At 64.0% G+C, this 44,357-nt stretch carries 40 protein-coding genes and 1 tRNA gene; 13 read left to right on the top strand and 28 right to left on the bottom strand.

The window, feature by feature from the left end; translation table 11 throughout:
* Window positions 1–119: 119 nt before the first annotated feature.
* A tRNA-Ser gene (locus tag ACOI1H_RS11105) sits at window positions 120–209 on the bottom strand.
* Window positions 210–332: 123 nt separating this feature from the next.
* Here ACOI1H_RS11105 and ACOI1H_RS11100 point away from each other — a divergent pair.
* A complete protein-coding gene (locus ACOI1H_RS11100; RefSeq protein WP_422437448.1) occupies window positions 333–1,439 on the top strand; it encodes an AI-2E family transporter in 1,107 nt (368 codons plus the stop codon).
* On the opposite strand, the gene ACOI1H_RS11095 is transcribed toward ACOI1H_RS11100, so the two are convergent.
* Genes ACOI1H_RS11095 through ACOI1H_RS11065 form a run of 7 tightly spaced genes read right to left on the bottom strand, consistent with a single transcriptional unit; the run spans window position 1,436 to window position 8,909 of the window.
* Window positions 1,436–1,792: a hypothetical protein gene (locus ACOI1H_RS11095; protein ID WP_422437447.1), complete on the bottom strand. Its 357-nt coding sequence runs from the start codon at window positions 1,790–1,792 to the stop codon at window positions 1,436–1,438. The genes ACOI1H_RS11100 and ACOI1H_RS11095 overlap by 4 nt on opposite strands.
* Window positions 1,792–2,514 (bottom strand): alanyl-tRNA editing protein, encoded by a 723-nt coding sequence (locus tag ACOI1H_RS11090; RefSeq protein WP_422437445.1) that lies wholly within the window; start codon window positions 2,512–2,514, stop codon window positions 1,792–1,794. The genes ACOI1H_RS11095 and ACOI1H_RS11090 overlap by 1 nt, the downstream gene beginning before the upstream one ends.
* Window positions 2,511–5,048, bottom strand: coding sequence for a DUF3772 domain-containing protein (locus ACOI1H_RS11085; protein WP_422437444.1), 2,538 nt, complete (start codon window positions 5,046–5,048; stop codon window positions 2,511–2,513). Before ACOI1H_RS11085 ends, ACOI1H_RS11090 begins: the two co-directional genes overlap by 4 nt.
* The gene (locus ACOI1H_RS11080; protein ID WP_422437443.1) at window positions 5,045–6,073 is read right to left on the bottom strand and encodes a cysteine synthase A; all 1,029 of its coding nucleotides are present in this window, start codon (window positions 6,071–6,073) and stop codon (window positions 5,045–5,047) included. The genes ACOI1H_RS11085 and ACOI1H_RS11080 overlap by 4 nt, the downstream gene beginning before the upstream one ends.
* A gap of 33 nt (window positions 6,074–6,106) precedes the next feature.
* Window positions 6,107–7,240 carry an NUDIX domain-containing protein gene (locus ACOI1H_RS11075; protein ID WP_422437441.1) on the bottom strand — a complete coding sequence of 378 codons (1,134 nt, stop codon included), beginning with the start codon at window positions 7,238–7,240 and terminating at the stop codon, window positions 6,107–6,109.
* The gene (locus ACOI1H_RS11070; RefSeq protein WP_422437440.1) at window positions 7,241–7,681 is read right to left on the bottom strand and encodes a TrgA family protein; all 441 of its coding nucleotides are present in this window, start codon (window positions 7,679–7,681) and stop codon (window positions 7,241–7,243) included. It lies immediately after the preceding gene.
* Window positions 7,682–7,700: 19 nt separating this feature from the next.
* Window positions 7,701–8,909: a class I SAM-dependent methyltransferase gene (locus tag ACOI1H_RS11065; RefSeq protein WP_422437438.1), complete on the bottom strand. Its 1,209-nt coding sequence runs from the start codon at window positions 8,907–8,909 to the stop codon at window positions 7,701–7,703.
* 225 nt (window positions 8,910–9,134) lie between these two features.
* On the opposite strand from ACOI1H_RS11065, the gene ACOI1H_RS11060 reads away from it, so the two are divergent.
* The gene (locus tag ACOI1H_RS11060; RefSeq protein WP_422437436.1) at window positions 9,135–10,160 is read left to right on the top strand and encodes a fatty acid desaturase; all 1,026 of its coding nucleotides are present in this window, start codon (window positions 9,135–9,137) and stop codon (window positions 10,158–10,160) included.
* Here the strand turns inward: ACOI1H_RS11060 and ACOI1H_RS11055 are convergent.
* The 8 genes from ACOI1H_RS11055 to ACOI1H_RS11020 form a co-directional block, all read right to left on the bottom strand.
* Window positions 10,157–11,578 carry a cryptochrome/photolyase family protein gene (locus ACOI1H_RS11055; RefSeq protein ID WP_422437435.1) on the bottom strand — a complete coding sequence of 474 codons (1,422 nt, stop codon included), beginning with the start codon at window positions 11,576–11,578 and terminating at the stop codon, window positions 10,157–10,159. The genes ACOI1H_RS11060 and ACOI1H_RS11055 overlap by 4 nt on opposite strands.
* 84 nt (window positions 11,579–11,662) lie before the next feature.
* A complete protein-coding gene (locus ACOI1H_RS11050; RefSeq protein WP_422437433.1) occupies window positions 11,663–13,381 on the bottom strand; it encodes a BCCT family transporter in 1,719 nt (572 codons plus the stop codon).
* A 212-nt stretch (window positions 13,382–13,593) separates the two neighbouring features.
* Window positions 13,594–15,234 (bottom strand): BCCT family transporter, encoded by a 1,641-nt coding sequence (locus ACOI1H_RS11045; protein ID WP_422437431.1) that lies wholly within the window; start codon window positions 15,232–15,234, stop codon window positions 13,594–13,596.
* 164 nt (window positions 15,235–15,398) lie between these two features.
* Window positions 15,399–16,382, bottom strand: a complete 984-nt coding sequence (gene acuI, locus ACOI1H_RS11040; RefSeq protein WP_422437429.1) for an acryloyl-CoA reductase — start codon at window positions 16,380–16,382, stop codon at window positions 15,399–15,401.
* Between the two features lie 78 nt (window positions 16,383–16,460).
* A complete protein-coding gene (locus tag ACOI1H_RS11035) occupies window positions 16,461–17,561 on the bottom strand; it encodes a dimethylsulfoniopropionate demethylase (protein WP_422437427.1) in 1,101 nt (366 codons plus the stop codon).
* A gap of 41 nt (window positions 17,562–17,602) precedes the next feature.
* Window positions 17,603–18,106 (bottom strand): DinB family protein, encoded by a 504-nt coding sequence (locus ACOI1H_RS11030; RefSeq protein ID WP_422437426.1) that lies wholly within the window; start codon window positions 18,104–18,106, stop codon window positions 17,603–17,605.
* Window positions 18,103–18,801, bottom strand: coding sequence for a DUF1326 domain-containing protein (locus tag ACOI1H_RS11025; RefSeq protein ID WP_422437424.1), 699 nt, complete (start codon window positions 18,799–18,801; stop codon window positions 18,103–18,105). Before ACOI1H_RS11025 ends, ACOI1H_RS11030 begins: the two co-directional genes overlap by 4 nt.
* An 11-nt stretch (window positions 18,802–18,812) precedes the next feature.
* Window positions 18,813–19,571, bottom strand: coding sequence for a DUF2182 domain-containing protein (locus ACOI1H_RS11020; protein WP_422437453.1), 759 nt, complete (start codon window positions 19,569–19,571; stop codon window positions 18,813–18,815).
* A gap of 189 nt (window positions 19,572–19,760) precedes the next feature.
* Here ACOI1H_RS11020 and ACOI1H_RS11015 point away from each other — a divergent pair, with 189 nt between their 5' ends.
* The 5 genes from ACOI1H_RS11015 to ACOI1H_RS10995 all read left to right on the top strand — a co-directional run bounded on the left by ACOI1H_RS11015 (window position 19,761) and on the right by ACOI1H_RS10995 (window position 25,552).
* On the top strand, window positions 19,761–20,804 hold the full coding sequence (locus ACOI1H_RS11015; protein ID WP_422437451.1) for an ABC transporter substrate-binding protein: 1,044 nt from the start codon (window positions 19,761–19,763) through the stop codon (window positions 20,802–20,804).
* Between the two features lie 177 nt (window positions 20,805–20,981).
* On the top strand, window positions 20,982–21,329 hold the full coding sequence (locus ACOI1H_RS11010) for a DUF4345 family protein (protein WP_422437422.1): 348 nt from the start codon (window positions 20,982–20,984) through the stop codon (window positions 21,327–21,329).
* Window positions 21,330–21,399: 70 nt separating this feature from the next.
* Complete coding sequence (locus tag ACOI1H_RS11005) at window positions 21,400–23,877, top strand: penicillin acylase family protein (RefSeq protein WP_422437420.1); 2,478 nt, start codon at window positions 21,400–21,402, stop codon at window positions 23,875–23,877.
* A 54-nt stretch (window positions 23,878–23,931) separates the two neighbouring features.
* Window positions 23,932–24,690: a GGDEF domain-containing protein gene (locus ACOI1H_RS11000; protein ID WP_422437418.1), complete on the top strand. Its 759-nt coding sequence runs from the start codon at window positions 23,932–23,934 to the stop codon at window positions 24,688–24,690.
* A gap of 52 nt (window positions 24,691–24,742) precedes the next feature.
* Window positions 24,743–25,552 (top strand): GGDEF domain-containing protein, encoded by an 810-nt coding sequence (locus ACOI1H_RS10995; RefSeq protein ID WP_422437417.1) that lies wholly within the window; start codon window positions 24,743–24,745, stop codon window positions 25,550–25,552.
* Here ACOI1H_RS10995 and hflX read toward each other — a convergent pair.
* The 9 genes from hflX to dusB form a co-directional block, all read right to left on the bottom strand.
* Entirely contained in the window at window positions 25,533–26,813 is a 1,281-nt protein-coding gene (gene hflX / locus ACOI1H_RS10990) for a GTPase HflX (protein ID WP_422437415.1), read from the bottom strand. The two genes, ACOI1H_RS10995 and hflX, sit on opposite strands and share 20 nt — an antisense overlap.
* Window position 26,814: 1 nt before the next feature.
* Window positions 26,815–27,048, bottom strand: coding sequence for an RNA chaperone Hfq (gene hfq, locus ACOI1H_RS10985; protein WP_072899168.1), 234 nt, complete (start codon window positions 27,046–27,048; stop codon window positions 26,815–26,817).
* A gap of 97 nt (window positions 27,049–27,145) precedes the next feature.
* Window positions 27,146–28,666 carry a TrkH family potassium uptake protein gene (locus tag ACOI1H_RS10980; RefSeq protein ID WP_422437413.1) on the bottom strand — a complete coding sequence of 507 codons (1,521 nt, stop codon included), beginning with the start codon at window positions 28,664–28,666 and terminating at the stop codon, window positions 27,146–27,148.
* A gap of 13 nt (window positions 28,667–28,679) precedes the next feature.
* Complete coding sequence (gene trkA, locus ACOI1H_RS10975; RefSeq protein WP_422437411.1) at window positions 28,680–30,056, bottom strand: Trk system potassium transporter TrkA; 1,377 nt, start codon at window positions 30,054–30,056, stop codon at window positions 28,680–28,682.
* 56 nt (window positions 30,057–30,112) lie between these two features.
* Entirely contained in the window at window positions 30,113–31,513 is a 1,401-nt protein-coding gene (locus tag ACOI1H_RS10970) for a sigma-54-dependent transcriptional regulator (RefSeq protein ID WP_422437409.1), read from the bottom strand.
* A 9-nt stretch (window positions 31,514–31,522) separates the two neighbouring features.
* On the bottom strand, window positions 31,523–33,679 hold the full coding sequence (locus tag ACOI1H_RS10965; protein ID WP_422437407.1) for an ATP-binding protein: 2,157 nt from the start codon (window positions 33,677–33,679) through the stop codon (window positions 31,523–31,525).
* A 179-nt stretch (window positions 33,680–33,858) separates the two neighbouring features.
* Window positions 33,859–35,229 (bottom strand): response regulator, encoded by a 1,371-nt coding sequence (locus ACOI1H_RS10960; protein WP_422437450.1) that lies wholly within the window; start codon window positions 35,227–35,229, stop codon window positions 33,859–33,861.
* On the bottom strand, window positions 35,229–36,302 hold the full coding sequence (locus tag ACOI1H_RS10955; RefSeq protein ID WP_422437405.1) for a two-component system sensor histidine kinase NtrB: 1,074 nt from the start codon (window positions 36,300–36,302) through the stop codon (window positions 35,229–35,231). The genes ACOI1H_RS10960 and ACOI1H_RS10955 overlap by 1 nt, the downstream gene beginning before the upstream one ends.
* Complete coding sequence (dusB, locus tag ACOI1H_RS10950; RefSeq protein ID WP_422437403.1) at window positions 36,299–37,285, bottom strand: tRNA dihydrouridine synthase DusB; 987 nt, start codon at window positions 37,283–37,285, stop codon at window positions 36,299–36,301. The genes ACOI1H_RS10955 and dusB overlap by 4 nt, the downstream gene beginning before the upstream one ends.
* A gap of 191 nt (window positions 37,286–37,476) precedes the next feature.
* Between dusB and ACOI1H_RS10945 the strand changes: the two genes are divergently transcribed.
* From ACOI1H_RS10945 to ACOI1H_RS10935, 3 genes are read left to right on the top strand one after another with little or no spacing between them, the layout of a single operon-like run.
* Window positions 37,477–38,595 carry a bifunctional 2-C-methyl-D-erythritol 4-phosphate cytidylyltransferase/2-C-methyl-D-erythritol 2,4-cyclodiphosphate synthase gene (locus tag ACOI1H_RS10945; RefSeq protein ID WP_422437401.1) on the top strand — a complete coding sequence of 373 codons (1,119 nt, stop codon included), beginning with the start codon at window positions 37,477–37,479 and terminating at the stop codon, window positions 38,593–38,595.
* Window positions 38,592–39,083 carry a phosphatidylglycerophosphatase A gene (locus tag ACOI1H_RS10940; RefSeq protein WP_422437399.1) on the top strand — a complete coding sequence of 164 codons (492 nt, stop codon included), beginning with the start codon at window positions 38,592–38,594 and terminating at the stop codon, window positions 39,081–39,083. Before ACOI1H_RS10945 ends, ACOI1H_RS10940 begins: the two co-directional genes overlap by 4 nt.
* Complete coding sequence (locus ACOI1H_RS10935) at window positions 39,080–39,565, top strand: CinA family protein (protein ID WP_422437397.1); 486 nt, start codon at window positions 39,080–39,082, stop codon at window positions 39,563–39,565. Before ACOI1H_RS10940 ends, ACOI1H_RS10935 begins: the two co-directional genes overlap by 4 nt.
* Before the next feature lie 62 nt (window positions 39,566–39,627).
* Here the strand turns inward: ACOI1H_RS10935 and ACOI1H_RS10930 are convergent, their stop codons facing one another.
* On the bottom strand, window positions 39,628–40,083 hold the full coding sequence (locus tag ACOI1H_RS10930; protein ID WP_422437395.1) for a type II toxin-antitoxin system RatA family toxin: 456 nt from the start codon (window positions 40,081–40,083) through the stop codon (window positions 39,628–39,630).
* A 79-nt stretch (window positions 40,084–40,162) separates the two neighbouring features.
* On the opposite strand from ACOI1H_RS10930, the gene hpt reads away from it, so the two are divergent.
* The 3 genes from hpt to ACOI1H_RS10915 all read left to right on the top strand — a co-directional run bounded on the left by hpt (window position 40,163) and on the right by ACOI1H_RS10915 (window position 42,006).
* The gene (gene hpt, locus ACOI1H_RS10925; RefSeq protein ID WP_422437393.1) at window positions 40,163–40,705 is read left to right on the top strand and encodes a hypoxanthine phosphoribosyltransferase; all 543 of its coding nucleotides are present in this window, start codon (window positions 40,163–40,165) and stop codon (window positions 40,703–40,705) included.
* Window positions 40,702–40,881 (top strand): hypothetical protein, encoded by a 180-nt coding sequence (locus ACOI1H_RS10920; protein ID WP_422437392.1) that lies wholly within the window; start codon window positions 40,702–40,704, stop codon window positions 40,879–40,881. The genes hpt and ACOI1H_RS10920 overlap by 4 nt, the downstream gene beginning before the upstream one ends.
* Before the next feature lie 159 nt (window positions 40,882–41,040).
* Window positions 41,041–42,006 carry an EAL domain-containing protein gene (locus tag ACOI1H_RS10915; protein ID WP_422437390.1) on the top strand — a complete coding sequence of 322 codons (966 nt, stop codon included), beginning with the start codon at window positions 41,041–41,043 and terminating at the stop codon, window positions 42,004–42,006.
* A gap of 25 nt (window positions 42,007–42,031) precedes the next feature.
* Here the strand turns inward: ACOI1H_RS10915 and lipA are convergent, their stop codons facing one another.
* Entirely contained in the window at window positions 42,032–42,979 is a 948-nt protein-coding gene (gene lipA, locus ACOI1H_RS10910; protein ID WP_422437388.1) for a lipoyl synthase, read from the bottom strand.
* 168 nt (window positions 42,980–43,147) lie between these two features.
* Entirely contained in the window at window positions 43,148–44,221 is a 1,074-nt protein-coding gene (locus ACOI1H_RS10905; RefSeq protein ID WP_422437387.1) for a DUF6456 domain-containing protein, read from the bottom strand.
* Between the last annotated feature and the right edge of the window lie 136 nt (window positions 44,222–44,357).

The raw sequence follows: 44,357 nt of genomic DNA, 5'->3' as shown, positions 1-44,357 counted from the left end.
AGAACGCTTCCGGGCCATTCGGCGCATGGTCCAGTGCTCAGCTCGACGCGCATAACCCTCGAAAACAACAGAAAAATCTGGCCACAGCCAGATCGGAAGAACGGTTTCTAAAGGGCGATTGGCGGACAGACAGGGATTCGAACCCTGGAGACGGTTCCCCGCCTACACACTTTCCAGGCGTGCGCCTTCGACCACTCGGCCACCTGTCCGTTGGCGCGTCTTTAGCCAAGGGGGCCCGGGCGTGCAAGGGGCCTTGACGAAAATTGGACGCATGCCATTGAAACTGCGGCAGGCCCTGCGCATAAACGTGACGTCCCTCAGAGTCTGTCCCGATGAAGCATCTGCCCCGCCCCGAAGACACAAGTGCCCAGCGGTTTGCGCTGGCGCGGGTGCAGACGACGGCGCTTGTCATCATCGCCTTTGCCGTTGTGCTGTTCCTGCTGGTGCAGGCGCGGTTCATCCTGATCTCGCTTGCCGTCGCGATCATCCTCTTTTCGTTGACGGCCGACGTCATCAGCTTCATCGCGCGACAGCGGATCGGTCGGTTGCACATCCCGAACTGGATCGCCTCGATCGCGGCGCTTCTGCTGATCGGGGCTGCGCTGCTGACCGCGACCTCGATCATCGTCGCACAGGTGAACACGATCCTTCAGGTCACGCTGGCCTACGCCGAACGCGCACCGGAGGCGATTGCCGCCTTGTTCGCCTGGGCCGGCGACGACACCAAGGCGGCGGTGCTGAACTCCATGCGCACGATCGAGCTGTCGGGTTATCTGCGCGGGGCCGCCGGGGGGGCCACCAGTCTGACGCAGGCTTCTGTCCTCGTGATCCTATTCGTTGGCTTCCTCTTTGCCGAACGGGTCTGGTTCCAGACCAAGCTGCTGGCCTTTACCGGCAATCCCGAGCAGGCGCAGCGGGTTGGGCAGATCATCTCGTCGATCATCCACCGGGTGAACTATTACCTGCTGGTAAAGACCTTGATCAGCCTGGTGACGGGTGCCATGACCTACGCGCTGGCGCGGGCCTTCGGGATGGAGGTCGCGATGCCGCTGGGGGTCATCACCTTCGTGCTGAACTTCATCCCTAACGTCGGCTCCATCGTGGCGACAGGACTGGTGGCGCTGGCCGCCTATGTCCAGTTCGGGGATCCGTGGCTGACGGCGGTGATCTTTGCCATCGCTGGCGGCATCCAGTTCGTGAACGGGTCGATCATCGACCCGATGCTGATGGGACGCGCCCTGCGGTTGTCATCCTTCGGCATCCTTCTGAGTTTGGCGTTCTGGGGGGCGGTCTGGGGCGTGCCGGGCATGTTCCTGTCGGTGCCGATCATGGTGATGCTGCTGGTCGTGTGCAGCCATGTGCCGGCCCTGCGCCCCGTCGCGATCCTGCTGTCGCGCGAAGGGTTGCCGGACGGCGAGGATGCGCTGCGCCGCCTCTAGCGGACCAACAGGAACGCCAAACCGATAGCCGTTTCCAGCGCCGCCGCGACGAGAATGGCAAAGCTGGCGGTCCCGGTAACATACGCCCAGGCGCCGGTCGCCGCGATCCCGCAAAACGTCAGGGCCGCGGCGAACGCCGTGGCATCCCGCATCGGTCCCGGGCCTGCGTCGCGCATCACCCAGAAAAAGACGGCGAGCCCCAGAAGCAGGGGTGCAGCGCGTCGGCCCATGAACACGCCACCTTGGTCGGCCGCAAGTCCGTAAAGGTCGACATAGCGGTCGGGCGCGATCAGCAGAACGGCGCAAAGCGACAGGCTCAGCACTGCTGTCATGCTGCACAGAACGCCGAACATCAGGCGTCTTCCAGATGCAGATAGACCCGGCGGTTCTGACGGCCCTTCTTTTCGATCTTGCCGATGCGGACACGCCCGATCTCGGAGGTCCAGCCGACGTGCGTGCCGCCGCAGGGTTGCAGATCGACGAACTCCGCCCCTTCACCGATGCGCACAAGGCGAATGTGGCTTTGCCCGCGTGGCGGTTTGACGGACATGGTCTTGATCAGCTCTGGCCGCGCGTCGAGGGCACCCTGCGTGATCCAGTCCGCCGTGACCGGCAGATCCCTGGCGATCAGCGCGTTCAGCTGCACTTCCAGCCCGTCCTTGTCGTCGGGTGCGTGTTCCATGTCGAAATCGAGCCGCCCTTTGTCGACCGCAATCTGGCCGCCGGTGACGGGCAGCGGGATCACGACCGATAGCAGGTGCAGCGCGGTGTGAACGCGCATCAGGCGATGCCGCCGGTCCCAGACCAGCGATTGCGTCACACGGGTTCCGATCTCGGGCAGGCGAGAGGGTTCGGCGGGGACCAGGACGATATCGCCGCCCTGCCCCTTCACGGTCGTGGCGATGTCGATGCCGCCACCATCCCAGTCCAATCGCCCGGCATCCCCCGGTTGCCCGCCGGAAGTCGCGTAGAAGATCGAAGCGTCCAGCACGATCCCGCCTTCCGCGGTGTGGCCCATGACGCGGCCTGCCGCTTCGCGCAGGTAGGCGTCCGCGATGAAAAGCGCCTCGGTCATCGTCCACCACCATCCGGGTCGGGGTCTGCGTCCGCGGTGTCGTGCAGGTCGCTGGCGTCCATCATGGCGCTGGCGTCGCGCGCCGTCGCCGGGCGGTCATCGGTGACGGCTGGTTCTGGCGCGTCGTCCTCCATATCGGCAGGCCGCAACGTCTCGGGATTGCGCAGCCAAAGGTCCCTCTGCGGAAACGGAATCTCGACGCCGGACTCGGCAAAGCGGCGATGGATTTCCCGGTTCATCTCGTCCGTGGCGATGATCTTCCAGTTGACGTCGCGCAGGATCATCCGCAGTTCGAAATTCAGGCTGCTGTCGCCAAAGGCCATGAAAAGGGCCTGCGGCCCGGGATCCGCGATGACCATTGGATGGGACTGTGCGATGTCCAGCAGGATGGACCGGACCTTTTCCACGTCGGACCCATAGGCCACGCCGACCGGCAGGATCAGCCGCCCGACCAGATTGCCGCGCGTCCAGTTCGTCACCTGACCGCTGACCAGATCGGCGTTCGGGATGATGACATCGGTGCGATCGAAGGTCTCGATCCGGGTGGACCGGACCGAGATGTCGCGCACGAAGCCGACCTGGCCGTTCACCTCGATCATGTCGCCTTCGCCGATGGGGCGTTCGATCAGCAGGATGATGCCCGATACGAAGTTCTGCACGATGGTCTGCAAGCCGAAACCGATGCCGACCGACAGCGCACCGGCGACGATGGCGAGGCTGGACAGGTTGATGCCCGCCGTCGTGATGGCGATCAGCGCCGCCAAAAAGATACCGATATAGCCGACACTCGCCGCGACCGCGTTCTGCCCGCCAAGGTCCATCCGCGTGCGGGGCAGCACCGTGGATCTGAGCTGCCGTTTGACGAACTGTGTCAGCAGGTAGCCCCCCGCGAAGATCATGACGAAGGTCAGGAAGTCGGTGGGCGAAATTGTGGTCTCGCCGATCTGGAACCCCGCACGGAACTGGGCCCAGACCTCCAGCAGGTCGGTGGCGCGCGCGCCCCAGACCAGCGACAACACGGGGATCGCCAGCACGACGAGGATGAAACCGATGAGGACCGGCATCAGGGGGCCCGCATCCTCCGACGCCTCGGCCGGGGCGTAGATGTCGTAGACGAGCCTTTGCAAAACGATAATGACGCCGAAGATCGCGAGCGTCATGACCGCAGGCGCAAACAGCGCGTCCGAGGCGGCGGCAAATCCCGTGGCGGACAGGATCGGCGTCACGATGGCCACGATCATGCACAGCAGCCCGACCGTGTTGCGGACCCGGCCGGCGGACCCGCCTTTGCCTTGCCGGTTCATCGGCGCGTGCCGCAGCAGATAGCCCAGACGGAACAGCACGACCGCGAGCAAGACCTGCACTGGCAGGACGACGACGCCGGTGGCGGCGTCCGTGGCGCCCACGCTGCGCATCAGCGCGCCGACAATGATGATCGCCGCAAGCCCGATGCCAAGCGCCACGCCGTTGCGCCTTATGCGCGCACGGACCTCGGCCGGATAACCGAGCGGGCCGCCGCTCTCGCCCAGCGGGAAAAGCTGCTCGTTCAGCCAGCGCGCGACTATAGTGATGAAACCAGCGCCGAAGATCGCCTGTGACACAGCGTCCCCCGACCGGGCCAGAACACCGATCTGCCGCAGACCGAGGATCAGAGCGGACAGGCCGAGGGTCGGCAGCACAATCTGCCACAGCGACAGCAGGAACGACCAGACCGCGCGGCCACGGGCATGGCTCCGCTCGACCCTGTCCTGCAACAGGACGACCCAGGCGCGGGACCACAGCAGCAGCACAAGGGCCACGATCAGATAAAGCAATGCCAGCGGCAAGGTCCGCAGCATCGCGCCCGACGACAGGTTGGTGTCGATGCGCGCCGCGGCCGAGGCTGAAATGCCGCGCAGCGCGTCGCGCGCACCCTCCCATGCGGCGGGCCAGTTCAGAGGATTGAGCGGCGATGGCCCTCGTTCGGTCAGCCGCGTGGTCTCCCGGGCGCGCAATTTATCGTCGACCTCAGCGATCAGTCCATTCGCGCGGGCGTAGGATTCCCGGGCAAGGATCGCGGGTGCGCGCAACTCGTCCAACTGATCGGTCAAGGCCTCGCGTCGGGCGGCGATTGCGGGCTGATCCGTTGCCCCGTCGGCCAGCGCACCCAGCGCTTCAAGTTGCGCCTGCACCGTGGCGATCCGTCTGGCGTTCAGCGAATCCAACGCCTGAAACCGGTCACGCCAGCCGAACAGCATTTCGCGTGTTCGCGTCAGGGCCAATGCAGAGCCGGTGCCGGAAGCCAGCAATGCCTCGGCGGCCTCTACCCGGGTTTTCCAGTCGTCAAGGTCCGGCACCGCCGTCGCCAGCGCCGCCTGCGCCGCGTCCAGCGCCTCCGGATCGGCGGCAGACTCCTCGGCCGGCGCGTCGGATGGTGCGGCCTCCTCGGTCGGGGCGGGTGGCGATACCAGCCCGTCCAGCGAAAGCTGCGCATGCGCGCCCTGCCCTGTCAGCAGAGCCAGCAGGCAAAGCGTCAGACACCACGTCCGCGTCATGCGTCTTCAAAGACGCCGGGGATGGATTGCGGGCCGGTGGTCAGCCAGGACGGCACCGGCAGGCCCTTGGACCGCAGGAAATCCGGATTCCAGACCTTGGACTGGTAACGGGTCCCGTAGTCGCACAGGATCGTCACGATGGTATGGCCGGGGCCCATGTCACGGGCCAGACGGATCGCACCCGCCACGTTCACGCCAGACGATCCGCCCAGGCACAGCCCCTCGTGCTGCAACAGGTCGAAGACAACCGGCAGCGCCTCTGCGTCGGGGATGCGATAGCTGAAATCGGGGGTGAAACCTTCAAGGTTCGCTGTGATGCGGCCTTGACCGATGCCTTCGGTGATGCTGTCGCCGGGGTTTTCCTGGCCGGTATAGATCTTGTAAAGTCCGGCACCTTCGGGGTCGGCCAGCGCCACCTTCACGCCCTTGGGTTGCAGGGCCATGCCGACGCCCGCCAGCGTCCCGCCAGAGCCCACGGCGCAGACGAAGCCGTTGACCCGGCCTTCGGTCTGGTCCCAGATTTCCGGGCCGGTCGTCTCGAAATGGGCCTGCCGGTTGGCGATATTGTCGAACTGGTTGGCCCAGATCACGCCCTCGTTCGATTCGCGAGCCAACTTTTCGGCCAGACGGCCAGAATATTTCACGTAGTTGTTGGGGTTGCTGTAGGGCACGGCAGGCACCTGCACCAGCTCTGCACCTGCCAAGCGCAGCATGTCCTTCTTTTCCTCGGACTGGGTTTCGGGAATGACGATCACCGTCTTGAACCCCATCGAGGCGCCGACCAGCGCGAGGCCGATGCCGGTATTCCCGGCGGTGCCTTCGACGATGGTGCCACCGGGCTTCAACTGCCCTTTCGCCACTGCATCCTTGATAATGTAGAGTGCGGCGCGGTCCTTGACCGACTGGCCGGGGTTCATGAATTCCGCCTTGCCGAGGATCGTGCAGCCCGTCGCCTCTGACGCGGCATGCAGCTTGATCAGGGGCGTATTGCCGACCGCATCGGCAAGATCGGATTTGATGTGCATGGCGTGACCCCTTCGTTGCGTGTTGCAGACTACCTAGGCCCCGGCGGGCGCGAACTCAAGCCGCAGGGCGTCCCGGTGCAGCGCCAGCCAATAGATCAGCGCGATGCCGGGACCGGCCGCAATCTCGCCGCTCTCGACCAGGGCCAAGGCCGCATCCAGCGAAAGGACATGCAGGCGCAGATCCTCTTGTTCACTGTCGAGGCCGCCGCTGTAGCGTTCGAGGTCGGGTAGATCGCACAGGCCGACGTAGGTATGAAAGTAATCCGTCGCGTTGCCGGGCGAGGGATAGTAGGACGCCACGTGCCGCAGGCGCACGTCAAGGCCCGCCTCTTCGCGGGTTTCGCGCAGGGCGGCGTCCTCCGGAGTCTGGAAGGCGTCAATCATCCCGGCGACGGGTTCAAGCACCCAGGGGTTCGGATCGCCCCGTTCCAGCGCGCCCATGCGGACCTGTTCGACCAGCACGATCCGACCGCGAACGGGATCGTAAGGCAACACGAGGACCGCATCGATCCCGACAAACACCTCGCGCGGCAGCGGCCCCTGCGTGCCGCCGTCGAACCGGTGGTGCGTCACGTCAAAGCCCTGCAACCGAAAGAACCGACCGGCGGGCGCAGTCCGGTCACTGACCCTCGTGTCCTCGGCGCGGGCCTTGTGCCGAAGGCTGGCAGGACGTCCATCGATCTCAGCGCAGTGCCGCGCCCATGCCCGCTTCAGCATCATCGGCCACTGCCGGCGAAGGTTTGCCGGGTCGGGTCGCGGCATGGACGCGAACAGCTCCTGCGTCGCATCCACCGTCGTGGCGGCGCAGCCGGCTTGCCACGCCGCAAACGACCAGTTGCCCGGCCCGGGCACGGCCACGTCGCGCAGCAGCCACATCCGGGCCATGGCCGTCGACGTGTCGCCCCAGGTCACGGTGACCGTGGTCGGCGTCGCGCCAAAAGCCGCCGCGAACAAGGCAACGCGATCGACCTGATCAGCCGTCAGCCCGCGCCACAGCAGACCCGCGGCCGTCGCACCGGCTCTGGTGGTGATCGTGGGCACGACATCGTCCACGACGGGACGCACGGCATGGCCGTGCAGCGTGACAGGCGTTACATGACCCGCGTCACCGGCCACCGCCCGGCGCAGATCGGCGTCGCACAGGATGCCATAGACGAAGACATCCACCTAGCGATACCGCTTGCCAAGCGCGTCGGTCAAAAGGCCCGCCACGATGCCGCCGCCCAGCCAGACGGCGAGAATGAAAGGTGCATACAACTGTTGGGCGTAGTCCGTCATGATCGTGAATACGGCGATCACCGCATCCATCGGGCCATCGTATCGCCCCCGCATGGAGGCTTGGATCATATCGTAGCCCGACAGCAGGATCAGCACCCAGAACGCCGTCGCGGCCGCTCCGGTCAACCCTACGCCGATGGCCTGACCTGTGCCGTTGCCGGTGCGCGGGCCAACAACCATCCACCCGGTCATGATGCCTGCGATCCCGCACAGCGGATACCAATATCGCGGTGCGCGGCCGTTTTCGAAGAACGGCACCAGCAGGTAGGCAAGCAATCCGGCAAGCAGCGCAAAGAACACGGCCCCCGCGAGTTTTCCGGTCGTCGGCATCTGGTCCCCTTCCGACCCCTCAGGCGGGTCGCGTGATCGTGATCTGTGTCACGTCGCAGTTTTCACTGGCAAAGGTCGCAGCACAAGAGGTCAGGTAGAAGTTCCACATCCGCCGGAACCGTTCGTCAAAGCCAAGGGCGGCGACCTGATCCCATTTGGCGTTGAACGTCTCGTGCCAGCGCCGGAGAGTCTGGTCGTAGCTGTGGCCGAATTCCACCGACTTCACGACCGACAGGCCGTTACGTGTGATGACCTCTCGCAGCTTTCCGGGACTGGGCAGCATGCCACCCGGAAAGATGTATTTCTGGATAAAGTCCGGACCACGTTTGTAGACCTCCCATCGCCGGTCGGCGACGGTAATGATCTGAAGCGTGGCATTGCGGCCCGGCTTCAGGCGGTCACGGACCGTCTTGAAGTAGACCGGCCAATACTGTTCACCGACCGCCTCGAACATCTCGATGCTGGCAATCCCGTCATAAGTGCCGGTCTCGTCGCGGTAATCCTGCAACTTGAACGTCACCTTGTCGGAAAGCCCTGCCTTTTCAATGCGATCCACAGCGTAGTTGAACTGCTCCTTGCTGATCGTCAGGCAGGTCACGCGCAAATCGCGTTCGGCTGCGGCATATTCCGCGAAACCACCCCAGCCGCATCCTATCTCCAGCACGTGATCGCCCGGGGACACGCCCATCTGATCCACCATCGAGGCATACTTTGCGATCTGTGCCTTCTCCATGCTCTCCTGCCCGGACTCGAAGATGGCCGAGGAGTACGTCATCGTGTCGTCCAGCCAGAGCCCGTAGAAGTCGTTTCCGAGATCGTAATGATACTCGATGTTCCGGCGCGCCTGCTTCTTGGAGTTGCTTTGCAGCCAGAAGCGAATCAGTTCGAACGTCCGCACAAGGAACTGGCCGGGAAAGCCGTCGTAGATCTCTTCGGCGTCGTCGTGGATCAGGTCCATGAAGGCCATCAGGTCTGGTGTCGACCACCAGCCATCGAGATAGGCATCGCAGAAGCCCAGATCGCCTTCGCGCACGATGCGCGCGAAAAGTTCGGGATTGTGCACCGTGATTTCGGCGACATGCCCGGCGTCGCGGCCTTCGGCCCGAAAATGGCGACCGTCGGGCAGGATCACGTCGATCCGCCCGCGCTTGAGCACATCCATCATCTTGAAGACGGCAGTAAAGTAACGCGGCAAGCCGGTCTGGCCGTCGGTGGTCGTCAAGATCATGCGAGGTCCTGTCTGTCGCGGGTGCCTCTTCTGATGGACACCTGAAAGGGTTTTAATGTTTTGATCCTTAAAGTCACGCAGGGTCGATGAAATAGTTGCAGTTGATCGCGTGCCGCGACAGGGTGCCGCGGCGTGGACACATATCTACATATGCCGCCGAATTTACTTGTTTATAACCATATCTCGTTTATCGGAGGCGGAACATCGCAAAGGACAGATGCCGTAATGCACCGGACGACCACTCTGCCGCCCGACGACACAGCCGCGCGCGATTGGGTTCGCATCCTTGCGGCCTACCGCGATCCGGACCCCCTTCGCAGCCTTTGGGAGATCGGCGTCACAGTCGTCGGTTTCATCGTGCTCTGGATCGCCGCATGGCACGCGGTCCAGATCAGCTGGCTGCTGGCCGTCGCGCTTGGCGTGGTGAACGGCGGCTTCCTCGTGCGGTTGTTCGCGATCCAGCATGACTGCGGCCACGGGTCGTTCTTCACCAACCGCCACCTCAGTGACTGGATCGGTCGCATCCTCGGCACCGTGACGCTGACGCCCTATGACGTCTGGCGGCGGACCCACGCGCTGCACCACAGCCATGCGGGCAACCTGGACCGCCGCGGCATCGGCGACGTGCATACCCTGACACTTGCGGAATATCAGGCGCTGCCCCGGTTCTCCGCCTTCATGTATCGCGTCTACCGGAATCCGCTGGTGATGTTCGGGCTTGGCCCGACATGGCTCTTCTTTGTCCAGAATCGCCTGCCGCTTGGTTTGATGACCGCCGGGCGCGTCTATTGGGTATCGGCCATGGTGACGAACCTTGTCATCGCGACGGCTCTTGCGCTGATCTTCTGGTTCGGCGGGTGGGAGGCGTTGGTCTTCGTCTTCCTGCCGCCGACGCTCGTCGCCGCCTCTGCCGGCGTTTGGCTGTTCTACGTTCAGCACCAGTTCGAGACGACGATGTGGGAACACGATCCCGACTGGCAACTGCACGAGGCGGCCCTGCACGGCAGTTCGCATTATGATCTGCCGCTGGTGCTGCGCTGGATGACGGCCAACATCGGCATCCATCACGTCCACCACCTTTACAGCCGCATTCCGTTCTACCGGTTGCCTGACGTGCTCCGGGACCATCAGGAACTGGTCGAAGTCAGCCGCATGACCCTGCGCCAAAGCCTGAAATGCGCAACCCTCGATCTGTGGGACGCAGAGCGCAATCGCCTGATCTCTTTCCGTCAGGCCCGCCTCGCCGCCTAGAAGTCCCGGTTCTGATAGGCGTCGAGCGCGGCCTTGCGGCCAGCTTCGGGCGTGACGACCGGGTCGGGGTATGTGTCGTCCGGCGACAGGTTCCAATGCAGCGGAATCGCGTTGTAGAAGGACAGCGCGGTCTTTGAGGGGTTTTCATAGTCCTCGGCCAGCCAGGCCTTCACGAAGTCCCTGTCCTTGTCGAACTTGTCGAGTTGCGTGACCGGGTTGAAGACACGAAAGTAGGGCGTGGCATCCGGCCCCGATCCGGCGGACCATTGCCAACCCAACGCGTTGTTGGCGGGGTCCCAGTCGATCAGTTGATCCTCGAACCATGCCAGACCGATCTTCCAGTGGCACATCAGATGCTTGGTCAGGTAGCTTGCGACGATCATGCGGCCTCGGTTATGCATCTTGCCCGTCACCTGCAATTCGCGCATGGCCGCATCGACAAAGCGGATGCCGGTGCGCCCCTGCTTCCAGGCCAGAACCTCGGCCCGCCGTTCGTCGGTATTCCACGGAAACGCATCCCATTCCTCGCGCCAGTTGTCGCTGACGATGCGCGGGGTGTGATGGATCAGGTGATAGGCGAACTCGCGCCAGACCAGTTCGCGCAGGAACACCTCGGCATCGCCTTTGCCGTCGTGCAACGCGCGCTGGCCCGCATGCCAGCAAGCCAGAGAACTGATCTCTCCGTACGTCAGGTTTTCGGACAGTCCAGAGGTGCCTTCAACGCCGGGAATGTCGCGCGCGGTCTTGTAGGTGGCGATTCGGTGCGCCATGAAGGCACTTAGCCGGTGTCGCGCAGCGCTTTCGCCCACGGTGCAATGGGCCAGCACGACATCATGGCCACGCCGCATGTCGGCCCCCATCTGCCAGTCATCCAGCTTGTCAGAGGCAGGCCAGCGGTTTGGGGCCGGAATCTGCGCAGGCGCAGGCAGCGTGTCTGGCAGATCGCGGTCGCGCACGGCCTTCCACATGGGCGTGTAGACCTTGTAGAAGCCGCCCGTCTGCGTCTCGACCGACCAGGGCTCGAACAGCAGATGCCCCGCGAAACTCTTGGCCTCCAACCCGTCGTCCGTCAGCGCCGATTTGACGTCCGTATCACGGGCCTTGGCATCGGGATCGTAAAGCCGTGACCAATAGACGGTGGTGGCACCCGTCTCCTTGATGATGGCACGCAGCACGTCCAGCGCACGGCCCTGACGCAGGATCAGACGGGACCCCTTGCCGGCCAGGGCGTCGCGCAGCGATGCCACCGACAGTCCCAGGCGGAACCGGGGTGCGGCCCCCTGCCCGGCCACCACTTCATCGTGGATGAACAGCGGAACGACCGGCCGGCCAGAGGCGCAGGCTTCGGTCAGGGCGGGATGGTCGCCAAGGCGCAGATCGCGCCGGAACCACAGGATGATGGGAGATGTACTGGTCATGTCCGCAAGGTAGCCCGCCGCGTGTCAGGTCAATCGAAAGGCGTCACGAAAAGGGCCCCGCGCTGCACCGGGGCCTTTCGCGGATCATTCGGCCGGGGTGGGTCGATCCTGCCGACCTCCAATCTGGTGCTGCAACCCCGCGACATTCGGTCCAGCCGTCGTGGGCATCCCGATCAGGGTGCGGCGACTGTCGAGGTAGATCGCCTTGATCAGCGACACCGCCATCAGCACCATCACGACCGAGAATGGCAGCGCCCCGATCACCATCGCCGTCTGGATCGCCCCGATCCCGCCGATGATCAGCAACGCCGCCACGACCACGCCGAGTGCCACGCCCCAGAAGATGATGTGTGGCCGTGCCTTCGGTCCTTCGTCTCCTGCGGCGTTGATCGTATTCACGATCAACACGGCGGAATCGGCCGAGGTCACGAGATAGGTCATCAACAGGATCACGATGACCACCGCCATCAGATATTGCAGGACCTCGTTGCCGATCAGCAGATCCGTCATGGCGAAGATCTTGCCGCCGTCGGTCGCGCCGAAGATGGCACCACCAGCCTGCCCGCCTTGTTCCAGATCGATCGCCGTGCCGCCGGCCCAGGCGAACCAGACGAAACACATCAGCGACGGCACGAAGATCGCGCCCAGCACGAATTCACGGATCGTCCGCCCGCGCGAGATGCGGGCCAGGAACAGCCCGACGAAGGGCGCGAAGGCAACCCACCAGGCCCAGTAGAACACGGTCCACGACCCTTGCCAGCCCGCCAGCGCGGCACCGGTCTCTCCATCAGAGCCGTCGAACACGGTGACGGCCATGCCGGGCAACGCGATCAGGTAATTCCATATCCCGACGAAGAACGCCTGTGCGCCGAAGAAGGTCGATCCGAAGATCATGAGGAAAGCCAGCAGGAAGATCGACAGCACCATGTTGATGTTGGACAACCACTTGATGCCTTTGCCGACGCCCGACAGCGCCGACAGGGTGGACGCACCCATGATGATGGTGATCGCGAACAGGATGCCGGCGATCGAGGGGCTGACGGCACCTTCTGCGTTCGTACGCATCAGCCAGTCGCCCATCCCGATCCGTGCCAGACCATCAATGAACTGGTTCACGCCAAAGCCCAGCGTCTGCGCCACGCCGAGGATTGTGGCGATGACCGCGACCGCGTCGATGACATGGCCCAGCCGCCCGGACAGACGCGCACCGAACAGCGGCGTCAGCGACGACCGGATCGTCAGCGGCAGCGACCGGCGGTAGGCAAAGAATGCAAGCCCCAATCCCGCGATGGCATAGGCCGACCACGCCGTGAGGCCCCAGTGCAGGTAGGACCACTTGAAGGCGTTCATCATGTTGTCGGCCCCGGCCGAGGTGGCCTGCCCCATGATGACGTCAGGGTTGGTGTTGAAATGATAGATAGGCTCTGCCACCGCCCAGGTCAGCATCCCGACCCCGATGCCGGCGCCGAACATCATCGAGAACCAGGAAAAGTTGTCGAACTCCGGGCGATCCCCCGGCAGGCCCAAACGCAGCCGCCCGGCGGCGGGCCAGGCGGCCAGCACGATGCAGACGATGACGAAGAAGGCCATCACGGCGACATACCAGGTCGCGAAGTTCGTCAGGATGAAGCTGTTGAATTCGCCCAGCACGCGGCCCGCGTTATCCGGAAAGGCCACTGCCCAGACGACAAGAAGACCGATGGCGATCTTCGACGTCAGTGTCACGTCAAGGCTGAACCCCTTGTAGAAGCCGCGTTGCGCGACCTTGATCGGCAAGTCTGTAATGATCGGCTTGATCGCCATCTGCGTTTTTCCCCCTGTTGCTGACTTTCTTGTTTTGACGCGGAAAGACTATGACCGTTCCCGGTCGCGCTCACGTCGGAAACGACACTTCGCTGCTCGAAATAGTCATCACAACAGGTCGATGGTCATCAAAAAAGGGGGGTCCGTTTCCACCGGAACGGCGAAGCCGCCGGTTGCCATGCGGGCGGCTTTGACGCCGCCCGCAGCCGCCTTCACTGGATTGCGCGTTCCGATTGCAACCCGCGATAGATCGCAAAGCACATGACCAGCAGGACCAGCGTGAATGGCAACCCGGTCGAGATGACCATCGATTGCAGCGACGACAGACCGCCCACGGACAGCAGCAGCACGATCGCCACGGCCCCCTCGAACAGGCACCAGAACACCCGTTGCGGCACTGGCGCATCGACCTTGCCGCCCGCCGTGATCGTGTCGATGACCAGCGAGCCCGAGTCCGACGATGTCACGAAGAACACGATGACCAGCACGACACCGATCAACGATGTGATCGTGGTCAGCGGCAGGCCGTCCAGCATCAGGAACAACTGTCGCGGCAACTCTGCGTCCTGCGCCGCGGTGTAGCCGTCCTGCACGACCTGCTGGATTGCCATGCCGCCGAAGACCGACATCCACAGCACGCAGACCAGGCTGGGGATCAGCAACACGCAGGTCAGGAATTCGCGCACGGTCCGGCCCCGGCTGACGCGGGCGATGAACATGCCGACGAAAGGCGACCAGCTGATCCACCAGGCCCAGTAGAACGACGTCCAGCCCTGCATGAAGTTCGTGTCGTCGCGTCCAATCGGGTTCGCGAGTTGCGGCAGATATTCCGCATAGGCCAGCAGCGACGATCCGAAGGTGTCGAGGATCGCAAGCGTCGGGCCGACCAGCAGCACGAAGGCCAGCAGCAGAAAGGCAAGGCCCATGTTGATCTCGGACAGGATCTTGACGCCGCCATCAAGGCCGCGCAGGACCGAAATCAGTGCGATCGCCGTAATCCCCGAAATCAGCAGCACTTCCGTCGTGTTGCCGATGGGCAGGCCGAACACCTCGTTCAGGCCGGCATTCGCCTGTGCCGCCCCGAAGCCCAGAGAGGTCGCAAGACCGAACAGCGTGGCGAAGACGGCGAGGATGTCGATGACATGCCCGGGCCAGCCCCAGACACGTTCGCCCAGCAGTGGATAGAACGCCGACCGCAGCGTCAGCGGCAGACCCTTGTTGTAGCTGAAGAGCGACAGTGCCAGTCCCACCACGGCATAGATCGCCCAGGGGTGAAGGCCCCAGTGAAAGATCGTTGCAGCCATGCCAAGCCGGATCGCCTCGGCCTCGTCGCCCACGGCACCGCCCAGAGGGGCCCAGTCTGTGCGCACACCGCCTTCAACGGTGGTGCCGCCCAGTGCTGTCGAAAAATGGGTGAGCGGTTCGGACACACCATAGAACATCAGGCCGATGCCCATGCCGGCCGCGAACAGCATCGAGAACCAGCCTACATAGCTATAGTCCGCCGTCGCGGCCTTGCCGCCCAGCCGAACGCTGCCCAGAGGCGAGACGATCAGGAACAGGCAGAACAGAACGAAGATGTTGGCGGCGGTCAGAAAGAACCAGTCAAAGCCCGTGGTGACCGCGGAGAAGAGCCACGAGAACACAGCGCCCGCCTGTTCCGGCAAGGCCAGCGTGTAGAAGACGAAAGCCACAACGGAACAGGCCGAGACCATGAACACCGGATTGTGGATGTCAAAGCCCAAGGGACCGACAGAGCCTTCGACGTTGTCCTGGCCGATGATGTAGTCTGTGTCGATCAGGCCGGCGGCTCCGTCCGGTGGCGGTATGCCCTCGCTTGCGGCGTCTGTCATGGACCATCCCCTTACTGATGTATTTCAAGCACCATACGGCAAGACCGAGCAAGTTTCCACCTGCCGAACGTCAGGATGACGCCAAAGCGCAACCAATTGCGACATTTCTTGTGTCGCTTCCAGCCTGGATCGCAGGCGGACGTCTTGACGAAGTGACAGATTTGTCAGGCGTTCACGTCCACGACGACACGCCCGCGCACCTGTCCTTTCAGGATGTCGGCACCCAGTTGCGGCAGATCCGACAGGGTGGCGGCTGTGGTCATCGCGTCGAGCCTGTCCAGTGGCAGGTCGGTGGCGATCCGCGCCCAGGCGCGCAGGCGGTTGTCATAGGGCTGCAACACGCTGTCGATGCCCAGCAGGTTCACGCCCCGCAACAGGAACGGGATCACGGTGGCGGGCAACCCCGCCCCCCCAGCAAGGCCGACAGCCGCGACCGAGGCACCGTATTCCATCTGCCCCAGCACACGCGCCAGCATGGCCCCGCCGACCGCATCGACGCAGCCTCCCCAGCGCTCCGCCTCCAGCGGCTTCTTTACCGTTTCGGCCAGGTCCGCGCGGGCGATGATCTCGGTCGCGCCCAGATCGCGCAGGTAATCGGCCCCTTCGGGGCGCCCGGTTACGGCGGCGACGCCGTAGCCGAGATTGGCCAGGATCGCCGTGGCGACGGACCCGACACCACCAGAGGCACCGGTGACAAGGACCGGGCCCGTCTTGATACTGTGATCCTCCAGCGCCATGACGGCAAGCATCGCGGTGAAACCGGCCGTACCGACGGCCATCGCGGCCCTCGTGGTCAATCCGTCCGGCAATGGCACCAGCCAGTCCGCCTTGACCCGCGCCTTCTGCGCGTAACCGCCCCAGTGGGCTTCGCCCACCCTCCAACCGGTCAGCACGACCTTGTCGCCGGGGGCGTAGCGGTCGTCGTCGGATGCCTCGACTGTCCCGGCAAGATCGATCCCGGGAACATGTGGATAGCTGCGCACCAGCCCACCCCCCGGCCCGATGCACAAGCCATCCTTGTAGTTCACGGTGGAATATTCGACAGTGACCGTCACCTCGCCCGCCGGCAAGCGATCCATGCCGATCTTCTGGACAGATGCGGTGGTCTGCCCCTCAGCGTCCTTCTCGACGATCAATGCGTTGAACATGACTTTCTCCCTTGTCGCGTGATCCGTATTCATCTGGCCCGTAAACTCCCGCCGGAGGCCCTCACCGTGCAAAGGGCGCTATGTCCAGAACCTGTCCTGCACGGTCGCCGTGCGCGGCCCGTCTGGCGTCACCACCGTCAGCGCGGTGCCCGCATTCCAATGCGTCATGCGCACCATGCCGATTGCGGCGCCGGTGTCAAAGTCGGGCGAGGCCGCAGCCGATGTCACCTGTCCCACGCGCAACTCGCCCGCCATCAGCGGCCAGGCACGGTCACACGGCGGGAAATCGCCCGCGATGGCGATGGGCCTGATCTGCTGGACTGGCCCTTCGCGCGCCACCCGCAGCAAGGCATCGCGGCCGACGCAGCCGATCGCCGTCCGTGTCGAACAGAATCGGCCCAGCCCCGCTTCGTGCGGCGTGTTCTCGCGCGTCATGTCGTTGCCGTAGGACAGCAGGCCACCCTCGATCCGCTCGATCAGGTTGGGACAGCCGGCATGGACGTCCAGATCTGCCCCGGCTTCCATCAGCGCGTGCCACAAGGGCATGCCGTTGGCCGCGCCGTTGCAGTAGATCTCGAAACCGCCCTGCTTGGAATACCCCGACCGGGCGACGACCATGGACGTTCCCTGAAAGTCGAACCAGTCGAAGCGAAAGAAGCGCAGGTCGCGCACACCGTCTCCGAAAATACGCGCCATCAGTTTATCCGCCTTCGGCCCCTGCACCGCCAGCGGATGCACGTCGGGTTCATCCACCAGCACATCAAGGCGGAAGCCGAAGACGATGCCCTTGACCCACAGCAGAAGGTCGCTGTCGGCAATGGAAATCCACCAGCGATCCTCGGCCAACTTCAGTGCCACGGGATCGTTCAGCATGCCGCCCGTCTCGTCCACGATGGGCACGTAGCAACATTGCCCCGGCTGCATGTCACGCAGGTCGCGCGGCGTCAGCATCTGCATCAGGCGCGCGGCATTCGGCCCGCCAATCTCGATCTGACGTTCGCAGGCGACGTCCCAGACCTGCACCGCCTGCTTGAGGTGGCGATAGTCCTCGACCACCGAACGAAAGACCGTGGCCAGCAACATCCGGTTGTAGACGGTATATCCCTTCACGCCGGCGGCTTCGACGCCGTCCGAGAAGGGGGTGCGCCGCACGCGGCGCGAAAGCGAGAGGGTGGCCATGACAGGTCTGCCTCACCAAGGGGTTACGGGGCGGGTGGTCGTCAGTCGTCCGGCATCAGGAACAGGGCCGTCGGCGGCAGGGCGTGACCGTCCTGCGCCAGCACAAGACGCACCTGCGCCCGCAGGTCGGTCTGCTGCGTGAACATGTGCAGGACGCAGATCTTGCGCGGCACGATCACGTCGCCCTGATGGCTCAGCGACCAGAAAGAAATCTCGCCATGCAGATCGAGTGAGGACAGCGTATCCGCCCACATTCGCAGCGCGCCGTCGGCACGGAACCGCTCTGCCCACCATGCGGGAAGGGTCGGCGTCAACTGCGCTGTCGCATCCGGCGCCACCTGCGGTGCCTTGACCCTGAACAGCCGCGACAGCCACATCTGGTCAAGCCAGAGGAGATGGTTCAGCGTCCCAAGCACAGACCCTTGGGGCAGCCCCCGGTCAGCCGTCAGGTCAGCCGCGTCAAGCGTCTCTAGAACATCCCACAGACTTCGGTTCTGCCAGGCATTGTAGCGGGTCATGATGCGGCAGTAGGCGCGGTCGATCACGCTTTGGGTCCCTTCCAGTCGATCGCGCAGATCTCGGCCGACTTGCCGCCAAAGTCCCAGACCCGGCCATAATCGCGCACCTTCGATTTCAGCCCGGTCGCCGCCACGATGTCAGGCCCCATCCAGTATCTCGAATTGCTGATCATGACGGGGTGGTCCGCGTCCTTGCCCGGCAGCGTCTCGATCTCGCCCTGGATCTTGCGGCCGATATAGATGCCGCGGCGGGTGCCGTCGCGCACGATCTCGACCTTTTCGCGTTCAGCCCCGATGATCTCACTGACGAGCATGGTGAACAGGCCCGTCGTGCCGCCCGCCTGCCCCGAGAATATCTTGAGGATGCCGTTGTAGGCCTTTTGACTGGCCCGGTCGTCGACATAGGCAGCGACCTTCCAGTTGCCCTCTGCCATGCGTCCGGGGATATCGACCAGCAGGCCGACGTTCAGACCCGACAGATCCTCCCCCTCGAAATGGCCGGCGTCGATGGCGATGGCCATCCAGGCGTGGCAATGGCCTTCGGTCGGAGGATGCGCGCCAAGGCTGACCACGCAGGGACAGAACACGGTGCAGGAGCAGTTGAGAAACAATTCTCCTTTAATCGCCCAATCTGTCGGCTGCATCTTGCGCCGTCGCGGGTTCGCCAAGCGGCTGTCGATGCGCTGAGAGATCGGCAGGCGGTCGGCAGAGGGGTCAGGCATGGCGGGGTCCTTCAGAACAGTGTCAGGGTGGCGGTGACAAGGCCGGCGGCGATCAGGACGGCACCGGCGGGACGGATCAGGCGATGCCCGATGTCCGGCAGCTTCTCGAACACCATGAAAAAGGTGGCGAGTCCCATCCAGAGCAACGACATCGTGCCACCGACGAATCCCAGCGCCATGAAGCCCCAGCAGCAGACGACGCAGTAGCCGCCCAGCCGCAGGCCCATGTCCAGCCCGCCGGCAAATCCCGCTTGCCAGCGGCCCAGAAAGAACGTCATCGGCGCATGGCACCGCCCGTGACAGACGGCCTTGGTCCGGCTGAACTGGAACGCCCCGACGCCGATCAAGAGCGCAGCGGTCAAGAAGCCAGAGGTCGCGATCCCCAGCGCGTCGACCCAGCCAAGCGCCATCAGCCCCACCTGCACCAGCGCGATGAATGCCGCAAACCCGACCCAGGCAAGGCCATAGCCCACCAGCACCCCGAACCATCCCGCGCGCGTCCCGTCAGCAGAGGTCATCAGCCGCTCGTAGGTCGCAAGCGTCGGCACAAGTGTCGGCAGCATCATCGCCGCCATCATGATCGCCCACATCGCAAACAGGGTGCCGAAGGTCGTCATCGGCATCATGTTCATGCCGACAGGCCGCCCGATCACGTCGACGCCCGTCATCCGCGCCATCGCGAACATCACCGCCCAGGCGCAGAGGATCAGCGCAAAGACGGCCAGCCAGGACAGGCTGCGCAAACCGGGGCGTGGCAAGGCAAGGGTCATCCGTCCTCCCAGACGTGTCGCGGTCATGCTGGCATGGATCGTGCTGCGCGCCAAGTCGCTAACCGCCATACCTGCCTGCAAATTCGGCCCACGGTGCCGCGCGGTGCCGCGGGGCACGTTTGCGACTTGCCCCCCGTTTCCAGCCACCCTAACGTCAAGTCTGAATGTTGTTCACAGGAGACCATGACGATGAAGACACTGACACTCTTGGGTGGCACGGCGCTTGCCTTGTTGACGACGACAGCCGTGGCGCAGGACGGCGGATTGCTGGTCCTCGACTATCCGGGGTTCGAAGAACCGGCCTATCATACCGGCTATCTGGAAAAGCATGGTGATGTGCCGACATTTTCGTTCTTCGGGGATGAAGAAGAAGCGTTCCAGAAGATCCGGTCCGGCTTTCAGGCCGACATCGCCCACATCTGTGCGGGCTCTGTGACGAAATGGACCGAAAGCGGCATTCTCGACGAATGGGATACGACCAAGATCGAGGCCTACGACAGCCTCGACAGCAATCTGACCGGCACCGATGTCGCCGCGACGGACGGCGTCTACTTCATCCCGACCGACTTCGGGTCGACCGGCGTGGCCTACAACCCCGACGAGGTTCCAGCCGAAGACGTCGCGTCGCTCGCGGTCTTCAAGGACCCGAAATACCAGGGCCGCGTCTCCCTGCCCGACAACGTCGACGACGCCTATGCGCTGGCCTACCTCGCCACCGGCGTCGACAACTGGACCGAAGCCACCGACGAACAGTTCGAGGCTGCGTCGTCTTGGCTGCGCGAGGTGCACCCTAACCTGCGCACCTACTGGACCGATCCGGCGGAACTGGCGCAGCTCATGGCCTCTGGCGAGATCCTGATCAGCTGGGCCTGGAACGAGACCTATCCCACGATGGTCGATGAAGGCCGCCCGATCGCCTTCCAGCGCACCCCGACCGAAGGCTCCTCGCTCTGGCTGTGCGGCTACGTGAATCTAAAGGACGGTCAGGGCGAGGAGGAAAAGGCCTACGACTACATCAACGCCATCCTCGCCCCTGCTGCTGCCTTGCCTCTTCTGGAAAACGGCTTCGGTACCGCGAACAAGGCTGCCCTGACGTCGGAGATCACCGAGGATCAGTTGAAGGCCGCAGGGTTGGAGCCGATCGACGTGCCGGTGCTGGCCCAACTTCCCATGAGCAACGAGATGCGTGAACGTCAGGCCGAAACCTTCGAGATGATCAAGGCCGGCTTCTAGGTCTCTGCGCCACGAGCCGACCGGGGCGGTGCAGCCATGCGCCGCCCCTTTCTTCTGCCGTCCCCCTTCTTCTGGTCGGCAAGATCCCGGGGGTCCGGGGGCTGGCCCCCGGGGAACGACGCTCGCCAAACCCGCAGCGCCCGCTACATCACGCGACATCCCAAGCCGGAGCGCATCATGGACATCCTGAACTACATCTTCGCCCTCGCCAGCATCGGCCTCGGCGCCGTCGGCTGGCTGGCCCCCCGCTACACAATGGACATGCTCGACCTGAAACGGGGCGACGGCAACATGGGGCCAAGCGAGATACGTGCCGCCTCCGGTGCGCTTTTCGTCGGCCTCGGCCTCGGTGCCATCCTGATCGGCGGGCCGATCGCCTACGGCATGATCGGCTTTGCCTGGACCGGGGCCGCGATCGGGCGCGCGACCTCTCTGATCCTGGACGGCACCAGCAGCCTGAAATGGAAATTTTTTGCCACCGAACTGGTGGTCGGTCTGGGCGCACTTTGGGTCAACTTCGGCTGATCGCGGGCAAAGTGCTGTGGCGGCGGCACGGCCGCCGCGCTAAAAGGGTCCACGGATGACGGGAGGCCCGATGGCACTGATTTTCAAATGGTTGCTGCGACTTGCGACGGGAGTGTCTGTGCTGGCCCTCGCTGCTGTGGTGCTGATCTGGTATTTCGCCTCGCGATCCCTGCCCGACTATGACGGGACCTATGCCGTTTCGGGCATATCCGCCCCGGTAGAGATCGTGCGCGACAACGCGGACGTGCCCCACATCTTCGGTGAGACGGACGCGGACGTGTTTTTCGCCCTCGGCTATGCCCATGCACAGGACCGCCTGTGGCAGATGACCATGCTGCGGCGCACGGTGCAGGGCAGGCTGTCGGAACTCTTCGGCGAACGCACCTTCCGGATCGACAACCTGATGCGCCGCCTCGATCTCTACGGGTTGGCGGTGTCGTCGGTCGCGGCACAGGATGCCCCCACCACCACCGCACTGGACGCCTATTCCGCCGGCGTGAACGCTTGGCTGGCCGAGATCAACGCAGGGTCGCGGGGCCGTGGTGCGCCCGAAATGTGGATCTTCAACGCCGCCATCGCCCCTTGGCAGCCGGCGGACAGCATCGCGATCCTGAAGCTGCTGGCGCTGCAACTGTCCGGGCAGGCCAATGACGAGGTGCTGCGCGCCCGCACCTCGCTCATGGTATCGCCCGAGAGGCTGGCCGACATCATGCCCGACGATCCCACGTCGGGAATCGCGGCCCTGCCGGAATATTCCGCCCTCGTCGGCGACGTGCCGCACTATGCCGCCAATACCAGCGGACCGCGCGATCCGCTGTCGCCGGTGCAGCCGACGAACCTTGCCGGCGCGTCGAACGCATGGGCCGCCGGCATCACCCGGTCTGCAACCGGGTCAACCCTGCTGGCCAGCGATCCGCACCTGCAACTCACCGCGCCGACCGTGTGGTATCTGGCGCGCCTTGAACTCGACTCCGGCGGCGTGATCGGCGGCACGATCCCCGGTCTCCCGGTCATCCTGTCGGGGCGCAGCGCGGATCTGGGCTGGGGCATCACCACAGCCTATGTGGACGATCAGGACGTCCACATTGAAGAAGTTAACCCCGACAACCCCAACCAGTACCGCACACCGGACGGCTGGAAGGACTTCGCGACCCGGGACAGCATCGTCGCGATCAAGGGAACCGCGGCGCGGACCCTGACCCTGCGCTGGACCGACAACGGGCCGGTCCTGCCGGGCGATACCTTCAACCTCGGCACAGTCACGCCGCCGGGGCATGTCACCAGCCTGTCGTGGACCGCGCTGACCGGCGACGACCCCTCGCTCTCGGCCGCGATTGCGATGATGAAATCCCGCACCATCGAAGAGGCGATCGCGGCCGCCGAACCCTATGTGGCACCGGCGCAGAACCTGACTCTGGCCGACCGGACCGACATCGCGCTGAAGACCATCGGCCACATTCCCGCCCGCGATCCAAACCACCAAAGCAAGGGCCGCCTGCCGTCCTACGGTTACGCGCCTGAAAACCGCTGGCAGGGCCGCATGCCCTATGCCGACAACCCGGAATTCATTGAACCCGAGGGCGGCATCGTCGGCAATACCAACAACAAGACGGTGGAACGCCCGTTTCCGGGCCACGTGTCCTACAATTGGGGCGACACCCAACGCATCAGCCGTTGGCGGCGCCTGATGCAAAGCCGTCAGGTGCATACCCGCGACAGCTTCATCGAGGCGCAGTTGGATACCGTCAGCTTCACCGCCCGTGCCTTGCTGCCGCTGATGGGGGCCGATCTGTGGTTCACCGGCGAAGCGGCCGCCGACGGCACCCCGGAACGCCGTCGCCAGATCGCGTTGACGCTGCTGGCAAACTGGAACGGAGAGATGAACGAGCATCTGCCTGAACCGCTGATCTATGCCGCCTGGCTGCGCGCCCTGCAGGACCGGCTGATCCGCGACGAGCTGGGGCCGCTGGCTACCGAGTTCACCCACGTCGATCCGGTCTTCGTCGAACGGGTGTTCCGCGATGTGGACGGCGCTGCGGTCTGGTGCGATGTCATCCAGTCCGCTCCAGTCGAGACTTGCACCGATATCGCGCGCCTGGCGCTGGACGATGCGCTGGTCTGGATCGGCGAGACATGGGGCCAGAACCTCGAAACCGTGCGCTGGGGCGACGCCCATCAGGCGACGCACGATCATCCGACCCTTGGCACGGTGCCGATCCTGCAATGGTTCGTGAACATCCGGCAATCGACCAGCGGCGGCGACAACACGCTGATGCGTGGGCAGACGATCGGAACAGGCCCCGACCCGTTCCTGAACGTCCACGCGGCGGGATACCGCGGCGTCTACGACTTTGCGGACCCGGATTCCTCGGTCTTCGTGACGGCCACCGGCCAGTCCGGCCACTTCCTGTCGCGCTACTACGACAATCTGGGAGAGTTGTGGCGCCGGGGCGAATACATTCCCATGTCGCTCGATCCCGATCTGGCCCGTGCCGCGGCACTTGGCACGATGATCCTGCAACCGGAAAACCTGTCAAAAACACCATAAATGAGAGGACACCGTTAAGTTTTGCAAAAGGGGTTTCGAGGCATTGTCGGACCCATGATGAAACACGCGATCTTTCAACGGCTGATGCGCATCTTCGCGCTGGAAAAACGACGCGATCACGTCCTGAAACCACTTGCGGTGCTCATGGCTTTCGTCGCGCTGTATTGCGTCGTTCACCTCCTTCTGCTGCGACATGGCCTGTCGACGCTGCCGGGTTCTGCCCTGACGGCGGCGGTCGTTCAGCTGCCGTTCACGACGATCGCCTTCGCGTTGGTGACCTACATGGACCGGATGCAATCCCAGCTTGCGGAACTGGCGATGACCGACGTGCTGACGGGATTGCCCAATCGACGGGCCTTCGTCGCGCGGGCCGGTCGGGCGCAGATGAACGGGGAATCCGGCTTCGTGCTGATCATCGACGCGGATCATTTCAAGCGGATCAACGACACCTACGGCCATGCGGTCGGCGACCGCTGCCTGCAAGCCATCGCAAAACGCCTGAACGACGTGCGCCGCCCAGAGGATACCATCGGCCGTATCGGAGGCGAGGAATTCGGTGCCTTCATGCCGTTCTGCACGATGGAGGAAATCGCGAGGATCGGCGGACGGTTGTGCGGCGCGATCCTGGTCAACCTGCCCGAAGAACGTCACCCCCTGCGGCTGACGCTGTCGGTCGGCGCCGCCGAAACCCAACCGCAAGAGATGATCGAGGCCGCGTTGTCGCGCGCGGATGAGGCACTTTATGCCGCAAAGGCCGGTGGACGGGCCCGTCTTGTCGTCTGGTCCCGTTCGGTGATGGACAGGGTCGCGTGACCTCTGCAATAGTCCTGCAATGCGAGTCATGGAAATTTCGCGTGAACCGTCAATGGTAACGGCCAGCAAGACACTGGCGACCCGCATGATCCGTGCGACCGCCCCGAAGGGCGGACTGGATTCGTTCCTGAAGTTCTGCGGCTTCATCGCCGTCATCCATACCGTGTCGATCACCGCCGAGTTCCTGTTGACCGGACAGCTTCACATGGATCACGTGATGCGGTTCTGGGTGACGTTCTTCACAGCCGCCCCGTTCGTCGGATTGACCTTCTATGCCGTCCACCGGTCTTGGCTGCTGCATAAGCAGCTGGTCGCAATGGCCAGCACGGATGTGCTGACGGGGCTCATGAACCGGCGCGCCTTCGTGGCAGAGGCGGCACGTCGGCTATCGTCGCAGGACCGAGGATTCATCCTTCTCGTCGATGCAGACCATTTTAAACGTATCAACGACAGCTTCGGCCATGCCGTCGGCGACCAGTGCCTGCGGGCTATCGCCGACAGACTGCGCGCCGTCACCCCAGAGGCAGACATCGTGGCCCGCATTGGTGGTGAGGAGTTCGGATTGCATGTCGATTGCGCGCCGGACGACATTCCGGCTCTTGGCGCGCACATCTGCGCGACAATCCATGTCGATCACAGCGACGCTGTGGCGGCACCTTTGCAAGTGACGCTCTCTGTCGGGGTTGCACAAGCCCGGCCCGGCGATACCCTGGAACAGACGATGCACCGGGCCGACCATGCGCTGTACCGCGCCAAGCAGGCAGGTCGGGCGCGCATCATGGTATGGCGCGCAGAGGTGTCGGAGGCAGGGGAGATGCCGCTTGGGGACTTCGGAGGACGGATCAGTCCGGCCGTCTGTTGAACCGTTCCTTCTGAATCGCGGACCAGAAGACCTCGATCCTGTAGCCGTCATCGGTCTGGACTTCCGACGTCACGACGCCCGAATCGAATAGCCAGGCCCTTGCCCGACCGGCATCGAATCCCAGCGTCAGAACCTCTGCGGTGCGCGGGTCCTTGGTCTTTTCCGTGATCGCATCCAGCAGCGCGTCGGTCCCCTCGCCCGTGATGGCGGAGGTCGCGAAGATTCCGTCGGTGCGGGCGGATTGGGTCATCATCGCCTCGCGCGCGTCCGGCGACAGGCGATCGACCTTGTTCCAGACCTCGAGCAGAGGGGCCGTGTCCGAGACCCCGAGCGTCGCAAGAATGGCCATGACATCCTCGGACTGCTCCTGGCTTTGCGAGTGGCTGATGTCGCGGACATGCACGATCAGATCGGCGTCCAGCACCTCTTCCAGCGTGGCGCGGAACGCCGCGACAAGCTCTGTCGGCAGGTCAGAGATGAAGCCGACCGTGTCCGACATGATGATCTTGTCGCCTTGTGGCAGGTCGATCTGGCGCATGGTGGGGTCCAGCGTGGCGAACAGCATGTCCTTGGCAAACACCTCTGCTCCGGTCAGGCGGTTGAACAGCGTGGACTTGCCAGCGTTGGTGTAGCCCACCAGTGCCACGATCGGATAGGGCACCTTGGCGCGGGCGGCACGGTGCAGGGCACGGGTCTTGACCACCTTCCCCAGCTGCGCTTTCAGGCTTTGCAGTTGCAGGTCGATGGCGCGGCGGTCCGCCTCCTGCTGCGTCTCGCCGGGGCCGCCAACGAATCCAAGGCCACCCCGCTGCCGTTCAAGGTGCGTCCAGGCCCGCACAAGGCGCGTGCGCTGATAGGACAGCGCCGCCATCTCGACCTGCAGGACGCCCTCGGCGGTGCGGGCGCGGTCCGAGAAGATTTCGAGGATCAACCCTGTCCGGTCCAGCAGCTTGACGCCCCATTCCTTCTCCAGGTTGCGCTGCTGGACCGGCGTCACATGGCCGTCCACCAGCACCAGCTCGGCTTCCTCTGCCTTGATGCGCTCTTTCAGTTCCGCGATCTTGCCCTTGCCGAACAGCATGCCGGGATGAAGCTTGGGCAGGCGCACGATTTCAGCCCCCACGACCGTCAGATCGGGAAGTGCTGCCGCCAGCGAGATCGCTTCCTCAAAAGCGGGTTCGGCATCCCTGCGGTCGCGGTCGGACTTCAGATCGGGATGCAGGACAATGGCCCGCGTGATGGGCCGGTCGCGTTCGAACAAATTATTCCTCGCCTTCGTAAAGGCTGATCGGCTGTGCCGGCATGATCGTCGAGATCGCCGACTTGTAGACCAGCTGTGACTGGCCGTCGCGACGCAGCAGCACGCAGAAGCTGTCGAACCAAGTGATGACGCCCTGCAGCTTGACCCCGTTCACGAGGAAGATGGTGACAGGAACCTTCGTCTTGCGGACATGGTTCAGAAACGCATCTTGCAGATTGGCCTTGTCGGACGCCATGATCTTCACCCTGTTATTCTTGCAGCCGCGGACCGGCCTGATTACGCATGATTATGTCGTGGCGGAACCTGATGTTCCACCCCAAAAAGAATGGACCCTACTTGCGCCAGATTTCGGGATTGAACAAGGCCACGATCGCCAGAGTCTCGAGCCGTCCAAGCACCATCGCCGCGGCCAGGATCAGTTTCGCTGGATTGGGCAGTCCGCTGAAGCTGATCGGCGTCTCGGCGGCCACGACGGCAAGTGGCCCGGTATTCGACAGCGATGCCACGGTCAGGACCATCGTGGTTTCGAACTGCACGCCTGTCAGTGACACCAGGATCATGGTCGCTGCGATTGAAAGCGCGAAAAGCATGAAGAATATCCAGGAAATATAAGCCCCCTGTCGGCGGATCATGCGTGCCTCGCGCCCACCGCCCCCGACCGAGGACGGGTGCAGCAGACGCTCCATCTCGCGTTCCGAATGCCGTGCAAGCGCGTAGACGCGCAGCAGCTTCACGCCACCGGCGGTGGTGGCGACCCCGCCTCCGATCAGGGACAGGCCGACCAGGAATAGGCCCGGAGTCTCGAGCCCCGACCAGCGCGCCGCACCCTCCCAGGCGTACGATTCGAAACCCGTCGTCGTCAGGAAGGACGTGACCGTAAAGATGCTGCCCCACAGCGACGCAATGAGGCCCGAGAACGTCGACTGCGTGCCTTCCTCGATACTGCCGAAGTAGTGGCGGGTGAACAGCAACAGGGTCGTCCCGCAGACCAGCGCCATGGCCAGGCGGATTTCCGGATCGCGCAGCAAGCGTGCGTCGCTGTCGCCGAACATGCCGCGCGAAAAGGTCAGGCGTGACAGGGCGAACACGAAAAAGCCCATGATCACCAACTCTCCCCAGAACCCCGAGGCCGCGTAGTAAAGCCCGCCGATTGGCGAAATGCCGGACGTTGACAGGACCGCCATCGCGTGACACAGCGCGATATAGGGAGCCTCTCCCGTCAGGATCAGCAGAATCCAGAGCACGAAGGTCAGCGCCGAATAAATCGGCACCAGCGTCTGCGCGTGACGGAACAGGCGATCCTGCACCTGCGCGGACTTGCCGATCTGGCTGTAGCTGCCTGTGGTGACATGCGCGCTGCCGCCTGCGGCGCGCACCTCGAACCCGCCAAGGTTCATCGGCGCAAAGACCGCAACGGCCATGATCCAGACCAGAAGGCCTCCAAGCCAGCCGACCGTGGACCGCCACAGGTGCAGCGTCGGCTGCAAGCGGCCCGCATTCTCGTAAAGCGTGGCACCTGTCGTGGTGAAACTGCTGACCATCTCGAACCAGCTGTCGAAGAAGGTCAGGTTGCGCCCGGCCTCCTGAAAGGGCACGGCAAACATGACGGGCAGCAGGCTGAAGGCCAGAAATAGCGTCAGCAACTGGCTTCGCGCGGCGGACCGGGGGTGCCGGCCCGTCGTCGCCAGCGCGATCAGCACCGTCAGGCTCAGGAACAGCACGGCGCCGTAGAAGAACGCCCGCATCGACACGAAATCCCGCAACACCCAGGCGTGCAGGGCCGGCAGCAGCATCGCCAGCGCGCCGACTCCCATCAGAAGCACGAAGAACGGCAGGGATTTCAGACGGTCCATCAGTAACGGTCCATCAGAAGAAGTCGATCGACACCTGCAACAGGCGTTCGACCTCTGGCACGTCGCTGGACATGGCGAAGATGACGACGATGTCGCCCTCCTCGATCCGGGTTTCACCCGTCGGTTTCACGATACCGGACGGCTTGCGAATGCCACCGACGAGAGCACCTTCGGGAAAGGCCACATCGCGGATCTTTTGCCCGGCAATCGGGGATGTGCCAAGGACCTGCGCCTCCAGCATTTCCGCCTCTGCGTCGCCGATGGAATAGACGCCGCGCACCCGGCCGTGGCGGACGTGGCGCAGGATCGACGACACGGTGGTCGATCGCGGATTGATGTAGGCGTCGATATCAAGCGGTGCCATCAGCGGCACCAGCGTCGGATCGTTCACGAGGCAGATCGCCATGCGGCAGCCCATTTCCTTGGCGCGGACCGAAGCGAGAAGATTGGTCTTGTCGTCGTCGGTCACCGCCAGAACCGCATCGGCCGAGGCGATGCCCGCCTCCTCCAGCAAGGCGGAATCGAGCCCGTCACCGTTCAGCACGATGGTCCGGTCAAGAGCATCGGCCGCAGCCTCGGCCACATCGCGGGACTTTTCGATCATGCGGACCCGCAGGCGTTCGGTCCGGCCTTCCAGCGCCAGCGCCACCGCGCGGCCGACGTTGCCGCCACCGATGATGACGATGCGTTCCTGCTTGGTCTGGGTCTTGCCGAAGATCTCGAGCGTGCGGTTCATGTCGTCGGTGTGGACGAAGACATAGGCGTCGTCGCCGGCGAAAAGCTGGTCCTTGGCCGTCGGCACGAAAAGCGCACCGTCACGGCGCACACCGACGACGACCGCCCGGAGGGTGGAAAAGAGGTCGGTCAACTGGCGCAGCGGCGTGTTGATGACGGGGCAATCGGCCTCCAGCGTGATACCCATCAACGTGCCCTGCCCGTCCAGAAAGCTTTCCGTGTCGAAGGCCGTCGGGGACGCAAGCCGCTGCAGCGCAGCCTCGGCCACCTCGCGTTCGGGACTGATCACGACGTCGATGGGCAGGTGATCGCGGCGGTAAAGGTCGGAATAGATCGCGTCGAGGTAGCTTTGCGCCCGCAGCCGCGCGATCTTGCGCCTGATGCCGAAGACGGAGTGGGCGACCTGGCAGGTGACCATGTTCACCTCGTCCGAATGGGTCGCGGCGATGATCATGTCGGCGTCCCGCGCGCCCGCCCGTTCAAGGATGTCGGGATAACTGGCAAAGCCGGAAATGCCCTGGACATCCAGCGTATCGGTCGCCCGGCGCACCAGTTCGGGATTGTTGTCGACGACCGTGACATCGTTGCGTTCGCCTGCCAGATGCCGCGCGATCTGCCAGCCGACCTGACCCGCCCCACAGATGATGACCTTCATGCGCCCATTCCCTTGAAATCATGTCCCTCGTGACAGAGCCTTGCGGGGGCGTCAATTCAGCTGTCTTCCTCGACGTAGGCGATGCGCGCGCCGGCCTTGTTGGCGGTTGCGACACCCAAGGATTTCAGCTTGCGGTGCAGGGCGCTGCGTTCCATGCCGACAAAGGATGCGGTCCGGCTGATGTTGCCGCCAAAGCGGTTGATCTGGGTCAGCAGATACTCGCGCTCGAACAATTCCCGCGCCTCGCGCAGCGGCAACGTCGCCAGCCCGCCGGACAACACGATGCGACCATCGCCCGCCGGTGCCTCCACCGCGGACGGCAATTCGCGAGCACTGATCGGATCATGGGAATCTCCAAGGATCAGAACGCGTTCCACGACGTTCTTCAGCTGGCGCACATTGCCCGGCCACAGCATCGTCTGCAACAGCGCGCGCGCATCTTCGGCCAGGGCGCGCAGCGGCAAGCCCTGCGTGCGGTTCAACATGGCGATGAAATGCTCGGCCAGCACCGGAATATCCTCGCGCCGTTCCTCCAGACTGGGGACCGGGACCGGGACCACGTTCAGACGGTGGAAGAGTTCCTGCCGAAAGCGGCCTGCCTCAATCTCGGCTGCCAGATCGCGGTTGGTTGAGGACACGAACCGCAGGTCGACCTGCACCTTTTCAGTCCCGCCCACGCGCTGGAACGCCTGATCGACCAGTACACGCAGCATCTTGGTCTGGGTGCCAAGAGGCATGTCGGCGACTTCGTCCAGATAGATGACGCCGCCATGCGCCTGTTCCAGCAAGCCTTTCTCGACACCGCGGCCCGGTGTCTCGCGGCCGAACAACACCTCTTCCATCCGGTCGGGGGTCACGCTGGCGGAACTGACGGTCACGAAGGGCGCACCCGAGCGGGCTGAGTTCGCGTGGATATAGCGGGCTGCAATTTCCTTGCCGGACCCCGCCGGTCCGGTCAGCATCACCCGGCCATTCGACTTGGTGACCTTGTCGAGCTGCGATTTCAGCGCGCGAAACGCGGCACTTTCGCCCAGCATCTCTGCCGGGGCAGCATCGCCACGTTTCAGCTCCACGTTCTCGCGGCGCAGGCGGCTGGTTTCCATCGCACGGCGGATCACGACCATCAACTGGTCGATGTTGAAAGGCTTCTCGATGAAATCATAGGCCCCCTGCTTGATCGCGGCGACCGCGATCTCGATGTTGCCGTGGCCCGAGATGATGACGATCGGAATTTCCGGGTGATCGCGCTTAACGGACTTGAGGATGTCGATCCCGTCCATCGCGCTGTCCTTGAGCCAGATGTCGAGGATCATCAGCGCCGGTTTCTGCTTGGCGATGGCGGTCATGCACTGCTCGGAGTTGGCGGCAAGACGCGTCTCGAACCCCTCGTCCTGCAGGATGTCGCCGATCAGTTCGCGGATGTCGCGTTCGTCGTCGGTGATCAGGATGTCGCTCATGTCATAACCTCATGCTGGAATTTTATTGGCCGCAACGCCCGCGGGCGACAGCGGCAACAGGATGACGGCACAGGCACCGCGGCGGCCCGTGTCGTCAAAGGGGACGGCATCCGTCAGGGACAGGGTGCCGCCATGCTCTTCGATGATCTTGCGCACGATCGGCAAGCCAAGACCGGTGCCCTTGTCGCGCGTCGTCACGTAGGGTTCAAACAGGCGCGCGCGATCTTCCGGCAGGCCGATCCCATTGTCGGAAATGGTGATACGGGCTTGCAGAGGCGCAACGGTCAGCGCCAACCGGATTTCGGGGGCGACGGAATCAGCGCCATCGCGATCCTGAAGGGTTTCAATCGCTTCGCCGGCGTTCTTGATCAGATTGTTCAGCGCCTGCCCGATCATGGTGTCGTCCAGATCGGTCAGGACAGGCTCTGACGGCAAGTCAAGACGGATCACGACATCCGGTTGCCCGGCCTCTTGCAGCGTCACCGCATCACGGATCAACCGCGACAGATCGCTGTGTGCAAGCTCCGGTTCGGGCATGCGCGCGAACTTGGAGAACTCGTCGACGATGCGGCGCAAATCGTTGGTCTGACGCACGATCACGTCGGTCATCTGGTCCAGCTTGACGCTGTCCGACACCTCGGCGGAAAACTTGCGCTTGATGCGCTCGGCCGACAACTGGATCGGCGTCAGCGGGTTCTTGATCTCATGCGCGATGCGGCGGGCAACGTCGCCCCAGGCCGCCATCCGCTGCGCGCTGACAAGATCTGTCACGTCATCAAAGGCCACGACATAGCCGTCCAATGAGCCTTCGGGTCCGTTGCGCAGCGCCATCCGCACCAGCAGACTTTCCTGAGAGCCGTCGCGGACGAGGTTGATCTGCTCCTGCACAACGGCGCGGTTTTCACGTCGCAACCGGTCGAACAGCGGGCCGAATTCCGGCACCGCCACCGACAGCGCGGTTGCCGCAGCCTCGCCCTGCACCACCCCCAGGAGCCGCATGGCCGACGGGTTGAGGAAGGCGACCCGGCCGTCGGCGTCCAGCCCGACGACACCGGAGGTCACGGAACTGAGTACCGAATCGAACAATCGGTTGCTGTCCATCAGATCGTCCCGCTGACCCTTCAGACGGCTGGTCATCTGGTTGAAATAGTGACCCAGCTGACTGATCTCGTCGTCGCCGTCATCCTCGATCACCCGCACGTCAAGGTCGCCCGCACCGACCCGCTGGGACGCGGTGACCAGTCGCCCGACGGGACGCGACAGGCGTTCGGCGAACTGCAAGCCCAGCCAGGTCGCAGCGAGGATCAGGATGACGGCGAAACCGAGGTAAAGAAACCCGAACTGGAACAGGAGTTGCCCCCGGTCGCGTTCCAATTGCTCATATAGTGCCACCGTCGCTTCTGTGTCGTCGAGCAGCGACAGGATCTGGCCATCGACGGCGCGGGTCACGTAGAGGTAGCGGTCCTGAAAGGAGTCCATCGCGATCAGGGCGCGGAATTCGTTGTTGCCGCCGTCCTCGATGACGCGGTTGCCGGTCGCATCGGCGGCCGCGAAATCCTCGGGTGTGGGTCGCTCGTAATTGAAATCGTAGGACCGCCCGCCCCGCGCCTTGATCTCGCCAGCACCGTCGATGAAGAAAACTTCGGTCAGGCCGCGATCAAGCTGGTTCTGCACGGCGGCAATGGCCTGCCGCACATCGCCGTCATCCATGAAGAAGTTGACCTGACGTTCCGTATTAAGATAACCCGCCAAGGCATTGCCATCGCGCAACAATTCCGATCGCTCCTGCCCGTCGTAGGCCTGCGCCGTGGTCAGCGATGTGCCAAGGACGTTCTGCACCCTCTCGGAAAACCAGCCCTCGAACCCCAGATTGATCGACAGGACGGCAAAAACAGCGACCAGAACAGTCGGGATCAGCGCGAGGGCCACGAAGACACCGGTCAGGCGCAGGTGCAGGCGTGATCCTGCGGACTTGTTGCGCCGCGCCACGATCATCGATGTGACGCGCCGGATCACAAGGCCCGCGATCATGATGACATAGACGAGGTCGGCCAGCAGGATCAGCCGCAGCAAAGGCGACGCCGACCCGCGATCCAGCGGCCCACCCAGAATGAAGAAGGTCAGGAACGTCAGCACAGGGCCGAGAACCACCAGACCAACGGTCATGGCATTCTGAACGGCACGCTGTCGCCGCCACCGGGCAAGCCGCTGGAAATCCAAACCCAATAGGGACCGCTGCACGCGTTTCGCCCTGTCACCGTGGCAGGTCTGACCCCGCCGTTACCGCCATATTATGTGGTCCTGCCGGGGGATTGTTTCCCCGGGGCCACGTTTATGTTGCGGTTTTACATCAATTTGCGGCGCCGTGTCACGCGAATATCGAGGTCGGTGATCTTCTTTCTGAGCGTATTGCGATTGATTCCCAGCAGATCGGCGCATTTCGCTTGGTTGCCGCCCGTCGCGTCGAGGGCGATTTCGATCAGCGGTGCCTCCACCTCGCGCAGGATGCGATTGTACAGGCCGGGTGCCGGCAGCGTGCCGCCGTGCAGATCGAAATAGCGTTGCAGATGACGCGCGACCGAGACCGACAGCTTCTCGCCCTCGGCCCCGCCCCGCAGCGGTTCCATCGCGGGTTGGTTGCCCAGCACACCGTCCACCTCGCCGCGCGTGATCTCGTCGGCGGCGGCGGTGAAAACGAGACGGCGGACGGTGTTTTCAAGCTGTCGCACGTTGCCGGGCCAACTGTAGGCGCGGATCATGTCCATCGCACCGGGCGACATCCGTCGCAAAGCGGCACCGTCACGCTCGGCGGCGGAAAGGAAATGTTCGGCCAGAAGCGGGATGTCATCGACACGTTCGCGCAGAGCGGGCACCGCGATGGTGACGCCGGACAGACGATAGAACAGGTCGTCGCGGAACGTCCCTCCCTCCATCAAGGCCCCGAGGTTGCCTTGAGAGGTGGCCATGATACGCGGCGCGTTGTCGCCCAGCGTGTCAAGCAGCCGGACGATCCGGGCCTGTGCGGTGGCGTCCAGATCGCCGACCTCGTCAAACAAGATCGTGCCACCCTTGACCCGGTTCAGGATCGCACCGGGACCGTCAATGCTATCCAGATCGGCGGCAGATGCAGTGACGAAGGGCAGCGACCGGCGGTCCGAGAAGTCATGCACGGCGCGCGCGATCAGCGACTTGCCGGTGCCGGATTCACCGGTAATGAGGACCGGCAGCGCAGTGTTCATCACCCGCGCCACAAGGCGATACAGCGTCTGCATCGCCGGCGTGCGTCCGACTAGCGGCAGGTCCGACCCGGTGTCGGAACGCTCTTTCGGCGTGCGCGGCGGACCGGCGTGACGCTTGACTTCCAGCGCGCGGGCGGCGCGCTTCATCAGGTCGGGCAGATCGAAAGGCTTGGGCAGGTAATCGTAGGCGTCCGCCTCGGCCGCTTGAATCGCCGTCATGATGGTGTTCTGCGCAGAGATCACGATAACCGGCAGGCCGGGCCGGGCCTTGGCGATCAAGGGCAACTGCTCCAGCCCGTTGCCGTCGGGCATGATGACGTCTGAGATCACGAGATCGCCCTTGCCCTCGTCCACCCAGCGCATCAGCGTGATCAGGCTGGACGTCGCATGGACCTTGCAGCCCGCGCGCGTCAGGGCCTGCGTCAACACCGTGCGGATCGTGCGGTCGTCGTCCGCGACCAGAACCGTTCCATCCATCATTCTTCTCCGTCGTCAGGGGTGTCCGCCAGCGGCAGGGACAGGCGAAATACGGTGCGGCCCGGCACGGAATCGACCGTGATCCAGCCGCCCCCGTCGTGCATCAGCTTGCTGACCAGTGCCAGGCCAAGGCCGGTCCCATTTTCGCGCCCTGACACGAAAGGCTCGAAGATGTCGGCGGCGATGTCAGGCGGCAGGCCGGGGCCATCGTCGATGACCTCGATCTGAAGCGGCAGACGGGCGTGGGTGCCGTCAGCCTGCAGGACCCGCAATGAGGCGTCGTAGAAGGTCCGCAGTTTTATCGTGCCGCCCGGGCCGCCAGCCTCTGCCGCGTTCTTCAACAAGTTCTGGAACACCTGCTGCAACTGGTCCGCGTCGGCCAACGCCGGGGGCAAGGAGGGGTCGTAGTCGGTCAGGAACATCATGTGCGCCCCAAATCCGACCGAGGCCGACTGCCGTGCGCGGTCCAGCGTATCGTGGATATTGATCGATTTGCGCAGGGGAGGACGCAGGTTACCGAACTGTTCGACCTGTTCCAGCAATTTCACGATACGGCGCGATTCTGCGACGATGAGGTCGGTCAGCTCCTGGTCCTGCGGTTCCAGGCCCATCGACAGCAGTTGTGCTGCCCCGGTGATGCCGGCCAGCGGGTTCTTGATCTCATGCGCCAGCATTTCGGCCATGCCGATGGCGGACCGGGCGGCCTTGCCGGACATGGCGTTCTGGTTCAGGCGGCTGACGATCTGTTGCGGGCTGATCATCATGATCGTGACGCGGTCCCTGCCCTGCAAAGGCGCAAACTGGATGTTGCAGTGCTGTGGCGCCCGCATTCCCGATCCGACATCGACGTCGTTGATGAACAAGGAGGTCCGCTGCTCACGTGCCCGTTCGAAGGGAATTTCCAGCGGGGCGTCGATCAGAACCTTTTCCCACACAACCTCGCCGACCAGCGATTTGGCCGAAAGGTTCAGGAAGCTTTCCGCCGCCGGGTTCGACTGCAGGATCCTGTCATCCTCGCAGAGCAGAAGTGCCGGGACGGGAAGCGACGACCAGAGGGCTTCGTCGGCGATCATGCGGCGACCCGCGCGTCGGGAGCCAATGCATCCGGCAAAAGGGCCAGGACGTGGGCGGGATCAGTCGCAGTCAGCACGGCGCTGCGCAACGCAGCGGACGTGCCAGCGGTGTCCATGTACCAGCCCAGGTGCTTGCGCGCGACCCGCAGACCGAGGTCGCGGCCGTAAAACATTAACATTGCCTCATAATGACCTGATACCATGTCTGAAAATGCACGGCCCTGCGGCACTCGCGGCGCAGGCGTGCCATAAAGCGCGGCGCTGATCTGTGCCAGTAGCCAGGGTTGACCCTGCGCTGCGCGACCGATCATCACGCCGTCTGCTGCCGACTGGGCCAGCGCGGCACGCGCGGTGCGAGCCCCGGTGATATCGCCATTGGCGATCACCGGAATCGTCACCGCGTCGCGGATCGTCCGGATCGCGGCCCAGTCGGCAGACCCCTTGTAGAACTGGCAGCGCGTGCGCCCGTGGATGGTGACAAGCGCGATGCCCGCCCCCTCGGCCCGGCGCGCGACATCGGCCGCGTTCAATGACGTATCGTCCCAGCCCAGGCGGGTCTTGAGCGTGACGGGAATGTCGACGGCGTTCACCACTGCCTCGATCAGGCGCAGGGCGTGGTCGGGCGTGCGCAACAGGGCCGATCCCGACAGACCGCCCGTCACCTTCTTGGCGGGGCAACCCATGTTGATGTCGATCACGGCGGCCCCGTTGGCCGCGACCATGCGCGCAGCCTCTGCCATCCAATAGGCATCGCGCCCAGCGATCTGCACGGCGGTCGCCTGCTGGTCATAGCCCAGTTCCGCCCGATCACGCACCGAAGGTTTGGCCTGCACCATTTCCTTGGAGGCGACCATCTCGGACACCACCCAACCCGCGCCGAAGCTGGCGACCAGCTGGCGAAACGGCAGGTCCGTGATGCCCGCGAGCGGGGCGAGCGCCACGAGTGGCGTCGGAAGAAACCGGGTTTGTGCCGTCAAATTCATCTTTTGCCTAAAGGCTGTGCGTCTGCCAATCGACCTAGACCGTGTTGTGCCCGCTGACAACGCACACTGCCACGTCAGCCTGCAATTCCTGCGTGTCTGCCTAATAATTGGGCGACACACCGGCGATTGCCTAGCGTTTGGTGGGTCGATAATCAGGTCTCAGCAATGCGCGTCGCGACAAGGAGTTTTCCATGCCCACCACTGCCGCCCTGATCGTCGCTGCCGGACGCGGTGTGCGTGTGGGGGGCGACGTGCCGAAGCAATGGCGTAACCTTGGGGGGCAGCCGGTGCTGCTGCGCACGGTCGAGGCCTTTGCACGCCACTCCGCCGTCGATCAGATCGTGCTTGTTCTGCACGCGGACGACCTTCCGCGCTGGACCGATCCCAGCGTGACCGTCGTGACCGGCGGTCCGACGCGGCAGGAGTCGGTGATGGCCGGGCTGCGCGCCGTGACGGCGGACCGCGTATTGATCCACGACGCGGCGCGCCCGCTGGTCAGCGCGGCCATCATCGACCTGGTCTGCGCGGCGCTGGATCACGCTGTCGGTGCCGCCCCCGCGGTCGCCGTGACCGACGCGCTTTGGCGCGGCGGAACCCATGTGACGGGCATGCAGGACCGCGAAGGCTTGTTTCGCGCCCAGACCCCGCAGGGCTTTCACACAGACGCGATCCGCGCAGCGCACGCGGCACATACCCTGCCCGCCGCCGACGACGTCGCTGTCGCGCGGGCGGCGGGGCTGGACGTTCGTATCGTTGCAGGCGATGAAGACAACCTCAAGATCACCCACGCCGAGGACTTTGCGCGGGCGGAGCGGCTGCTGGGGGGGCGCATGGATATCAGGCTGGGCAATGGCTATGACGTGCACAGGTTCGGGCCGGGCGACCACGTGATGCTGTGCGGCGTGAAGGTGCCGCATGGGCGTGGCTTGCAAGGCCATTCGGATGCGGACGTCGGCATGCACGCGGTCACGGATGCGATCTACGGCGCGCTGGCACAGGGCGACATCGGCGTGCATTTCCCGCCGTCCGACCCGCAGTGGAAAGGCGCGGACAGTCACATCTTTCTGCGCCATGCCGTGTCTCTGGCGGCGGACATGGGTTACATCATCTCGAACGTCGACTGCACGCTGGTCTGCGAATATCCCAAGATCGGGCCGCATCAGGCTGCGATGCGCGCGGCGATGGCCGCGATCATGGGACTGGAGTCGGGGCGCATCAGCGTCAAGGCTACGACATCGGAACGCCTGGGATTCACGGGTCGCGAGGAAGGCATTGCCGCCCTCGCCACCGCATCGGTGGTAAAGACATGACACGCCTGATCGCGACCTTTTTCTACGTCGGCCATCTGCGGCCGGCCCCCGGCACATGGGGATCGTTGGCGGCACTGCCGGTCGGCCTGCTGCTGATGGTGCTGGGCGGGCCGGTCCTGCTGATCGCGGCCAGCGTCGCGCTGTTCGGAGTCGGTTGGTGGGCGACCGCTGTCGAAACCCGCGCCAGCGGGGTAGAGGATCCGTCAGAGATCGTGGTGGACGAGGTCGTCGGCCAATGGGTCGCACTTTGGCCACTGGCCATCGGCGCGGCGGATGCGGGCGCGTCCTATACCGCGCTCTGGCCCGGTTGGATCGCGGCATTCGCCCTGTTTCGCCTGTTCGACATCAAGAAGTGGGGCCCTGTGGGCTGGGCCGACCGGCGCGGCGACCCTTTGGGCGTGATGCTGGACGACGTGATTGCCGGCGTCTTTGCCGCCATGGGCGTCGTGATCCTTGCAGGCCTCTATCACGGGGTCATCCTGCAATGAACAACGCGGCAGAACTGCTTGATCTTGCAAAAGATCGCGGCGTCATGATCGCCCTGGCCGAAAGCTGCACCGGCGGGCTGATCGCGGGCGCGCTGACGGAAATTGCCGGCAGCTCTGCCGTCTTCGACCGGGGCTTCGTGACCTACACCAATGCCGCCAAGATGCAGATGCTGGGCGTGCTGTCGGATACGCTCGACGATTTTGGCGCGGTGTCGGAAGAGGTTGCGCGCGAAATGGCGCAGGGCGCGTTCGACCGATCGGACGCGCAGATTGCAGTGTCGGTCACGGGAATCGCCGGCCCCGGCGGGTCAGAGCACAAGCCCGAAGGCCGCGTCTGTTTCGGCGTGGCGACCGGCGATGGCGTCCATGCCGAAACGGTGGAGTTCGGGGCCATCGGCCGCAGCGAAGTCCGTGCAGCAACTGTCGATCATGCACTGGCGCTGCTGATGGCCGGCGTCGCGCAATTTCCGCGTATGCCGTAGGCAATTTCCACAACAAACGCGCGCGCCTCGGGGAGCCTTTGCCTGACCGACCGGATAGCGCGTCAAGCGGCCCCTGCCCCATACATTGTCGCCGCGCGCCGCTCGAACGCCCTCACGATCGTCTGCATCGCCTGATTGAAGAAAATGCCGGCGGCCCCTTGCAGGATGCGGTTCCTGAACTCGAAATCCACGTGAAAATGGACCTGGCAACCACCATCGACGTCCTGGAACGTCCAGCGGCTGTTCAGATGCTTGAACGGGCCGTCGATGTATTCCGTGTCGATCTGTCTTTTTTTCGGCCACAGCGTGACGCGGCTGCCAAAGGTTTCGCGGAACACCCTGAATGACACGACAAGATCGGCCAGCAGGACGGTATGATCGCCTTCGTCACTTTCCGACCGCAGACGCGCGGCGGCGGTCCAGGGCAGGAACTTAGGATAGCTTTCCACGTCCGCCACGAGGGCATACATCTGGTCGGCGGTGTAAGGCAGGACACGGGTTTCGTCGTGGACGGGCATGGATGACTTTCACGGTGTGACTTCATGTGTTGATGTCGTTAAAGACAGGCAGAAATCAACCCTTGCCCGGCAGGATAGAATGTCACGTCCCTATGTGATCGACCAGATGATCAGCGCCAAATCCATTGCGGCCCGGATCGAGTCGCTGGCCCGCGACATTCACGCTGCCTTCGAGGGGACCGACAAGCTGGTCGTCGTCGGCCTCTTGCGCGGGTCCTTCGTGTTCATCGCCGACCTCGTGCGCGAACTCGATCTGCCGGTCGAGGTCGATTTCATCGAGGCCAGCAGCTACGGCGACGGCATGGAAAGCAGTCGCGAGGTCCGAATCCTGAAGGACCTGCGCGGTACCATCGAAGGGCGCGACGTGCTGATCGTCGAGGATATCGTCGACACCGGCCACACCTTGTTTCGGGTCACGGAATATCTGCAATCGCGCCACCCTGCGCGGCTCAAGACCATTGCGCTGCTGGACAAGCCCGCGCGGCGCGAGGTGGACTTTCGCGCCGACTGGATCGGGTTCGAGATTCCCGACGCCTTCGTCGTGGGCTACGGCATCGACTTTGCGCAGCGCAACCGCAACCTGCCCTACATCGGTCAGGTGCGGTTTACGGACGAGGGATGAACCCCCGCTGGCTGCTGCGCACCAGCCAATGGGCGCGCAATCCGCCGTCTGCGGGGCGCGTCTGGCTGGTGCTGGGCGTCATTGCCGCCTGCCTTGCCCTGGCGGGGATCGAACGGTTGACTGGCGCGGTGCAGTCTGGCGGTCAAGAATATCCGCGACCATTTACCTCGAATTAAAACCGGGCGTGTGATGCCTGTGTGCATGACACATCTTGCACCCTTTCTGATCCCCTCTGCAAACAGCGTGCTGCAGGTCACGGTCGTCGATGACGCCCTTGCCGCCGTGTCGAGGGCAGCTTTTGCCAGGCGGTGCGCGACGGGCGGCTGCCGCAGCTCTTGCCCGATACACGTCAGAACGCCTTCGCGATGACGTTGCCCGTCACGACGATGGCGCCGGTCGGGGCAATGATCGCCATTCCGCTGAACCTGCGCGACGGCACGACCTACGGCATGTTCTGTTGCTTGTCGCACCAGCCAATGCCAGCGCTGAATGAACGCGATCACGCCGTCATGGTGACATTCGCGAACCTCGTGGCCGAAGTGATCGGTGCCGACATCGCAGCAGATCGCACGGATCAGACCCTGCGCCAGCAGATCGAGGACGTGATGGCGGACCACGATTTCCAGCTACTGCTGCAACCCATCGTGTCGCTGGATGACAATACCGTCATGGGCGCAGAGGCGCTGTGCCGGTTTCGCGCGACGCCCTACCGCAGCCCGGACAAGTGGTTTGCCGATGCGCGCCGGGTCGGACTGGAGCGGCACTTGGAACGCGCCGTGATCGAAAAGACGCTCGCCTTGCTGCCGGACCTGCCGCGCGCGTTGAAACTGTCCATCAACGTCTCGCCCGACATGGTCATCGCCGGCGATCTGGTCAGTCTGATCGACGGGCCCTTCAGCGACAGGATCATCTTCGAGCTGACGGAGCATGAAGACTTCGGCAGCCTGACGGAATTACAACAACAGATGAAGCAGTTACGCCGCCTCGGTGCGCAAATCGCTGTCGACGACCTGGGGGCAACCTATTTAAGCCTGAACACCGTCCTGCAGATCAAGCCCGACATCGTCAAGCTGGACCGCGAGATGGTGCGCGGGATCAACCTCGACCCAGCCAGTCGCGCGCTTGCGGCGGGGATCAAGCATTTCGCGGACGCCATCGGTGCGCAGGTCGTGGCCGAGGGGATCGAACGACAAGAGGAAGCGGACACATTGCGCAGCCTTGGCATCCAGTTCGGCCAGGGTTTTCTGCTGGGGCGTCCCGGCGGGGTCAACGCGCTGCAGGCTCGCACCTTCAGCTATTGAAGGGGGCCTGCAGGCATTGTCGGATCTACGCCAGCCTGGCCAGCCGCGCCGTCCGCAGCCGGGCGAAATCGTCACCCGCGTGGTAGGATGACCGCGTCAGCGGTGAGGCGGAGACCATGAGGAACCCCTTGCCGAACGCAGCCTTCTCGTAGGCCGCGAATTCCTCCGGCGTCACGAAGCGGTCGACGCGGTGATGCTTCGGTGTCGGCTGCAGGTACTGTCCGATCGTCAGGAAATCGATGTCGGCGGCGCGCATGTCGTCCATGACCTGCAGAACCGCCTGACGATCCTCGCCCAGCCCGACCATGATGCCGGACTTCGTGAACATCGAAGGGTCCAGTTCCTTGACCCGTTGCAGCAGACGCAGCGAATGGAAATAGCGCGCACCCGGCCGCACTTCGGGGTAGAGACCCGGCACAGTTTCGAGGTTGTGATTGAACACGTCCGGTTTTGCCGCGACCACGACCTCCAGCACCGCCGGATCGCAGCGGATGAAATCGGGTGTCAGGATCTCGATGGTGGTGGCGGGGGCCTGCCTGCGGATGGCGCGGATCGTCTGGGCGAAATGTTCCGCACCGCCGTCCTCCACGTCGTCGCGATCGACCGAGGTGATGACGACATGGCGCAGGCCAAGCTTCTTCACCGCGTCCGCCACGCGACCGGGCTCGAACACGTCAAGCGCCTCTGGCGGTTTGCCGGTCGCAATGTTGCAGAAGGTGCAGGCTCGCGTGCAGACCTCGCCCATGATCATCATCGTCGCGTGGCCTTGGCTCCAGCATTCGCCGACATTGGGGCAACCGGCCTCTTCGCAGACGGTCGTCAGCTTGTGTTCGCGCATGATGTCGCGGGTCTGTCGATAGCCTTCCGACGTGGGGGCCTTCACCCTGATCCAGTCCGGCTTTTTCGGCTGGGCGGAATCGACGCGCCGGGCCTTTTCGGGATGACGCTGGGCGGGAATTTTCAGATCGCGCATGGCGGGCGGGCCTTTTGGCTGTGATGCCATTTAACCTAGTCGCTTCAGTGTCCAAAGTCCATGGCGGGCTGCGGGAACCGGACATGCAACCGGGTCTGCGACAGCGTGATTGGCGCGCCTTGCTGTTCGCAAATGATCGTCAGGCGTCAAGGCGATTCAGGCCCGCCGTCAGCTGATCAGCGGACCGTATTTGCCGGTCGTCGCCTCGTAATGTCGCGTCAGGCGTTGCAGGGAAATCCGCAGGACGATCTTGCCCGACCGGGCCGACCATCCCATGTGCCGTTCCGTGATCTCCAATCCTTCCAGCAGGCAACAGCAGCGGAGGGCGGCGTCCTGCAAGCCGGGGCCAAGATCGTCAAGCGCCGCAATCACCCGGTCGCGCGCCGCCTGTGTGGCCGGATGCAGACGCTTGGCACCCTGAAACGCCAGCCCGGCGCGCCAGTCCTCTGCCACGTCTGGTCCAGGCTGCGACAAGACGAAATCCTCGCGCAGACGCTCGCCCACTCGGACAAGATCGCGGTTGAGGAAGGGTTTGCCATCCTTGTCGCGCCGTCGAGAGAGGCCGATCAGCGGTGTCTCGGTGGCGATGAACCGACCGCCGTTCGCGGCCTCTGGCCTGGTCCAATCGTCGTCCAGCGCGACGTCGAAGCCTTGGGCGCGGTTCTCATCGGCAGCGGTCAGTCCCCGCAATTCGGTGCGGCCCAGCCCCGTGATGCGGTAGCGTGCGATCCGTGCCTGCGGGTCCGGACAGGAAATCCAGTTCTGCAGCGCCAGCGCCTGCGCGATGTCCGCCTCGACGACGGCTGTGCGCAGCGCGCCGCCATCGGCATCCTCGCGCACCACGACAGCACTGTCCATGTCGCGCGCCACCGCCAACACCGCGCCGAGTTCGCACAGGCGCCGCAGGACGTGCAGGGCTTCGCGATTGAGGCGCCCCTGGGAAACGGATCCGGCACCATCGGGCCATCTGGGGGGCAAGGCATGAAGCATGGCAGAGCTTTCTGTTGAAGAGCTGGTTTGAGTCTCGCCGGACAACGCGCGCAGCGCCGCGTCGACCAGCGGGTCGTCGCGGCGGGCCTCACAGGCGCGAACCTGACGCAGGATGGTCGAAGGATGAACGTCCCTGTCACGCGCAAGGGCGCGGATCGAGGTCCCTGCGACCGTATGAACAAGGTAGTGGCGAACTGGCTCCGGGACCCAACCCGGAAAATCGGGCTGCAAGGTTTCCTTCGACATCGTCATTCTGGCCAGCCCCTCTGGTCCCCTCAATGCGTCACCGTGCCAAAGGTGGAACACTAGCACAGATCGAACAACCTAAGGGTGTATTCTTAAATGAAGGTTAATGTTAGTATCTTGGTAATACTCTTCCAAAAAATGA

The sequence above is a fragment of the Loktanella sp. DJP18 genome (assembly GCF_049310965.1).
Classification (GTDB): domain Bacteria; phylum Pseudomonadota; class Alphaproteobacteria; order Rhodobacterales; family Rhodobacteraceae; genus Loktanella.
Note: the sequence above shows the minus strand (reverse complement) of the source record. Positions and strands in the feature narration are given on the sequence as shown.

What these genes read in the sequence shown, in the direction of transcription:
- ACOI1H_RS11100 (WP_422437448.1), top strand. Translation starts at nt 333, where the DNA reads ATGAAGCATCTGCCCCGCCCCGAAGACACAAGTGCCCAGCGGTTTGCG.
- ACOI1H_RS11095 (WP_422437447.1), bottom strand. Translation starts at nt 1,792, where the DNA reads ATGTTCGGCGTTCTGTGCAGCATGACAGCAGTGCTGAGCCTGTCGCTT.
- ACOI1H_RS11090 (WP_422437445.1), bottom strand. Translation starts at nt 2,514, where the DNA reads ATGACCGAGGCGCTTTTCATCGCGGACGCCTACCTGCGCGAAGCGGCA.
- ACOI1H_RS11085 (WP_422437444.1), bottom strand. Translation starts at nt 5,048, where the DNA reads ATGACGCGGACGTGGTGTCTGACGCTTTGCCTGCTGGCTCTGCTGACA.
- ACOI1H_RS11080 (WP_422437443.1), bottom strand. Translation starts at nt 6,073, where the DNA reads ATGCACATCAAATCCGATCTTGCCGATGCGGTCGGCAATACGCCCCTG.
- ACOI1H_RS11070 (WP_422437440.1), bottom strand. Translation starts at nt 7,681, where the DNA reads ATGCCGACGACCGGAAAACTCGCGGGGGCCGTGTTCTTTGCGCTGCTT.
- ACOI1H_RS11065 (WP_422437438.1), bottom strand. Translation starts at nt 8,909, where the DNA reads ATGATCTTGACGACCACCGACGGCCAGACCGGCTTGCCGCGTTACTTT.
- ACOI1H_RS11060 (WP_422437436.1), top strand. Translation starts at nt 9,135, where the DNA reads ATGCACCGGACGACCACTCTGCCGCCCGACGACACAGCCGCGCGCGAT.
- ACOI1H_RS11055 (WP_422437435.1), bottom strand. Translation starts at nt 11,578, where the DNA reads ATGACCAGTACATCTCCCATCATCCTGTGGTTCCGGCGCGATCTGCGC.
- ACOI1H_RS11050 (WP_422437433.1), bottom strand. Translation starts at nt 13,381, where the DNA reads ATGGCGATCAAGCCGATCATTACAGACTTGCCGATCAAGGTCGCGCAA.
- ACOI1H_RS11045 (WP_422437431.1), bottom strand. Translation starts at nt 15,234, where the DNA reads ATGACAGACGCCGCAAGCGAGGGCATACCGCCACCGGACGGAGCCGCC.
- acuI (WP_422437429.1), bottom strand. Translation starts at nt 16,382, where the DNA reads ATGTTCAACGCATTGATCGTCGAGAAGGACGCTGAGGGGCAGACCACC.
- ACOI1H_RS11035 (WP_422437427.1), bottom strand. Translation starts at nt 17,561, where the DNA reads ATGGCCACCCTCTCGCTTTCGCGCCGCGTGCGGCGCACCCCCTTCTCG.
- ACOI1H_RS11025 (WP_422437424.1), bottom strand. Translation starts at nt 18,801, where the DNA reads ATGCCTGACCCCTCTGCCGACCGCCTGCCGATCTCTCAGCGCATCGAC.
- ACOI1H_RS11020 (WP_422437453.1), bottom strand. Translation starts at nt 19,571, where the DNA reads ATGACCCTTGCCTTGCCACGCCCCGGTTTGCGCAGCCTGTCCTGGCTG.
- ACOI1H_RS11015 (WP_422437451.1), top strand. Translation starts at nt 19,761, where the DNA reads ATGAAGACACTGACACTCTTGGGTGGCACGGCGCTTGCCTTGTTGACG.
- ACOI1H_RS11010 (WP_422437422.1), top strand. Translation starts at nt 20,982, where the DNA reads ATGGACATCCTGAACTACATCTTCGCCCTCGCCAGCATCGGCCTCGGC.
- ACOI1H_RS11005 (WP_422437420.1), top strand. Translation starts at nt 21,400, where the DNA reads ATGGCACTGATTTTCAAATGGTTGCTGCGACTTGCGACGGGAGTGTCT.
- ACOI1H_RS11000 (WP_422437418.1), top strand. Translation starts at nt 23,932, where the DNA reads ATGATGAAACACGCGATCTTTCAACGGCTGATGCGCATCTTCGCGCTG.
- ACOI1H_RS10995 (WP_422437417.1), top strand. Translation starts at nt 24,743, where the DNA reads ATGGTAACGGCCAGCAAGACACTGGCGACCCGCATGATCCGTGCGACC.
- hfq (WP_072899168.1), bottom strand. Translation starts at nt 27,048, where the DNA reads ATGGCGTCCGACAAGGCCAATCTGCAAGATGCGTTTCTGAACCATGTC.
- ACOI1H_RS10980 (WP_422437413.1), bottom strand. Translation starts at nt 28,666, where the DNA reads ATGGACCGTCTGAAATCCCTGCCGTTCTTCGTGCTTCTGATGGGAGTC.
- trkA (WP_422437411.1), bottom strand. Translation starts at nt 30,056, where the DNA reads ATGAAGGTCATCATCTGTGGGGCGGGTCAGGTCGGCTGGCAGATCGCG.
- ACOI1H_RS10970 (WP_422437409.1), bottom strand. Translation starts at nt 31,513, where the DNA reads ATGAGCGACATCCTGATCACCGACGACGAACGCGACATCCGCGAACTG.
- ACOI1H_RS10965 (WP_422437407.1), bottom strand. Translation starts at nt 33,679, where the DNA reads ATGACCGTTGGTCTGGTGGTTCTCGGCCCTGTGCTGACGTTCCTGACC.
- ACOI1H_RS10960 (WP_422437450.1), bottom strand. Translation starts at nt 35,229, where the DNA reads ATGGATGGAACGGTTCTGGTCGCGGACGACGACCGCACGATCCGCACG.
- ACOI1H_RS10955 (WP_422437405.1), bottom strand. Translation starts at nt 36,302, where the DNA reads ATGATCGCCGACGAAGCCCTCTGGTCGTCGCTTCCCGTCCCGGCACTT.
- dusB (WP_422437403.1), bottom strand. Translation starts at nt 37,285, where the DNA reads ATGAATTTGACGGCACAAACCCGGTTTCTTCCGACGCCACTCGTGGCG.
- ACOI1H_RS10945 (WP_422437401.1), top strand. Translation starts at nt 37,477, where the DNA reads ATGCCCACCACTGCCGCCCTGATCGTCGCTGCCGGACGCGGTGTGCGT.
- ACOI1H_RS10940 (WP_422437399.1), top strand. Translation starts at nt 38,592, where the DNA reads ATGACACGCCTGATCGCGACCTTTTTCTACGTCGGCCATCTGCGGCCG.
- ACOI1H_RS10935 (WP_422437397.1), top strand. Translation starts at nt 39,080, where the DNA reads ATGAACAACGCGGCAGAACTGCTTGATCTTGCAAAAGATCGCGGCGTC.
- ACOI1H_RS10930 (WP_422437395.1), bottom strand. Translation starts at nt 40,083, where the DNA reads ATGCCCGTCCACGACGAAACCCGTGTCCTGCCTTACACCGCCGACCAG.
- hpt (WP_422437393.1), top strand. Translation starts at nt 40,163, where the DNA reads ATGTCACGTCCCTATGTGATCGACCAGATGATCAGCGCCAAATCCATT.
- ACOI1H_RS10920 (WP_422437392.1), top strand. Translation starts at nt 40,702, where the DNA reads ATGAACCCCCGCTGGCTGCTGCGCACCAGCCAATGGGCGCGCAATCCG.
- lipA (WP_422437388.1), bottom strand. Translation starts at nt 42,979, where the DNA reads ATGCGCGATCTGAAAATTCCCGCCCAGCGTCATCCCGAAAAGGCCCGG.
- ACOI1H_RS10905 (WP_422437387.1), bottom strand. Translation starts at nt 44,221, where the DNA reads ATGACGATGTCGAAGGAAACCTTGCAGCCCGATTTTCCGGGTTGGGTC.